Consider the following 56,776-nt stretch of genomic DNA (forward strand, 5'->3'; position numbering starts at 1 on the left):
ACAACGCAAACGCAACAGCAGGCGCCTTCCGGTTTCAACCGACCTTGCCAGCCCCACAGGGGCTCTGACCGTCATCCGCTCTTTCACGCCCCCGCCAGTTCTCTATCGGGTGCGCCAGTCACTGTTTTACCGGCACAGGCCAGCATTGTCAGATCTCTTCCGGGGGATTTGACGTGCGTCAATAAATGAACAGCGTTCGCTTGTCACAATGGTGGCACGCCATTCAATGGATCGGGTCAGGCGATGATCGTCTGAGGGGAGCCCGAACCACACCGAAATATCTGTTCAGGGGAACCAGACACATGCGCGCGCTGCCGCTTATTTCCATTGCCGCACTGGCACTCGGCGCCACCATGGGCACCGCCCAGGCCGCTGAATCCACCTACGGTCAGGACGATTTTTTCACCCGTGCCGGCCTTGCCAAGGTGTCACCCAAGGATGACAACGGTGATTACGATTCACTCGGCGTGGACGAGGTCGACGTCGAGGATGGCCGTGGTTTCGCCATCACCTTCGGCTATCGCTTTCTCGACAAGTGGGGCGTGGAGCTGCTAGCGGCGCAGCGCTTCAAGCATGATTTCAATCTGGACGGCGATCACGGCGGCTCGGTCAAGCACCTGCCTCCGACCCTGACCCTGCAGTACTACCCGCTGGGCGGCACCGATGCCCGCGTGCAGCCCTATGTTGGCGCCGGGATCAACTACACCCGGTTCTCGGCGGAAAACGTCAATATCGAAGGCGCCAGCATGGACATGGAGAACTCCTGGGGCTGGGCCGGTCAGGTCGGTGTGGACCTCGTCCTCAACGATCACTGGGCCCTGAACGCCGCCGCCTGGTATCTGGATATCGATTCCAATGTAACGGCCAGCGCCGGGGGTGAAACCTACAAGACACATCTGGACATCAATCCGGTCGTCATCATGAGCGGCATCAGCTACCGCTTCTAAACCACCCGATGCCTTAACAATCACTACCCTTTTTGCACCGCACTCTCGACCGGTGCTGACCCGACGGTTTCGGCCTGCCGTCGGGTTTTTTTATCCCCTGGCACGGGCCTCAAACCTGCTCTGATCACCCGCAGTGATGGCGCACCTTCAGTGCCGACAGGCATCCGTGTCGGTCAGGGCTCGAAAACGCATGACGCTCGCGGTTAATATCGAGACCTCTGCTGCCGATCGGAACCTGCTCATGTCACTGTTCGCTGCCCTTGGCTTCTCCCTGCACCGGGCCCGGCGCCTGCGTGAGGCGTCCCTGCTGATGATGCTTTTGTGGCTGGCCGGCTGCGCCGGCAACCCGGAAATGCAGACCAGTGACATGATGGGGTCCATTTCCGAGCAGCAGGATCTCTCGATCGAGCGCGTGCTGGTGATGAACCATGCCCGTGACGCGCTGGGGACACCCTATCGCTATGGCGGCACCACGCCTGCGGGCCTGGACTGCAGCGGCCTGACCCAGACCAGCCTTCTGGCCGCCGGCATCGAGATCCCCCGCACTTCCCAGCAGCAGTTTGACGCGCTTGAGCGCATCGACCGCGCTCGCCCGGGCGATCTAATGTTTTTCGGTTCGGGGAACCGAGTGAGCCATGTCGGCATCTACATGGGCAATAATCAAATGATCCACGCGCCGGGCAGCGGTCGGCAGGTCAGCATTGCCCAACTGGGCAACCGCTACTGGCGCACTCACTATCGCGGCGCCGCAGCGCCGGCCCCCTGAGCGGACCGGCCCCTTACCCATCTGTCACGAAAGAGAGCCCTGCATGATCGACCCTACACGCTATCGGTGGCTGGCGGTGCCGGCCCTGTTGTTGACCCTGACCGCCTGCGATCAGACCGGTGATGATTCACAGGCCGGCGATCAGGGCAATGCCCGGGGCAGTGAGTCCTCCACGCCAGAGGCCGCCGGGGCTCAGGATCAACAACAGGATCTTTCCTCTACCTTCGTCGACCGTACGATCACCGACCCGAACTGCAAGGGCGACAACTGTGCCAGCGTTGAAGTGCACATGATCCAGTTCGACAGCGACCCGCAGCTTTCCAGCGATATCGAACGGCGCCTGGTCCGGATGGGCAGTCCGATCAGCGACTCGGTCGTGGCAGCAGAGGCTCTCCCCGCCACCGTGGAGGCCTATGCCGAAGATTTCTTCGATCAGAGCACCGAGGCCAATCAGGACTCGGACAATCCCCGGCCCTATAGCTCAACGCTGGAAGCAAAGGAGATCAGCCGCCACGATGATCTGCTGGTACTCGAACTGCAAAGCTATGTGATGACCGGTGGCGCCCACGGCATGCCGGGCACCCACTATATGGTGATCGATGAAAGGACCCATCAGGTCGTGACACTCGATGACATGCTCAAGGAAGGACAACAGCCCGCCTTCGAGGCGGCGCTGAAAAATGCCTGGCAGGACTGGCAGAACAACAGCGACGCGGGTAGGACGCTTGATCCCCTCAACTGGCCGTTCTCATCCAGTGACAACGCCGCACCGCTTGAGGACAGCATGGCCGTCACCTACGACGCCTACACGCTCGGGCCCTATGCCATCGGCCAGCCCACGCTGACCATTCCCTATAGCGCCTTGAGCGATATTCTAAAGCCGCGCTTCATCCCCGCCACTGATACCCAATCGGCTCAGTCGGCCCACTGAGCCGGTCACGACGGCCGGAGGTGTCATGTCACGCGAGCTTTTACAGCATCCCTTCATGAGCAGGGCAGCGCTTGAGCACTTCACCACCCCGGCGCTGATCAGGGCCATGTTGGCCTTTGAGCTGGCGCTGGCGGATAGCGAAGAGCAACACGGTATCCTGCCGGCGGGCACGTACCTGGCCATGGCACATCATCTGACGCCCGAGGTCTTCGATGCCGTCGCGCTCGAGACGGATACCGTCCTGGGAGGGAACGCCGCCATCCCGTTTGTGCAGCAGGCGAAGGCCGCGCTGCCTGAGTCACTGAGACAGTGGTATCACCATGGCGCCACCAGCCAGGATGTGCTGGATACCGCACTGATGCAGCTCAGCGCACAGCGACTGCCGGTGATGCTGGGGCTTGTCGAGCGCAGCCTGGACGCTCTGGCGCAGTTGATGCGTGATCACGGTGACACCCTGATGATCGGTCGTACTCTGATGCAGCAGGCACTGCCGACCACCTTCGGAGTGCGTGCCGCGCAGTGGGCGCTGCAGCTGGATGAGGCACGCCTGCGGCTTTCAGATATCGATGCTGCTGGCCTGCCGGTCCAGTTTGGCGGCCCGGTAGGCATTCATGGCGGCCTGCCGGGCGGGCTGGCCCTGATGGAGACGCTGGCACAACGGCTGGGACTGCACGCGCCCCTGCTGCCCTGGCACACCAACCGCCAACCCATCCATGCCCTGATGAGCGCTCTGGATGCACTGGCCGTTGCCGCCGACAAGATTGCCGGCGATATCATCCTGCTGGCTCAAGGCGAGCTTCAGGAGCTGGCCGAACCCGCCGGCGAAGGCGTGGGGGGCTCATCGTCGATGGCCCACAAGCGCAATCCTGTCCGTTGTACTCTGATCCGTGCGGCCAGTCGTGGCATCCACGGTCATGTCACCACCTTCCTTCATGCCGCCAGCCAGCCACTGGAACGAGCTGCCGGGGAGTGGCACAGCGAATGGGCCACCCTGATCGAATCCCAGCAGCTGCTTGAAGGCGCCCTCGACCAGCTGGCCATAACCCTGGAGGGACTGGAGGTTCATATTGATGCCATGGCGCACAATCTCGCCGCCACGCACTCATCGGATGCCAGAGCGCAGCTCGGCAGCGCTCATGACCAGATCGCTCGGGTGCTGGAGCACCTGGGACGATAGCCATGGCACGAGCCCCACACTTTTGCGCATCACGCCTGCCATCTTTATTCGCGGTGCCTGAGGGGTCGTAAGACTTTCCGATCCCTGCCGCGCGCAACAATCGTCTAACGTGTGCTCATTCGCGGCCTCGAGAATCACTTCAGCACACTTGTTTGCCCCCCTCCCCACCAGAATGCCAACAGGCTTCCATCAATCAATACGCGCTTCGGTTGCCATCGCAACGCTCTCTCAGCGAGGTCACCATGCGGTTTCTTTCCCTGCATCAGCGCCGGATTGCCTGGCGACTGACCGGTGCCGAAGCAGCACCGCTTCTGATTCTGGCGCACCCTCTGGGCATGCATCAGGGCATCTGGGATGAGCTGCTGCCTCATCTGCTGCCTCATTTTCGCCTGTTGAGCTGGGATCTGCCCGGCCATGGCGCCAGCGCGCCCATACAGCAGGCCATCACGCTGAAAACGCTGGCCGACGACGCCGTGGCATTGGCCGATGCCGTCGGAGCCGAGCGCTTTTATTTCGTGGGCACCTCGATCGGCGCGGCCATCGGCCAGACGCTGCTTCAGTATCACCCGCAGCGTCTCAAGCGACTGATGCTGACCAGTACCGGCGCCACGATCGCTACCCCGCAGGACTGGCACGAGCGGGCAGAACGCGTCCGACACGAGGGACTGGCGGCGCTGGCCGACACCCTTGCCCCTCGCTGGTTTTCTCTCGCGACACGTACGACCTGCCCCGACCTTGTCGAGGGCTGGACGGCACAACTCGCCCGGAGCGACGGGGAAAGCTACGCCCGACTGTGCGAAGCGCTGGCCGACTTCTCCACCTCGCGTGACGATCTGGAAGAGAAACTGCCTCCGCTGGCGCTGCTGGGAGGTATGGAGGATGTGGCCACGCCCCCTGCCGCACTGAAGGCGCTGGGACGTCTGCTGGATGATGCCCCGGTGACGCTTCTGGAAGACATCGGCCACGTGCCGGCCGTTGAGGCCCCCGAAGCCCTGGCGCGACATCTACACCAGGCCCTGCGCTCATCAGAGAGGCCTACCGGGGAAGGTATCGGCTTCGAGACGGGTCTTGAAGTGCGTCGACGCGTACTGGGCCCTGAACATGTGGCCCGTTCACTGGCGGCGGCGACCGATCTTGATATGCCCTTTCAGTCGCTGATCACCCGCACCGCCTGGGGCGAGCTCTGGGGGGACGAGACCCTTAGCGTGACCCAGCGCAGCATGATCACGCTGGCGATTCTGGCCGCGCTGGGCCGCGATGGTGAGCTTGCCCTGCACCTCAAGACCGCCCATCGCACCGGTGTAACCGTCGAAGAACTACGCCAGGTGCTGATGCATGTCGCGACCTATGCCGGCGTGCCTGCAGCCAATCACGCCTTCGCTCTGGCCTGCCAGCATGGCTGGGGCGATCAATGACAAGGACAACACCATGCCCGGCGATTCCGACACCGCCTTCAATCCGGCACTCAATGGCCCTGTAGAGCAACACCAGCCTCCGCAGGTGTTTGATGCCTATCAATCCACGCGCCTGAGAGGGCCCCGCAACAACCTCATCATTACACCGAGAGGCCTGGCCGAGCGTACTGCGCCGGTATACGGCCATCACAATCTCGGGCGCGAGGACAATGATCTGACCCTGCAGCATGCGGGCACGCCGCTGGGACAAAAGATCGTGATTGCCGGGCAGATACGCACTACCGACGGCCAGCCGGTGCCCAACGCCCTTGTCGAGCTGTGGCAGGCCAACGCCTCCGGACGTTATACCCACAAAAAGGATCAGCACGCCGCACCGCTGGACCCCAACTTCTCCGGTGCCGGGCGCACCCTGACCGATGCGCAGGGTTATTACTGCTTTATCACCATCGCGCCCGGTGCCTACCCGTGGGGCAATCACTTCAACGGCTGGCGCCCCGCCCACATCCATTTTTCGGTGCTTGGGGCTGCCTTTTCCCAGCGTCTGGTCACACAGATGTATTTTCCCGGCGACCCGCTGCTGGCGATCGACCCGATTTACATGGCCAACCCTGATCGACGCGTGCGCGAACTGATGATTGCCCGTTATGACCGTCGCTTCGATATTCCGGGACAGGCGCTGGGCTATCGATTCGACATGTTTCTGGGTCCCCACGGCACCCCTCTGGAGTAACCCCATGCCCCATCGAGAGATTACCGACCAGGTGCCGACACCGCAGCAGATCATGCGCGATGCACATGCCCATCCTCCGGCGCCTGCCCATCTACCCACCGGCACGCAGACCGTAGGCCCCTTTTTTCATGACGCGCTGCTGCCCGACGGCGACATCAGAATGCTCCGGGGCAACGATCTGCCCCCGGGACGGCGTATCCGGTTGCACGGTCAGGTGTTTGACGGCGCAGGCCAGCCGGTTAACGACGCGATGCTCGAGTTCTGGCAGCCCGATGGCGAGGGGCACTTTCATACCCAGCATGCCCGCCCCGATTTCGACGGGTTTGGCCGCGTTGCGACCCAGGAGGACGGCAGCTTCTCGATACTGACACTAAAGCCTGGCCGCACGGCGGCGGAATCTCCCCATATTGCCGTCCATCTGTTTGCCCGCGGCCTGCTGCATACGCTGGCCACACGGTTTTATTTTGATGATGAAGACAACGATGGTGACCCCGTGCTGGCTGAAGTACCGGTCGAGCGCCGGGCGACCCTGCTGGCCCGACACGATGACACGGACGTCTACCGTATCGACATTCATCTTCAGGGTGCGCAGGAGACCGTGTTTTTCGAGCATTGATCATGTGCGGCGAGGCCGTCCCATTTCGATACAGTTCATGGAGTCGTCAGGATGCGATCGATTGCGACCGTCTCTCTCAGCGGTGATCTGGGCAGCAAGTTCGAAGCCGTGGCCCGGGCCGGCTACGACGGCATCGAAATCTTTGAAAACGATCTGCTCACCTGGAACGGTGCCCCGGAAACCGTGCGGGCGCTGGCCGAGTCACTGGGTCTTGTCATCATTGCCCTTCAACCCTTTCGCGACTTCGAGGCCATGCCCGAGCCTCATCGCAGCCGCAATCTTGTCCGCGCCGAGCGCAAGTTTGCCCTGATGAAGGCGCTGGGGACCGACTTCATGCTGATCTGCAGCAACACGTCACCGCTGAGCGTGGCGGATGATGCCCGCGCCGCCGAGGACCTGCGCGAGCTGGCCGAACGCGCCGCGGCGCACGGCCTGCGTATCGGTTTCGAGGCACTGGCCTGGGGGCGCCATATCAACGACTATCGCCACGCCTGGGCGATCGTTGAGCGTGCCGATCATCCGGCGCTGGGCCTGGTGCTGGACAGTTTTCATGTGCTGGCCCCGGGCCTGCCGACAGCGCCGATCGCCGACATTCCGGGGGAGCGGATCTCTCTGGTGCACCTTGCCGATGCCCCCCTGATGCAGATGGACCTGCTCAACTGGAGTCGCCACTACCGCTGTTTTCCGGGTCAGGGCGGGCTCGACATGGCAGGCTTCATGCGCGCGCTGGGGCGTACCGGCTATAAAGGTCCGCTGTCGCACGAGATCTTCAATACCGATTTTCGCATGGCCTGTGCTCGCGATACGGCGCTGGATGGCATGCGTTCGATGATTCTGGTCGAGCACCTGCGTGATGAGACGCTCCCCCAGTCCCCCCCGGCACACTCACCGAGCTTTCAGGGCATCCATTTTCTGGAATTTACGCTGGACGAGGCGCAGGCCAGAGCGCTGGGGGAGATGCTGATCCTGCTTGGTTTCTGCCACATCGGCCGTCATCGCTCCAAGAACATTGACCTCTGGCGTCAGGGTGAGGTGCATCTGGTGCTCAACATGGACACGCACACCTTTGCGCATACCTACCGACTCATGCACGGCCTGTCGGTCTGTGCCATCGGTGTTCGTGCCGAGCATCCCGAGCAGACCATGGCGCGGGCGCAGACCTACAGGGCCTGTGCCTTTGAAGGCCCGACAGGCCCGGGCGAGCTTCGCCTGCCGGCCATTCGCGGCATCAACGACAGTCTGATCTATCTGGTAGACCCGGAGACTGCCCGCGACCGGCAATGGCGCACCGACTTTCTTCTGTTCGAGGCCTCCGACCACCTTGAGGCCGGCATCACCGGCATCGATCATCTCTCCACGGCCGTGGCGCCCACGCAGCGGCTGCGCTGGCAGCTCTTCTTTCGCACCGTGTTCGGCCTTGAGGCCAGCACCGAACATGAAATGGTCGACCCCAACGGGCTGGTCGTCAGTCAGACGCTGGTGAGCCAGGATCAGACCCTTCGTCTGGTGCTCAACACCTCGCCTGCCCATGACACACTGCCCGGACGCTTCATGAATGAGGGCCGGGGCGGCATTCAGCAGATCGCACTGGCCACCAACGACATCTTCGCCACGCTGGATCAATTGATCGCCAGGGGCCTGAGTCTGGTGCCCATCCCGGACAACTACTACGACGATCTGGCGGCCCGCACCGAGCTGGACGACGCGCTTCTGGAGGCCATGCGCGCGCGCCACATCCTTTATGATCAAAGCGAGCATGGCGAATTCCTTCACGCCTATACCGATCTGTTTGACGGGCGCTTTCATTTCGAGATCACCGAGCGTCGTGGTGACTATACCCAGTTCGGCGCCGTCAATGCCCCGATCCGATTGGCCGCACAGTCACGCCGTCATACCGTGACGGCACGGGCATCCTGACCGCATCGGTCGTTGGCATGAGGGCGTGATGCAACCGGGCACCGGCCGTGGCAGGATAGCGCTTTCGACCCGGCCGCTGCCGCGTCACGCCCCCACTGCCCGGAGTCACAATGAACGTTTTGATCCTCAACGGCCCCAACCTGAATCTGCTGGGCAAGCGCGAGCCCGATATCTATGGCCATGAGACGCTGGCCGACATCGAAAACGCCATTCGCCACCGCGCCTTCGACCAGGGCGTGAGCACCGATTTTCTCCAGACCAATCACGAAGGCGTGATGCTCGATCGCATCCATGAGGCGCGCGGACGCTTTGAGGCCATCGTCATCAATCCGGCCGCCTGGTCGCACACCTCGGTGGCCCTGCTGGATGCGCTCAAGGCCTTTGAAGGACGCGTGATCGAGGTACATCTGTCCAACATCCATACCCGCGAGGCGTTTCGCCACCACTCGTATATCTCTTCGCGCGCCGAGGCGGTCATTGCGGGCATGGGCAGCTTCGGCTATCTCGCCGCCATCGATTTTCTGGCGCGCTGACACCACAGCTCAAAAAGCGTCGAGCCCATCACGAGACCGTCAGGCGGCCTGCGTTGCCGCGTTGAGACAAGGATGATCCATGAGCAGCATCGTTGATGCGCTGTCCCCGCTCTTTGCCCTGATCGCGCTGGGCGCCGTGCTGGGCTGGGCGCGCTTTCCCGGCGGTGAATTCTGGCCGCGGCTCGAGCGCTTTATCTACTACCTGCTGTTTCCGGCCATGCTGGTGGCCACGCTTGCCTCCGCCGAGGTCAGCCGGGTATCGGTGCTGCCGCTGGCGATCACGCTGGTGGGTACCATGGTCCTGCTGGGTGGCGTGCTGTGGCTGGCACGTGGCTGGCTGGCGCTGTCACCGCCGGTGTTTACCTCGGCCTTTCAGGGCGTGGTGCGCTTTAACACCTATGTCGGCGTGGCCGGTGCTGCAGCGCTTTACGGCGAGCCGGGGCTGACCGTGGCGGCCGTCGCCATCGCCCTGATGGTGCCCACGGCCAATATCCTCTGCGTACTGGCCTTTATCGTCTCCGGGACGCAGGGGCCGGCCAGTGTCGGCAAGAGCATGCTGGCACTGGTGCGCAATCCGCTGATTCTGGCCTGTCTGGCGGGCGTTGGGCTCAACGTCAGCGGTATCGGGCTGCCCGGCGTCAGCGCTCCGGCCATCGAGCTTCTGGGACAGGCGGCCCTGCCGCTGGGACTGGTGGCAGTGGGGGTAGCCCTGCGCCCGAAAGCACTGTGGCGCGGGGGCCGAGCGTTCTGGCTTTCAAGCGTGCTCAAGCTGATCATCACACCGCTGCTGGTGCTGGGTCTGGCCTGGCTTTTTGGTCTGCACGGTGTGGATCTCGGCGTTGCCCTGCTCTTTGCCGCCCTGCCCACGGCGACGTCTGCCTATATTCTGGCCCGCCAGCTTGGCGGCGATGCCGAGCTGATGGCAGCGATCATTACCGGCCAGACACTGCTGGCCATGCTGGCCATGCCCGTGATGCTTGAGCTGCTCGGCGCCTTTTGATCGTTGGCCGCTCTGATCCGCTATGCTTGGGAATACACGATACTTTTCAGGAGGCCCTGCATGGCCGAGCTCACGCTTTTCTATGACGGCAACTGTCCGCTGTGCGTCAACGAGATCAACCATCTAAAGCGCCTTGATCAGGGTCGGCGCATCGAATTTGAAAACATTCACGCCGAGGATTTCACGAGCCGCTATCCCGATGTGGACCGTGAGGAAGCCAGCGCCATTCTGCTGGGCGATGTTCACGGTCAGCGCATTCGCGGGCTGGACGTGACCCATCGCGCCTGGTCGCTCGTCGGCCGAGGCTGGCTCACCGCGCCGCTGCGCTGGCCGCTGATCCGCCCCATCGCCGATCGGGTCTATCTATGGTTTGCCCCCAGGCGCTATCGCATTTCAGGCTGGCTCACCGGCCGGCAGCGCTGCGATACCTGCAGCGGCACCTGCTCAACGCCGCCGAACAAACAACACCGCTGATCAGCCAAAGCGGCACGGACTGAAGGCCGCCATGGCCGGGTTGCTGTCCTTGCCGGCCATCGCCTCGGCCAGCCACTGGCCGGTGACAGCGGATGTGGACAGTCCGATATGACCGTGGCCGAAGCCGAACCATAACCCCGGATGCTTCGAGGCAGCACCAATCACCGGCAGACCGTCCGGCATGGAGGGGCGCCGGCCCAGCCACGGCTCGCCCCGTGCCTGCCCCAGAGCAAGCACATCACGAACTCGAGGCAGTATGCGGGCAAGCTGGTGCGGCGTGGCGGTTCGGTCGCGCCGATCAAATTCGATGCCGGTCAGTATCCGCACGCCGTCATTCATCGGTGAGCAGACAAAGGCACCGTCAACATCATAAAAAGGCGCGAGCAGTGTCTGCCCGTTAACCAGCGAAAATTCCTGATGATAGCCCCGCTCGAACGCCATCGGCAGGCGATAGCCCAGCGGGCGTACCAGCTCCATCGACCAGGGCCCGGCACAGACCGCAACCTGATCAAAATGTCGCTCGTGACCGGCCACACGATATCCCCGGGCACCGGGTTCGATCCCTTTTGGCGTATCGCAGCGCCATTCACCACCGCGGGCCACAAACAGGGCCCGGTAACGCTCGACCAGCGCGCCGGGGCTGTCCACATGCGCGGTGTCGGGAATACGCACGCCCAGGGTGTAGTGTTTCGAGGCGCCCTCGAACACCGTCTCCAGCATCTCGCCTTCCAGCAGATCGAAGCGGACACCATTGCTTTTCCAAAGCGCACGTTCGCCTGCAATGCGCTCAAGCGCCCCGGGCTGTCGATAAAGCCTGGTCCAGCCCCGCTCGTGAAAGAGCGCGCTTGCCCCGGCCGGCCCGGCCAGGTGCCGGTGCGCCGCCAGAGCCGGCGTGATCAGGGCGTTGAGTGCCGCAGCACGGCGCCCGACCGAGGCCGGCTCACAGCCGCGCATGAAGCGCCAAAGCCAGGGCGTGATGCCAGGCAATGCAGCGGGCGCAATGCGAAGTGACGGATCACGGTTGAGCAGATATCGAGGCAGGCGTGACAGCACGCCGGGAATATTGAGCGGAATGACCGAGGCGTGCGTAATGACGCCGGCATTGCCGTAAGAGGTCATTTCCCGTTCGATCCGTGGGGCGAACAGCGTTACGTGAAAGCCACGCTCCTGAAGCGACAGCGCCGTACAGCTGCCCACAATACCGCCGCCCAGCACGGCCACCGATAAATGCATCATGCCCTACCCCGATAACCAGAAAGCAAACCCGACAAGGGTGAAATAAATCGTGACCGGCAGCGCCAGCATCATGGTTTTGACCGGGTCCACCCGCGTTTTGAGAATACCGCCGACCAGCCCGGTGACCACAAAGGTGGTCAGTCCGACCGGCGGCATCGACTGACCGGCCATTGCCAGCTGTGCCGCCCCCATGGCGACGGACACCGGGTCCTTGCCCAGATGCGTCAGTGCCGGAGCCATCATGCTCACGATCATGGTCTGCGCCGTGGTCTGCGAGCCGGTCAGCATGCCCACGCCCAGGGTGGCCAGCCCACCGACGGTCGCCATCAGATGGGGCGCAAGGTGACGCGTCGCCTGCTGCACCACATCAATCAGCCCCGCCTCATAAAACACTCCGACCATGATGCCGGCGCAGAGCTGGATCTGCACCGTACGCGAGACGTTTCGAAGTCCGCAGACCACTATGGCACCGGTCTGGCGGCGCACCTCGGCAAAGGCCAGCGTGACCAGCAATGCCACAAGGATTGCCAGCACCACCCGAAACGCCAGCCCGCGCAGCACCGGAACGCCTTTCAGCATGGCAACGCCCTCGGCGATCCCTGGCAGGCGCTCAAAGATATTAAAGCCGAGCGAGGCGGCGATCACGATCACCAGCAACACCACCATCGGTATCAGCGTGCGCCAGCGAGTGCGCAACACGACGCTCAACGACTTCGGGGCATCCACGGCAGCACCTGTCGCCCCACGTGAGAGCCAGACACCCACCAGCATGGCGATCACCACGCTCACGCTCATGGTGAGATAGGCCCAGCCCAGAATCTCGCCTGGATCAATGCCGGTCAGTGAGGCCGCCAGAAAAAAGGACTGCGAAATGGGCGGCATCCCCGAACCGATCACCGCCCCCATCACGATAATGACCGCAATGCGCTCACCGCTCAGCCTGAGCGCGGCCAGGGTGGGAATGACCAGCAGCCCGATAACGGTGGCTGCTGCAATGGCATCACCCAGCAATGACCCGCTGAGCACCAGAGTCATGATCACGGCACAGACCAGCCCCGCCGTAGAGCGTCCAAACAGGGCCCGAAAACTGTCGAGTGCCGTCTGCATGGCCCCCAGGCGCACCTGGGATTCGGCATACAGACTGCCGGCCACCGACAGCATGATCACCCAGGCCAGCTTGTCGATCCCCTCGATGGCAGCGCCGGCCACTTCAACCGGTGACAGACCGCCCAGCAGCGCAGCAGACATGGCCGCACTCAAAAGCCCAACGATGACATTGCCGCCGATACGCGGAATGGGCAGCAAAATGATGGCAAACAGCAGGGCAACGGGAACAAGCACCAGCCACATGGCAGTTTTCCTTGTTGTTGTATCGATGTTATTCGAACGCTGACATGGCCGGGTGCCTCTAAAGGCGTTCGCAGTGACGACCGTGCCTCATGGCGGGGCGAATGTCATGTCTTTCGATGACAAAAGGAAGGAAAGGGAGAAGGTCACGTGAGCGGCCAGGGGCACCTGAATGGCGCGCCCCTGGTGTTCCCTGCCGAGATCGACAAAAGGCGTGCTGGTTACTCGGTCAAGAAGCGATAGATCGTGTGGCTTTCAAGCGTCTCGCCGGGCTGGAGAAGGGTTGACGGGAAGCCCGGCTGGTTGGGGGAGTCCGGAAAGTGCTGGGTTTCCAGCGCCAGTCCGGAGCGATGACCGTAGGCCTGGCCACTTTTGCCGGTGACGCTGCCATCCAGAAAGTTGCCCGAATAGAACTGTAACCCGGGCTCGGTGGTCCAGACCTCCAGCACCCGGCCGCTTTCCGGCGAGGTCACCCGTGCGGCGCGCTCGGGCGTGGCGGACGGCGCCTGCCTGAGCACGAAGTTGTGATCATAGCCCTTGCCGCGAGCGAGCTGCTCGTTGTTGGCCTCGATGCGGGCACCGATCGGCATGGGACGGGTGAAATCAAACGGCGTACCGGCGACCGTGGCGATTTCGCCGGTCGGGATCAGCGTGTCGTTGACCGGCGTGTAGCTGGCCGCATCGATGGTCATGACGTGATCGAGAATGCTGCCACTGCCTTCGCCATTCAGATTGAAATAGCTGTGCTGGGTCAGATTGACCGGCGTGGCCCTTGTGGTGCTCGCGCGGTAATCGATGGCAAGCGCATCGTCATGGGTCAGGGTGTATTTCACCTCGACCGACAGCTCACCCGGATAGCCTTCCTCACCATCGGCGCTGGTATAGCGCATCACCACGCCGCTGCCCTCGCTTGAGGAAAAGGGCGTGGCCTGCCAGAGCTTCTGATTGAAGCCTTCATCGCCACCATGCAGATGGTTGGGACCATCGTTGGTCGCCAGCTGATACGTCTGACCGTCAAGCGTAAAGCGCCCATCCGCGATGCGGTTGCCGTAGCGCCCGATCAGCGCGCCGAAGTAGGGATTGAGCTTTTTGTAGGCCGGCGAGAGATAGCCCTGCAGTGAATCGAAGCCGAGCACGATATCGGCCTTGTCGCCGTGACGATCCGGCGTCTCGAGTGAGGTGATGATGCCACCGTACTCGATGACCTCCATATCGACATTACCGCCGCTATTGATGCGATAGCCGTGCACGGTACGCCCGTCCGGCAGGGTACCGAACACGAACCGCTCAACGCCGGGCGGCATGGCCGTCGAGGTCGCATCGGATGACGAGGCCGCCATGGCCTGGCAGGCCCCCAGTGACAGGAGACCGGCACTCAGAAAGACAAGAGACCGCAGGGAAGGTTGTTTCATGGACATGCTCCAGACCCGTTGAAAAAAGACCCGCCAGCGCTCAGGCCCGCTGACGCCGTTGCTGCTTCCAGCGGTCAAACAGCACGGCCAGCAGCAAAATGGCACCGCGCACCAGGTACTGATAGAAGGTCGGCACGTTCAAAAGCCCCATGGCGTTCTGTACGCAGCCCATGATCAATACGCCCACCAGCACGCCGGTGATCGAGGCCACGCCGCCGGAAAGCGCCACGCCGCCCAGTACACAGGCCGAGATGACCGCAAGCTCCAGCCCCATCGAGGTATTCGGATCGCCCAGGCCCATCCGCGAGGTCAAAAGCACCCCCGCGATACCGGCCACCAGCCCCTGCAAACCGAACACGATGATCTTGAGCCGACGCACGTTGACCCCGGCCAGTGCCGCCGCTTCCGGATTGCCGCCGGTGGCCAGCACGTTGCGGCCAAAGGCGGTCAGGTTAAGCACGAAGCCAAAGATCACAAAGCAGATGATCATGGTCCATACCGGCAGGGTCAGGCCCAGAAACGAGGCGCTGCCCAGCTCGAAAAAGCCCGGCACGGTAATCATGACCGCATCGCCACCGGAGGTGATGTAGGCCAGCCCCCGCACAAACTCCATGGCCGCGAGCGTGGCAATCAGCGAATTGATGCCAAAGCGCGCCACCACGAAGCCGTTGAACATGCCCACCAGCGCACCGGCGGCCACCCCGGCCAGTGCGCCAATCACGACACTCCCCGAAGCGCTGGTCACGACTGCCGCGCTGACGCCTGCAAACGCCACGATCGAGGCGACCGACAGATCCACTTCACCGAGCGCCAGTACCATCATCATGGTGGTAGCAATGGTGCCGATGATGGTCACCGACAGCAGCAGACCGACCATATTACGGCTGGTCAGAAAGTCCGGGATCGCCACCGCCAGTGCAATAAAGAGCACAATGAAAATGGCAATCAGCCCGGAGGTATCCAAAAGGGTGCGCAAGGGCTTGATCAACCCCTGACGTCCGCTGGGGCGCGCCGTCTCCATCTGGCCGCCCTCGGCGGCGTGAACGCTTTTGTTGCTACTCATGATTCAATGTCTCCAGACACCGTATTGTTATTGCCACCGGATGTGGTTATGGCCATCGTGCTCAGGCCGGCAGCGCCAGGCCCAGCAGCCGCTCGGGCGTGGCGGCGTCGCGATCGACGATGTCGACCAGCGCGCCGTTTCGCATCACACCGATGCGATCGCAGATCGCGCTGACCTCGGTCAGATCGCTTGAAATGACCACCACGGCCTTGCCCTGATCGGCCAGGTCATAGAGCAGGTTGTAGATATCGCGCCGCGCCCCGACATCGATGCCGCGGGTCGGCTCATCCATCACAAACAGCTCAATTTTCTCGGAGAGCCAGCGTGCGAGGATGACCTTTTGCTGATTGCCGCCGGACAGCGTGCTGATACGGGTGCGCGGGCCGGGCGTGCGAATGCGCAGTTTTTTGATGTAGTCGCGGGTGTTTTCCAGCTCGCGTCTGGGGTGTCGCCACAGCCCCATGCGCTTGAAAAAGCGTCGGCAGCTGATGTTGAGATTGTCGGTGACGCTCGCCACCGGAAAGATACCCTGCGACTTGCGATCCTCCGGACACATGGCGATACCCGCCCGAATCGCATCGCCCGGGGAGGAGAACCGTCCGGTTCGGCCATTGAAGTGGATCTCGCCGCCCTTCGGCGCCTCCACGCCACATACCAGCCGCATCAGTTCGCTGCGACCTGCCCCGACCAGACCAAAAAATCCGAACACCTCACCGCGACGGACCTCGAAACTGACCGGCGCGGCAAGCCCTCGCCCTTCCAGGTTCTGGACCTTCAGGATGACGTCGCCGGTCTCGCGGCTGCGATAGCCGTAGACATCCTCGATATCACGCCCGACCATCTCGCTGACCAGCTGATCCTGGGTGAGCCCTGCCATGGTCTCGTGGGTGCAGATATGGCGGCCGTCACGAAAGACCGTGACGGCGTCGCACATCTCGAACACCTCCTCCATGCGGTGGGTGACATAGAGCACGACCCGACCCTCATCGCGCAGGCGCTTGACGATGCGCTTGAGCTGTCGTGTCTCCTGCACCGACAGCGAACTGGTCGGCTCGTCAAAGGCGATGATGCGGGCATCACGCAACAGCGCCCGGCCGATCTCGATCATCTGCTGCTGTCCGATCGAAAGGTCGCGCACCTTTGTCGATGGATGGACGCTGCCCTCCCCCAGCTCCTCGAGAATCATCAGTGCCCGCTCACGCAGCCGTTTGCGATCCACGATGCCGTAGTGCTGAGGCAACTGTCCCAGCAGCAGGTTTTCCGCCACCGACAGGTTGGGCGAGAGCGTGAGTTCCTGATAGATGATCGCAATGCCCAGCCGCAGCGCCTCGCGGGCATTGGCGAAGACATGACGCTCGCCACCGACCCTGAGGGCACCGTCGGTGACGCGGTTCACACCGCTCAACACCTTGAGCAGGGTCGACTTGCCGGCGCCGTTTTCGCCCATCAGGGCGTGCACTTCACCGGCGCGGGCGTTGAAGTTCACCCCATCGAGGGCCCGAACACCGGGAAACTCGACGGTGACGTTTTCGACGACAAGCCAGGGGTCGGCCTCGGCGGCCACGGCCCCCTTGACCGGGGCCACACTCATAGCTGCAGTTCCTTGCGGACGTCCTGCCAGTTGTCACGTGTCATCAGGGTGCCGGTGGTTTCGGTATCGGCCGGCGGCTGCTTGTCTTCGGTGATCCACTGATAGAGGTTTTCAGCGCTCTGGCGACCGTGCATGGTCGAACTGACGGCCACGGTGCCGTAGAAGCCGGTGGGCTTTTCACGCGAGAACTCGGCGAAGGCCGCACCCGAGCCGTTGATGCCGACACCGATGACATCCTCCGGTGACAGGCCATACTGCTCGCTGGCGCGCACGCCGCCCAGCACGCTCTCCTCGTTGAGGGCATAGATCACCCAGTGATCAAACTTGCCGTACTTGGAAAACATCGGCGAGGCCGCGGCAAAGGCACTGGTGGTGTCAGTGTTCTGTTGCGGGGCATCGATCACGTTGTCCTTGTTGAAGCCGGCATCGAGCAGCGCCTGGGTCGCTCCGTCGGTACGCTCGCGGGCAGTGGGCAGCTCGTTGTTGGAGATACGCAGGGCACCGGTATTGGCCATGTCCCAGCCGCGACGCTTCATCTCCTCGGCAATGGCGTTGCCGACCTGCTCTCCGATCTTGTAGCCCGACATGCCCAGATGCGGCACCTCGGTCATGGGCTGGCCGTCACTCCCCACGAACTGGTCATCCACGGTCACGACCTTCATGCCGTACTGCTTTGCCCGGTTGGCAATCGCCATGCCAAGACGTACATCCGGCGGACAGATCACAAAGCCCTGCGCGCCCTGAGCGTTGAGGTTATCGATGGCGCTGAGCACCTGCTGACCGTCTTCACCGGCCAGACGTACCACGGTAAAGCCCTGTTCCTGACCCAGCTCGCTGGCGGCGCGCTGCTCGTTGATAAACCAGGCCTGTTCGGGTTTTTTGACGATAAAGCCGATCTTGACGTTGTCATCACTGGCATGCGCCATGCTCAGCGGCACCAGGGCCATGAGCGTGGTGGCAATCACACGGGAAAAGGCAGGTAGCAGGGACATCGTGGACTCCAGGCCCTCGTGGGGCAGGTTATTGTTCAGGGGTGATCAAGGGCGCCGTATCGCGCCAGTGAGACACCATGGCCAACATACGGCGCGACTTAAGTGGCGACTAATGCGTCAAGTCATCTGAAGCGATATCGAAAAGGCTATGAGGATTGGATAAAGCCAGTGCACATGCCCTTTGCCGCCAGAGCGCCTGGTGCGGGCGCTGAGACTAAAGTTACGCGCGACTTAAGCAGTATGATGTTGAGGCAACTTCCATCGTGAATCCTTCACGCCACAACAATTTCGGTATCAATAAAATCGCCCGGCGCCATTGGCCGGGCGAATGTGAACAACACAAGCTGATTTCTCTCGATGACCTTACTCGTAGGCCATGTCTTCGAGCTCGCGACCCCGTGTTTCCTTGACCATTTTGATCACGAAAAAGACCGAGATCAGGGCAAAGAAGGCGTAGATCCCGTAGGCGCCGCCCAGACCGATACCGGCCAGCATGATCGGGAAGGTCATGGTGATACCGAAGTTGGCCAGCCACTGGAAAAGTCCCGACACGGCCAGTCCCGAGCCGCGCATCTGATTGGGGAACATTTCCCCCAGCATGACCCACATGACCGGGCCCCAGGAGGCGTTGAAGAACATGACGTAGATGTTGGCCGACAGCAGCGCCACGATGCCCATGCTGTCGGACAGACGCAGCGAGCCATCAACGATCGCCGCCGTCGAGAAGGCATAGGCCAGAATGCACAGCGTGACCGTCATGCCGACCGATCCGATCCACAGAATCGGCTTGCGCCCGACCTTGTCGATGACCGCAATGGTGATCAGACAGGCTGCGATACTGACCGCGCCGCTGATGATGTTGATCAAAAGCGCATCGCTTTCGGTGAAGCCGACCGACTGCCAGAGCACCGCACCGTAGTAGAACACCACGTTGATACCCACCAGCTGCTGGAAGACGGCAAGGCCGATGCCAACCCAGACAATGCGATGGACACGGCCGGTTGCGCCATTGATCAGATCGGAAAGGCCCGGGGCCCGCTCACGATGCAGCGACGTACGAATGTCTTCTGCCTTCTGATCCGCTTCGCGATCGGCCATCAGCGTCCTGAGCACCTTGAGGGCCTTTTTGCTTTCGCCCTTGCTGATCAGAAACCGCGGACTTTCCGGTATGCCCAGCAGGGCCAGAAAGAAGATGGTGGCCGGAATCAGTTCCATCCAGAACATCCAGCGCCAGGCTTCAAAACCACCCCAGAATTCGGCGGTCGAGGCACCGGCCACCCGCGCCAGCACATAGTTGCTGACAAAGGCCATGAAAAGCCCCGTGATGATGGCAATCTGCTGAATGGTCGCGAGTCGGCCACGAATGGCCGCCGGGGCTACCTCACTGATATAGGCCGGCGTCATGACGCTGGCCGCCCCCACCGCAATCCCGCCGAGAATGCGGTAGATGACAAACTCGAAGGACCCGGTGGCCACACCCGAGCCCCAGGCACTGACAATGAAAAACAGGGCGGCCACGATCAACAGCATCCGTCGCCCAAAGCGGTCCGCCAGCCGGCCGGCAAAGAAGGCGCCGCCGGCACAGCCCAAAAGCATCGAGGCCACGTTGAAGCCCGTACCGGCCGCCTCGGAGTCGAAGGCAGCCTGCAGGCCATCTACGGTACCGTTGATGACCCCGCTGTCAAAACCGAACAGGAAGCCGCCGAGGGCGGCGACACAACAGATAATGAAGACGTAGAACTGCCGTTTGCGGCTGTCCTCGTCCTGTAGCGCAGTGGCTGATGACATGATGATACCTCCCGGGATCCTGTTTTATTGTCGTCTGTTGAGATCGATGGTGATCAAGGGCCGATGGGGCCTTGTGCCGCTATAGCCAGCCGCCATCGACCCAGTAGTTGTGAGCTGTACAGCCCCCGGCCGCATCGGAGGCCAGAAAGAGCACCATGTTGGCCACGTGATGCGGGTGCAGCCGAACCTTGAGCTTTTGTTCTGCAACAATCTGCGCCTCGTCTTCCGGGGTGTACCAGCGCGACTGACGTGGCGTCTTGATGTTGCCGGGAATCACGCAGTTGACGCGAATGCCGTCACTGCCCAGCTCGCTGGCCAGCGCCCGGGTCAGGCCCTCGATGGCCGCCTTGGCGGTTTCGTAAAGCACCATGCCGGGCTGGCCGAGATGCCAGCTGATCGATCCCATGTTGATGATGGAACCGCGCCCCTGCGCGCGCATGCCGGCCGCCAACGCGCGCACCGCCAGCGCCTGATGGCGCAGATTGACCGCCATGCGATCGTCCCAGTACTCGGGCGTGACCTCCTCAAGCCGGTGGCGATCGTCATTGGCGGCGTTGTTGACCAGAACGTCTACCGTGCCGATTTCAAGAAGCACCTGATCCAGCGCGTGCGGGTCGGTCAGGTCACAGCGATGAAAGTGCACGTGCGCGCCCAGCGACTCGGCAAGCGATGCAGCCTCATCGATGATGTCCAGAAAGTGCACCTCGGCACCCTGCTCGGCGAAGGCACGCACAATGCCTTCCCCGATCCCGGAGCCGCCCCCGGTTACCACCACGCGACGGCCTTTCAGATCGGGATAGATCGGAGCAGTCATGATATTGATTCCGCCAGAATGGATTTAATTAAGAGTTCTTACCGCGCAGTGTCTACCTGCCCTGAGGATGCAGCCATTGGACATAGGTCGACTCCAGGCATGACTTTCTAAACGTCGAATTGCCGGACGTCAGAACACATTCGATGATAAAAGGGATGACCGACGCTCAAACACGTCGTGCCAGAGAGGGCATCTGCCTGCCTGTTCGTTATCGCAACCCGGTGCCCGACACCATGACTCGTTTGTCCGACCCACGCCCTGCAGGCGATCTCAACTCCCTGAAACAGCGTAACCGCCTGGCCATTCTGGATGCGCTGAGGCGAACGCCGGGCATGACCCGCACCGAACTGGCACGCCAGACGGGACTGACCAAGGTGACCGTTGGCAGCGCTGTCGCCCCGCTGCTTGAAAGCGGCTGGCTCGAGGAAGGTGCCCTGCAGTACCGGCGGGGCGGCAGACCCGGGCGTGAACTATCGCTTGGCGAACATCACCACCTGATGCTGGGAGCCGAAGTCGGCGTGCATGAACTCCGGGTGATGGCCTGCACGCTGTCCGGTGCCACACTGGCGCAGCGCTGTATATCCCTGTCCAGCCCTGCCCCTGACGACGCCGCCCGCCTGCTGGCGCACGAGATCACGACATTGCTTGAAAGCGATGATCTTGGCGCACGCCGGCTGCTGGGAATAGGCGTGGCCCTGCCGGGGCCGGTCATGCCGGGCGAGCCGCTGCTGGGACTGGCCCCCAACCTGGGCTGGCATCAGGTCCGGTTTCTGGATCTGCTGGCAGATCACCTTCCGGCGCTTTCGGGCATTCGGCTGATGGATAACGAATCCTCGCTGGCCGCGTTCGGCGAGCTCTACTTCGCCACGCACGGCGCGCCCGAATCACTGCTGTTTGTCAGCGCCGATACGGGTATTGGCAGCGGTCTGGTGGAAAACGGCGCGCCGCCACGCATCATCCGCGGCGTGCATGGCCTGGCCGGTGAAATTGGCCACACCCTGCTGGACCCGGACGGGACGCTGTGTCACTGCGGCAATTACGGCTGCGCCGAGACGCTGGTAAGCGGCTGGCGGCTGCGTCAGCAGCTCGGTATCGAGGACAGCGTGGATCTGGTCGATGGCGTGGCCGCTCTGCCCGACGCCACGACCGCCCCGGTGCTCAAGCAGGCCGGCCAGGCACTGGGCATGCTGCTGCACAATCTTCATCACACGCTCAATCCCGCCGAGATCGTGATTGGGGGCACGCTGACCACCCTCGGCCCCGCCTTCATGGACCCGGCACTTGCCCGCTTTGCCAGTACCCAGCGTCGACTGCTGCCGGAAGCCACCCTGATTACCCCTCGCGTTCTGGCACAACACCAGCTGATACCCGCCCGGGGGGCCGCAGCGATGGTCATGGCCAGCGCCCTGTCGCTCCTTGAGTCATCGGAATGATGTCGACCCTCCCCTGCGTGCGGGCATGAAAAAACCGTCCGACCCTTGCGGGCCGGACGGTTGAGAGGACTGCCTGATGCGTTACCTGTTGAGCAGTGACGCCGGCTGGTCATTGCCCGCCTGAGACGCGCCCCCCTCATTCTGCTCGCCCAGGGAGAGCCAGGTATTGATGACCGTATCCGGGTTGAGCGAGAGACTGTCGATGCCTTCACTCATCAGCCAGGCGGCGAAGTCCGGGTGATCCGACGGGCCCTGCCCGCAGATGCCCACGTACTTGTCCTGGCGCTTGGCGGCGCGGATGGCCATTGACAGCAAGGCCAGCACGGCATCGTTGCGCTCGTCAAACTGCTCGGAGACCGTACCGGAGTCGCGGTCCAGCCCCAGCGTGAGCTGGGTCATGTCGTTGGAGCCGATCGAGAAGCCATCAAAGTACTCAAGGAACTGATCAGCCAGCAGCGCATTGGAAGGCAGCTCGCACATCATGATGACCTTGAGGCCGTTTTCACCGCGCTTGAGACCGTGGGTTTCCAGCGTCTCGATCACGGCACTGGCGTCCTTGAGCGTCCGCACGAACGGAATCATGATCTCGACGTTTTCAAGGCCCATCACGTCGCGTACCCGCTTGACCGCCTGACACTCCAGCGCGAAGCAGTCACGGAAGTCCGGCGAGACGTAGCGACCGGCACCGCGGAAGCCCAGCATCGGGTTTTCCTCGTGCGGCTCGTACTGTTCACCACCCACCAGGTTAGCGTACTCGTTGGTCTTGAAGTCCGACAGACGCACGATGACACGCTTGGGCCAGAAGGCCGCCGCCAGGGTCGCCATGCCTTCGGTCAGACGGGCCACGTAGAACTCGACCGGATCAGAGTAACCCGCAATGCGGCTCTTGATTTCAGCCTGCAGCGCCGGCGTCTGACGGTCGAACTCCAGCAGGGCACGCGGGTGAATGCCGATCATGCGGTTGATGATGAACTCCAGACGCGCCAGACCCACGCCCTCGTTGGGCAGTGTGGCAAAGTCAAAGGCTCGGTCGGGATTGCCGACGTTCATCATCAGCTTGAGCGGCAGCTCCGGCAGATCATCGATGGCGGCACTATTGACCTCGAACTCCAGCTCGCCTTCGTAGATGTAGCCGGTGTCACCCTCGGCACAGGAAACGGTGACATGAGACGTCGATGTCAGCCGTTCGGTGGCATCGCCACAGCCGACTACCGCCGGAATGCCCAGCTCGCGGGCGATGATCGCCGCGTGGCAGGTACGTCCGCCACGATTGGTCACGATCGCCGCGGCACGCTTCATGATCGGTTCCCAGTCCGGGTCGGTCATGTCGGTGACCAGCACATCGCCTGGAGAGACTTCGTGCATCTGGCTGATGTCGGAGATGATCTTCACGGGGCCGGCGCCGATGCGCTGACCGATGGCACGCCCTTCGGCGACCACCGGGCCACGAGACTTGAGCTGGTAGCGCTCCATGACCTGCTTGCGCGAGCGAACGGTTTCCGGACGCGCCTGAACGATCAAAAGCTCACCGGTGTGACCATCCTTCGCCCACTCGATGTCCATCGGGCGGCCATAGTGCTGCTCGATCAGCATGGCCTGACGGGCCAGCGCTTCGATTTCTTCATCACTCAGGCAGAAACGGTCCTGGTCGGCGGTGTCGACCGGCTCGATGCGTACCTGCTTGCCGTGAGCGCGATCATCGGCATACACCATGCGCTCGGCCTTGGTGCCCATGCTGCGACGCACGACCGAGGGGCGATTGGCAGCCAGAGTGGGCTTGTGAACGTAGTATTCATCCGGATTGACGGCGCCCTGTACCACCATTTCGCCCAGACCCCAGGCGGCAGTAATGAACACGACCTGATCGAAGCCGGACTCGGTGTCGATGGTGAACATGACGCCCGAGGTGGCCAGATCCGAGCGCACCATGCGCTGCACACCGGCGGACAGCGCCACGCCCTTGTGATCGTAGCCCTGGTGAACGCGGTAGGAGATGGCGCGGTCATTGAACAGCGAGGCAAACACGTGGTGAATCGCCTCACGTACCGCGTCCAGTCCCTGCACGTTGAGGAAGGTTTCCTGCTGGCCGGCAAAGGAAGCGTCAGGCATATCCTCGGCCGTGGCCGACGAGCGTACCGCAAAGGAAGCGTTCGGATTGTCGCCGGCCAGCTGTTCGTAGGCCGTGGCGATGGCGCTGTCGAGTTCAGCGGTAAAGGGCGTGTCGATCACCCACTGACGGATACGGGTGCCGGCAGCGGCCAGCGCCTGGGTATCGTCGATGTCGGTCTCATCAAGCAGAGCGTGGATGCGATCATCCAGACCGCTCTGCTCCAGAAAGCGTCGCCATGCATCGGCGGTGGTCGCAAAGCCATTGGGCACCTGAACGCCCAGACTGGTCAGATGACTGATCATCTCGCCCAGCGAGGCATTCTTGCCTCCGACACGATCCACATCGTGCATGCCCACCTGGTCATACCAGAGCACATCCAGCTCAGCGCTGTTGGGGCGATTGTCGTCTGTCACCTTGCGATCACTCATTTCCGTCTCTCCCGGCAATCCTTTAGCCACCAATACCCGAAGCTACCGGCGGTGCCCTACCCAAAAGTAAACAACGTAAAAAAACGTCGCCCGGGGCGTGTCGATGCATCGCACGACCACATAAAAACGACGTTTTTCAAATTCTTCTGTCCCATGACAGTCGAGCAGAGCGTAATCATTTTTTTCGACCTGCCATAGCCTTCATGACAAGTTTTAAGGCCAGGAGCATTTTGAAAGACTACTACAATGCATTAACATAAAGTATGAACAATGCAGTTCAACTTATTGAATATGAAAAACAATATCAAAATAAACAGAGTACAAAAAATCACTACATGGTTTGTAGTGCGTGCGCAAATTTGACAAATAAGGTCGCAATGGCATTGCAACATTTTGGCCATTACCGTGGTTTAATGCCTGATAAATCGTGTCTTTTTATGTCGGGAAGAGAGGGCCTTATGCCAAAAACAGTGTTTTATATTTCCGATGGCACGGCCATTACCATGGAAGTGCTGGGACATGCCGTTCTCTCCCAGTTTGATACGGAATTTACCCAGCGCACCTGGCCCTTCGTCGACACTCGCGAGCGCGCGATCGAAATTCGTGATCGTATTGACCGGCTCTTTGCCGAGACCGGTGAGCGACCCATCGTCTTTTACTCGATCGTCAGTGATGAAATTCGCCAGATCATCCTGTCGAGTCACGGCTTCTGCCATGACGTGATCGAATCCGTCATCGCCCCGCTCAGCGAAGAGCTCAACATGGCACCGCATCCCACGCTGCACCGCACTCACGGGCTCAATCAGCGCAATGTGGCCCGCTATGACGAGCGCATTGCAGCGATCGACTATGCGCTGGCGCACGATGATGGCCTGTCGCTGCGTCATCTCGAGCAGGCCCAGGTGATCCTGATCGGCGTCTCACGCTGTGGCAAAACGCCCACCAGCCTTTATCTGGCCATGCAGTTTGGTCTGCGGGTGGCCAACTACCCCTTCATTGCCGATGACATGGACCGCCTGGCACTGCCACCGGCCCTTCGAGAGCAGCGCGGCAAGCTGTTCGGATTGACCATCAATGCCGACCGGCTCGCCGCCATCCGCAACGAACGGCGCACCGCCAGCACCTATGCCTCGCTCAGACAGTGTCGACTGGAGCTTTCCGAAGTCGAGGCCCTCTATCGTCGGCTGCGTATTCCCTATCTGGACACCACCAACTATTCGGTCGAGGAGATCGCCACGCGCCTGATGGATACGCTCGGTATTGATCGGCGCATTTTTTGATCGCGGGCATTGCGCGTGACAAGGGATAACATGGACGGCTCGGTGGCGAGCCGTCGGAGGGAAGCGCTGCTGGAGGATCAGCCGCTCAGCAGGCTGGTATAGCGCGCCATGTCGACGTTGCCGCCGCTGATAATGATGCCGACACGTCTGCCCTGCAGTTCCTCTTTCATCTGCCGCGCTGCGGCGAAGCCAAGGCAACCGGTTGGCTCGACGACCAGCTTCATTCGCTCGGCCAGAAACGCCATGCACTCAATGAGTTCGCTGTCTGAAGCAGTCAGAATGTCGTCGACATCGCGCTGAATGATGGGAAAGGTGATCTGCCCCAGATGCTGGGTCTGCGCGCCATCGGCAATGGTGCGAGGCGTGTCGATGTGAACGATCCGACCGCTGCGAAATGATTGCTGCCCATCGTTGCCCGCCTGGGGCTCGACGCCATAGATCCGGCACCCGGGCGACATCGAACGCGCTGCCAGCGCAGAGCCCGACAGCAGACCACCACCGCCCAGACACACAAACAGCGCATCCAGCGGGCCGGTCTCTTCAAAAAGTTCCATGGCGGCCGTGCCCTGACCGGCCAGAACATCGGGGTGATCATAGGGCGGGATCAACGTCAGGCCGTGTGTTTCGGCCAGCTCGCGGCCAATCTGCTCGCGATCCTCGGTGTAGCGATCATACATCACCACGTTGCCACCATAACCCTTCGTGGCCGCCACCTTGGCTTTCGGGGCGTCCTCGGGCATGACAATGGTGGCCGGAATGCCAAGCAGCCTGGCAGACAGGGCAATGGCCTGGGCATGGTTACCGGAAGAGAACGCTACCACGCCGGCACGCTTCTGCTCGGGCGTAAATTGTGACAGCGCATTGAAGGCGCCGCGAAACTTGAAGGCCCCCGAGCGCTGAAAGTTTTCACATTTGAAAAAGACCCGTGCGTCCAGCATCTCGTCAACGGTACGCGAGGTCATGACCGGCGTGCGACGCGCCTGGCCTTCAAGTCGTTTTGATGCAGCCACTACATCTTCAAAGGTGGGATGATGATTCATGGAGCTCCTTTCTCGGCCAGGCGGCCGGACCAGACCGTTTAATGCCCGCGTTCATCACGCAGACCCTTCCAGCGCCCTCCGCGCCAGACACTACCTTGCATAGCCATAGACCGAGGCGCGTGACACCCCCAGATGGCCGGCAACAATTTCCATCGCCCGGCGCACTTCCAGCAGGCCGGCCGACTTCAACTCCTTGACCAGCACCCGTCGATCTACTGCCTTGAGCGCCCTTGGCGTGGTGGCCATGCGCGCGGCGAACTGATCAATGCGCGCCCGGATGGCGTCGGCGCCTACGGGGTCCAGCGTCTCCTGCGCGGGAGCTGCGCCCGGCAGATCAACGAACTGGTTCAGCATACCCTGAAAGCCCTGAAACACACTGAGATCGATGTTCATGCACAGCGCGGCGATGTAGCGCCCATCGCTGTCCTTGATGCCGACCGACGTACTCTTGACCTGACGCCCATCGGAAAAGTGATTGGGATAGTTGGCAATCACCTGATCAATATCGGCATCCTGAATTCTGGCCAGCCCCAGTTCGGTGGCCGGATCGCCGGGCTCTCGGCCGGAAAGATTGTTATGGATCGCCAGCACGGCATGCGAAGGGTCCAAAAGGTCGTGGACGACCACCTCGCAAAAGGGGGCGAAGGTCCGGGCGACCCCTTCGGCGACCTGCTGAAGCTGTTCGAGCAACCACCGTTGCTCCGGCGTTTTCGATGTCATGGTAGGTACTGCCCCTTGATTTTTGACACTTTGTTTATTTTTATACAAATTGTCAATAAACACTTTCAACCCGGATTGCTGCCTGCCATGACGACTTCCCTGCACACTATCGAGACCCCCGCCGCCCTGATCGATGTTCAGCGCATGCAACGCAATATCGAGCATATGCAGGCCCGCATGGATGCCTTCGGGGTCACCTTTCGACCCCACGTCAAGACAGCCAAGTGTATAAGCGTGACGCAGGCACAGATGGCCGCCGGCGCCCGCGGCATTACGGTGTCGACCCTCAAGGAGGCCGAGCAGTTTTTCGCCGCCGGTATCACCGACATCCTGTACGCCGTGGGCATCTCGATCGACAAGCTCCCGCGGGCACTTGCCCTGTGTCAGCGTGGCTGTGATCTGAAACTCATCGTGGATAATGTCGACACTGCTCACGCGCTCGATGACTTTGGAAAGACGTTTAACGCCACCTTCGAGGTCTGGATCGAGATCGATACCGACGGGCATCGCAGCGGCATCAAGCCCGACGACGAAACCCTTCTAACGATTGCTCGCATCCTGCAGGAAAGCGGCATGACCATGGGCGGGGTCATGACCCATGCCGGCTCCAGCTATGACTATCACACCCCGGAGGCGCTGCGAGCCATCGCCGAGCAGGAGCGTGCCGGCGCCGTCAAAGCCGCACAGCGGCTGCGCGAGGCCGGATTTTCCTGTCCGGTGGTCAGCGTGGGCTCGACGCCCACTGCCCTGAGCGCCGAGCATCTCAAGGGCGTTACGGAAGTGCGTGCCGGCGTCTATGCGCTGTTTGACCTGGTCATGCACAACGTGGGCGTATGCGCACTTGATGACATCGCGCTGAGCGTCATCACCACCGTGATCGGTCATCAGGAGGAAAAGGGCTGGGCCATTGTCGATGCCGGCTGGATGGCGATGAGTCGCGACCGCGGCACACAGAAACAGACGCATGATTTCGGTTTCGGTCAGGTCTGCACCGAGGACGGCACGGTGCTTGAAGGCTATATCCTGAGCGGTGCCAACCAAGAGCACGGCATCCTGTCTCACGCTGGCGAGACCGATCACGACATCAGGAATCGTTTTCCCATCGGCACGCGTCTGCGTATTCTGCCCAACCACGCATGTGCCACCGGGGCGCAGCATCCGCACTACGCCGCCCTGGCCCATGACAACAGTATCGATATCTGGCCACGTTTTTACGGCTGGTAATTTTTGATGACCCGCCATCAGGGAGCAGCTTTCATGACACCCTCTTCAACAGCAGGCGCACGCCGCCTTGTAGTGCTCGGCACCGGCGGCACCATTGCCGGTTCCTCATCAAATGCTGGCGCCAATCTTGGCTACACCGCCGGCACGGTCTCGGTAGAAGACCTTCTGGGAGGCATCGCCGCGCCTGACGGTTTCACCCTGCATGCCGAGCAGGTGGCCCAGCTCGACAGCAAGGACATGGATACCGCCACCTGGCAGACCCTTCATGAGCGCTGTCAGCACTGGCTGGCCCAGGAGGATGTCGCGGGACTGGTCATCACCCACGGCACCGATACCATCGAGGAGACGGCGTTTTTCCTGCACTCGGTGCTCTCCAGCGACAAGCCGGTGGTGATGGCCTGCGCCATGCGCCCGGCCACTGCCCGCATGCCGGACGGCCCACAGAATCTGCGCGACGCGCTGGCCGTGGCGGCCACCCCCGAGGCCACTGGCGTCACGGTGGTCTGTGCCGGAGAGATCCACAGTGCGCTTGATGTGCGCAAGGACCACCCCTATCGCCTGAAGGCGTTCTCCTCGGGCGACAGCGGCCCCATCGGCTACGTTGAAGAAGAAAGCGTGCGTCAGGTACGCGCCTGGCCGCGGCCGGAAGGCAGTGATCAGGGGATTCTGCCTGACGCCGAGCACTGGCCGCGGGTCGAAATTGTACTCAGTCATGCCGGCGCCAGCGGCGCGCTGATCGATCTGCTGGTGCAGGAACGAGAAAGCGGCGCCTCAAAGCCGGTAGCGGGCATCGTGCTGGGCGCGACCGGCAACGCCAGTCTTCATCGCGACCTTGAGCAGGCCGCCCAGCGGGCCCGGAGTGCCGGCATCGAGGTGCGGGTGGCCGCGCGCTGCCAGGAGGGGCGGCTGCTCCCTACGCCGGATGCTCCCTTTTTGATCATGACGGCGCTTTCACCGGTGAAGGCCAGAATTGCCCTGATGCTTGAACTTTGCCGCGGCTAAAACCGGCTGGACGCCGCTGGTGTCAGCGGCGCCCTTTCCCGTGCGATCAACCGCTGACGGCCGTGAAGGCAAAATCGACCGGCACGGGGGAATTGACCGTGTGTACAGGGCCTTCCAGCGCACCGCTTTGCGGATCAATGCCAAACACCTTGATGGTGTCGCTGTTCTGGTTGCCGACATAGAGAAAGCGACCGGATGCGTCGAGATTCATGCCGCGCGGAATCTCACCGCCGCTGGAGACCCAGCCGGTGTTGACCAGCTGTCCGCTCTCGTCATCGATACGAAATATGGCGATGCTGTTCATACCGCGATTGGTGGCGTAGAGCGCATGCCCCTGCGGATGGATGCGAAGCTCGGCGGTCGTGTTGCTGCCGCCGGGCACTTCGCCCGGGTTGTCAGGGTTGAATACCGGACGGCCGAACTCGCTGTCAGCCGGCAGGGTCGACAACGATTGCGTTTGAATGAAACTGCCGCGTTCGGGATAGAAGTCAAAAACATCCACCGTGGAGGACAGCTCGTTGAGCACGTAGGCAAAGGGTTTTTGCGGATGAAAGACCATATGCCGACAGCCGTTGCCCGAGGCCACATTGGCATAGGGCACCGGCCCGGGGGAGAGCCTGCCGCTGTCCATATCAAGCGTGAACGCCAGCACCCGATCCGCGCCCAGATCGACCCCGAACACGTGATGCGCTCCCGGTCCCGTGATCATCATGTGCGCGTGCGCGCCTTCCTGACGCACACCATCCGGCCCCAGCCCATTGCGGGGCGATTCGACCAGATCGCTCATCTCTTCAATGTCGCCGTTAGCCCCCAGCGGAAAGACCGAGAAACTACCGGTGCCGTAGTTGGCGGCAAACAGATAGCGGCCGGAGGGATGGACCGAGCAGTGACAGGTCCAGCTGCCCTGCGTTGGCCGGGTATTGATAAAGGCAAGCTCACCGTTTTTCGGATCGATGCGATAGGCGCTGACGCGTCCCTGCGGCCTGCCATCATCATCGGGCCCGAGTTCATTGACGCTGTAGAGGTAACGGCCATCAGGTGACAGGGCCAGAAAGGAGGGATTTTCGGCCGCCATGACCTGCACCGGGGTGAGCCCGCCCTGCGCCGGGTCCATGCGAAACACATAAATCCCCTTTGCCTGGCTGGGCGCCACACCGCCCGGCGCGGTGTTGGGGCCGGTATAGGTACCGACGTAGACGTATTGCGCGCCATTGCCATTGGAGGCGGCCATCGCGGCACTTGATGCCGACAACAGCGGGTAAAACGCCGCGGCACCGGCCGCCATTCCCATGCCCTTGAGAAGGCGGCGACGCATCTCGTCGGTCAATACGCTGTCTGCACCGTTTGATTGCCCATCCATGCCATGCCCTCCGGGAAAGGAAAACCTCAAGCATTGGCCTTCCCTACTGCACCGGCAATCCAGACCTTGGTTTACCCCAGGGCATGCACCTTCAGGACCGCAGGCATCAGGCAATATTGTTCAATACATCCCTTCTGACCAGGCGCAAGCTGAAAGCCGTTGTTGATTTCAGAGTGTTTCCCTTGTCATCTGCCCTGCTGTTCTCCATGGCCGCCTTTGCGCTGGCGGCCTCGCTCACCCCCGGCCCTGTCAACATCGTGGCATTGAGTGCCGGGCTCAACCACGGTGTCCGGCAAAGCCTTGGCCACATCACCGGCGCCACCATCGGTTTCACCCTGCTGCTGGTGCTGGTCGGGCTGGGGCTTCAGTCGCTGTTTGAGCAGGTGCCACTGGCCGGTGTGGTACTGCGCTGGGGTGGCGTTGCCTTTTTGCTTTACATGGCCGCGATGCTTGCGATGTCAAAGGCTCACGACGCGCACGCCGAGCCCGCAGCAGCGCCCTCGTTCTGGCAGGGCGCGCTGATGCAGTGGCTCAATCCCAAGGCGTGGGTGGCGTCTGCCGCGGCCGTGAGTGCCTATACCCGGGATGGCACCGGAATCGCTGTACTGGCCATCATCTTTTTTATCCTGTGCTATGCCAGCATCAGCGTCTGGGCAGTGATGGGAGGCTGGCTCGGGGCACGACTGACTCAGGCGCACCATCTGCGCCGGCTCAACCGGATCATGGCAGCACTTCTGGTGGCCAGTGCCGCGGCCATGGCCCTGATGTCGCTTGGCGATACTGCCGGGGCGTTGCCGCCGTCAGACGTTTGAAGGTGCGCTGAAAATGCGCCTGATCGGCGAAATGGCAGTTCAGCGCCGTTTCGGCGATATCCGCGCCGCGCCTGAGCGCACGCTGGCCCCAGCGAATGCGACAATCGATCAAAAAGGCGTGGGGCGTGATGCCGTAGTCACGGCGAAAGCCCCGGATGAGGGTAAACCGCGAGCATCCCGCCGCGTGGGCCACCTGCTCAAGGCTCAGGGGCGATAGACAGTTCGTACGGATAAACGCCGCGGCGCGAGCGGTCATCTCGCTTTCACCTGACTCGATGTGCGGCGCTGTACCCAGCACCTCGAGGGCCTGATCGATTACACCTTCGATCTCGCCAGCCTGCGGCGACCGATCTGAATCGAAAAATCCTTCGGCCAGCTCAAAAAACGCCTGATAAAGCGACGGGTCGCGACTGATGCGCCGAGCCAGCGGCTGAAAGCCCTCCACACCATGCGTCTGACGCGCCGCCAACCAGTGCGGATGATATAGAGCATGAAATAGGACCAGGGAAGGCCATCGCTCGGGTTGCAGGCGTGCACCTCGCCCGGATTCATGGCCACCACGCTGCCCCGTGAGACCGGGACGATATGCTCGACCCTCTCATGGCAGTACTCATAGTGGCTCTGCCCGCCCAGTACGGCGCCCAGCGACAGGGTGTCATGGCTGTGACGGGCATAGCGCACTGCTCGGGCATTCCGGGTCAGACGCGCTTCCAGCCACGGCAGATCCGGATGACGCCAGAAGTGCATGTCATGCGATGCGCGTGCCATTTCCCCTCCCTCGCTTGCAACACCTACCGTCGTTATACCCGGATATCTTCCGGCCCACGGATTTCAGCCTCGATACGAACGCCGGTCTCGCGCTCCTCACTGGAGAAGCCGTCAAAAGTACTCAACGTTCCGAAATCCAGTCCGGTCAGGGCCTCGATGCGGGCCACGCTACGCTGCCAGGTCTTGTACTGGCCAAACATGAAGCCAAGCTGATCCAGCGCATCGCTCTGTTCGATCATGTAGGCCGTGGCCGAAGGCCGACCGTCTTCACCTGCAAAGGCCACCACCTTCCAGTAGGCCTCAGGGATCTGAAAGCCGCGATACACCCGGTCGTCAGGATCAAGAACGGGGCCGGAGAAGACCGTGATGCGCTGGCGATCGGCGCGGGCATTGTCCAGCAGATAATCCTCAAGCCCAAGCCAGGTCTGCTGGTTGAAGCCTGCCATCTGCGGTGTGGCGTTGGTGAAGTGAAAGGTATCGTCATTGGCCTGCCGGGCGTTGTCTCCCCAGTTGGCCGCCGTGCGACGCACCAGATGACCTCGATCGAGTGGATTGTGGCTATAGAGATCAGGACCGGCCTGCAGGTCGTCGTCGATCCGTGGATCAAAGCGCCAGTGATCGCTGCCACGGGGAACACTGACCAGCGCGCCACCATCAATGTTGACTGCCGTGAACAGGGCAAGCCTTCGGCTTTTCGACATCACCAGCGAAAAATGGGTGTAATCGAGCCGGCCATCCTCGCGGCCGGGCACCGGCGTGACGTCTTCGGCCAGTACCCCGGAAGGCATCGGCAGGGCCACCGGCATGTCTTTCAAAAAATCGGCGTCATAGCCCTCGCGGGATGCCAGTGCCTCCACGGTGGCGGTATGGGCCTCAGGCGGTTCGGCCCGTGCCGTGGCTGCGGGTTCAATCAAGCGGCGCATGTCGCGAAGGCCGGTCCGTTCATGGTTGCGAGCAGTCATGGTGAGCTCCCTGAGGCGTGATATCTGTAGCCTGGCAGAGATGGCCCCGAACGTCGGTCGCAGGTGGATGACGTTCCAGAAGATGCTGTCGCAGGGCCTGGGCCGGCATCGGTCGACCAAAGAGATAGCCCTGTCCCAGGTGGCAACCCTGTCGTACCAGACGCTCGGCCAGGCGCTCATCCTCGATGCCTTCGGCCACGACCGCCATACCCAGCGACCGGCCCATGGCAATGATCATGCGCACCAGATTGTCCTGACGAATCTCTTCTGCATTGAAAAAGGAGCGATCGATCTTGATCTTGTCGACATCCAGCCGCGCCAGGTGATAAAGCCCCGAATAGCCGGTTCCGAAATCATCCAGCGATACGTGCACGCCCATGTCATGTAGCCGATTCAGGTTCTGTTGAACGATGTCCAGCCGCTCGATCAGCACGTTTTCGGTAATTTCGACCTCCAGACGATCGGCCGGAAACGCGTGACGCTCAAGCAGTGAGGCCATCTGCGGCACAAACGTTTCATCTTCCAGATACGAGGCCGTGATATTGATCGCCAGAAAGCAGTGACCCGGCCACTGCCGGGCATCCTGTATGGCGCAGTCCAGCAGGTGGCGGGTCATCTCCGGCATCAACCCCAGGCGTTCAATCAGCGGGATGAACTCATCCGGCGGGACCAGCCCGCGCTCGGGATGCTGCCAGCGGGCCAGCATCTCGACACCGACCGTCTCACGGCTTTCAAGCGCCACGACCGGTTGATAAAAGGGCACGATCTCGCCGTCATCCAGTGCCTGTCTGAGGCGCTGGGCGTGACGGGCATCCGACTGTTTGGCTTCGGGCAGGAAGGTGTCCTGCAGCCGTATCCGCTCGCCACTGCACTTGGCCTTGTGCATGGCGCTATAGGCCGCGGCCAGCAGTTGATCGGCCGAGGTGGCGTTGAGGGGGGCGACGGCGATGCCGATGGTGGTTTCCAGTATTTCGCGTCGATGGCCACAGACCAGCGGCTGTCGCACCAGCCCCTGTAATGCCTGCGCCTGGTCAAGAATCTCGCGCCGGGTCAGCGCACCGGTCAACGCCACCACGAATTCGTCGCCTCCCAGTCGCCCCAGCAGCGGGTCGCCAACGGCGCGCACACTGTTCAGTCGCCCGGCAATACGGCGCAGGGCATAATCTCCCGCCGTGTTGCCATGGGCATCATTGATGGCCTGAAAGTGATCAAGGTCGATGACCAGCAGCGCGGTCTGCTCAAGCATCGGGCTGAGCCGGGCATGCAGCAGGGTCATGAAATGGGGGCGATTCATGAGATCGGTCAGGGCATCGTGCCGGGCCAGATGATAGCCGTGCGCTCGGGCGGCCAGCAGATGGCGATAGCGGTGACGCAGCCGCCAGATCAGCCGAAGGGAGAGTATCCATGGCACGACCATGGCCACGGCGGCAAATCCGGTACAGGTCAGAATAAAGCGCCAGCGCGAGGCAGTATCGAGATCCGGCGGCTTGCCCCAGCCCAACCACTTGAAGGCCGGTACCTCCAGCCAGAACTCCCAGGTCACGGCAATCAAAAAGAGGATCACAAGCGTGGCGGCAAAGAGCGCAAGCCCCTGACGAAGGAGATAACCCTTGGTTCGCATGAAAAGAAGTACCAGAGCCGCGGCCGTTGACTGACAGCAATTATTTGAGAAATGTCTAATAATAGAGCTTATCTATCGGCCGCTACTTTAGTCTTCTGAACCTTGCGTTCATACCTTCAGATGAGATGGCCTGTAAAAGAAATCACCGTCAGAAATGAAAGACCAGGGCCAGACCGGACCTTGCCCACGTTTATCCTGCCGGGATATTCAGGCACTCGAGCGTCGGTTGATCTGGCCGCGCATGCGCTCACGCAGGGAAGGGGCCGCCAGCCGATGCAGATCGTGAGGGGTACAACGCACAAGCCGACCGTGCATTCTGATCAGGCAGTCACTGCCTTCAACGCAGACCGGATGAATATCGCGCTGTTTGAGCCGTTCCATTTCCCGTGATGTCAGACCCAGCATGAGCATTACTCCGTGACCGTGGATAGCATCTGTCAGGCGCAGCATGTCGAGCGCGGATGTCACGGTGATGACACTCTGATAACGGCGTCATGACTTCGAGCGCCGACATCGTTCGGAGCAGTAGATCACGCTGTCCCAGTTGCGCGCCCACTTCTTGCGCCAGGTAAAGGGAAGACCACACACCGGGCAGGTTTTGGTCGGCAGATCGGATTTCTTTCGCATCAGTTGGCCGGCACTTCCATCGCGTCTGATGAGGGCGTCTCGATCCAGTTCGAGATGCCAAGGGTTTGAGGCATCCTGTCGCCAAGCAGATGTGTCAGCGACCGTGCACGCGCCGAGCGGCAGCCGCCGTCGTGTAAAAGCGTTGCCCGATGCCCGTTATGCCAGATCCAGGTCACGGTGTAATGCGACATGTCCGTCACGCGCGGCCCGCAGTCGTCGGATTCGCGTGACTGATCCATCATCGGCTGCCATGGGGCCAGAGCCTGCTGAAGCCGGGAAAACGCCTGCGCGTCGTTTTGACGGACCTGCCTGCCCCTGGCCTGCGTATGCTGTTGACCGATAAACGTGGTGGTGCCATCGGCGCGAACCTCAACGGAGTAGACCGGGCAAAACCCATGGCAGGGCCCGACCTCATAGCGAATGCTGGTCAGATCACCGGCTGCTGCCGCCGCGATATCACCGCGGTTTGAGGCTGGCTCAGGATCGCCGCCGCTCGCGCAGCCTGCCAGCATGACAGCACCTGCCAGACACGTGGCGCGCAGAAAAGTGTTCATGGACAAACTCCCTGATCGTTGTGCCCTGCCCGTGGCGACGAGCTGCTTCAAACGTGGCCCCTGATCATCGGGCCCTGCCCGGCGGGTGAAGGTTTTCGCCCCAGCGCGGCATGCCGTCGATCTCGATATCAAAGAGATCCAGCGCGCGCGCCACGCTGTGATCGACCATCTCCTCGATTGTGGTCGGCCGGGCGTAAAAGGCCGGCACCGGCGGAAACAGGATGGCACCCATTTCGGTCAGGGTCGTCATGGTGCGCAGATGCCCCAGATGCAGCGGCGTTTCGCGCAGCATCAACACCAGCCGACGGCGCTCCTTGAGCACCACATCGGCGGCGCGCGAGATCAGATTGGTGGTCGTGCCGGTGGCGATTTCCGACATGGTCTTGATCGAACAGGGGGCCACCAGCATGCCGAGCGTTTTAAAGGAGCCGGAAGCCAAGGAAGCACCGATATCGCCGACCGGATGGACCTCATCGGCCAGCGCAAACAGTTGATCGCGGCTGATGCCGGTCTCATAGCGACGGGTCAGCTCGGCGGATTTGGACACCACCAGATGGGTCTCGATCTCAAGCGGCCTGAGCAGCTCCAGGGCGCGCGCGCCGTAGACAAAGCCTGTGGCACCGGTAATGGCAATGATCAGTCGACGACGGGGCATCAGGGCTCCTGCAAATCATGAAAGAACGCGTAAGCCCCATTGTAGCCGGGCATGCCCTTATTCACATCGATGCAGCCCATGGTCCCGCGACAGTTCAAACACGGCCAGATCCTCGGCCAGCATCAACGTGGCGTTAAAGTGGCCGCGCGCCTCCTGCTCGATCTCGTCAATACAGTGCGCCCCCCGGGCGACTGACATAGCGCGGGCTGAAGTGCGTCAGGATAAGTCCGGAAATCCCCGCCTCGGCCGCAAAGGTACCAATGCGGGCAGCACTGCTGTGGCCGTGGTCGGTGCCCTGACGCTCGATCACCGCCTCGGTATAGGTCGCTTCATGCACCAGGACGTCCGCGCCCTGACAGAGCTCAGCCAGCAGATCGGGCGTGTCGTTGTCACCGGCCACCACCAGCCGACGCGCGTCACGCGAAGGTAATTGATAGTCAGCGCCGCTCAGCTTGCGTCCCTGCTCATCGATGACCGTTTCACCGCGCTGAAGACGGCCCCATAGCGGACCGGCCGTCACGCCTTCCGCCCGGAGCTTCCCGACATTCAGCCCGGCTTCGACATGGCGCTCTTCAAACGCATAGGCGTAACACTCGACGCCATGAGACAGCGGCGTGGCGCGCACGATGACATCGGCAAGTTTCAAGGGCGCCTCGACCAGCGTTGAAGCCTCGACGTGGATCAGCTCGAAATCGAAAAACAGTCCAGTGGTAGCCTTTATTGCCTCGATATATTCACGCACGGCCGGCGGCCCCACGAGAGTCAGCGGTGCCCGGCGCCCGGCCATCGAGGCACTGGCCAGCAGTCCGGGGAGACCATAGCAGTGATCACCGTGAACATGGGTGATCAATACTGCTTCAAGGCGTGCCGCGCTCAGGGGCGTGCGCATCAGCTGATGCTGGGTACCTTCGCCGCAGTCAATGAGCATCCAGCGACGCTGTCTTTCCGGAATCAGGGCGAGCGCACTGACGTTACGGGCTCTGGTAGGGACACCGGCCGAGGTGCCCAGAAAGCGCAGCTGCATGGCAAAATCCTGGGTATTGAACAAGACGGGGTGATGATCATCATGCCGGAGGCTATGCTGGAAAGCATGCCTGTCAACGTTTGATCAAGGAGCAGATGATGAAACAGTGGATCATGCCGGCCCTGCTGGCCGCCGCCCTGACGGGCGGTGGCGCGCAGGCAGGCGAGATCAACCCGGCCGCCAATCCGCTGCTGGCCGACAAGTGGCAGTCGCGCCCGCTGATCATGGTAACCCCGAGTGCGGACAACCCGGACTATGAGCGCATGCGCGGCATCATCGAAACGCAGCGCGACGCCTTTAACGATCGCGAGATGGTGCTCTACACCGTGGAAAACGGCGACGGCAGCAAGGATGGCCAGGCGCTGACCGAGATCGAAACCGATGCGCTGCTGGATGCTCTTGGGGTGAACGCCCGGGGGCCGCTGACCACGGTGCTGGTCGGCAAGGATGGCGGTAAAAAGGTGCAGCAGGAAGGCTTTGTGGATCCGCGTCAGCTGTTCGATACCATCGATAACATGCCGATGCGCCGCGCGCGCCAGTAGGCGCCAGCCGGTCAACGGTCACTGCAGGGGAGGGTCACACATGCGCTGTGCCATCATTGATGACTACCAGAATGCGGCGCTGACCATGGCCGACTGGTCGCGCCTCGAGGGGCGTGTCGCCATCACACCCTTTCACGATCACCTTGATGATGAGAACGCGCTCGTCGAACGGCTGGTCGGGTTTGACGTGATTGTCATCATGCGCGAGCGCACGCCCTTCCCGGCGACACTGCTGTCCCGCCTGCCGCAACTGAAGCTTTTGATCACTTCAGGAATGCGCAACGCCGCCATCGATATTGAGACAGCGCGCGAGCGAGGCATCACGGTCTGCGGCACCGACAGCCATCCAGCACCGCCCACCGAGCTTGCCTGGGCACTGATTCTGGGACTGGCACGCCACCTACCCGCCGAGCATCATCATTTCACCACCAATGGCCCGTGGCAGAGTACGGTTGGCACGACGCTGGCAGGCCGCACACTGGGCATTGTCGGGCTTGGCAAGATCGGCACACGCATGGCGCGCATCGCGCAGGCCTTCGATATGGAGGTGATGGCCTGGAGCGAGCATCTGACGCCGGCACGCTGCGAGGAGGCAGGCGTTACGTATGCCGACTCCCTGAAGACGCTGATGAGCACCAGCGATATCGTCTCGATTCACCTGGTGCTGAGCGCGCGCACCCATCATTTGATCAGCCGGGAAGCGCTCGAATGGATGCCGCCCACCTCGCTTTTGATCAACACCTCACGCGCGGCCATCGTCGATCAGACCGCACTGCTTGAGGTGCTCGAGGAAGGCCGGATTGCCGGCGCGGGACTGGATGTTTTCGAACAGGAGCCCCTCCCGCCTGATCATCCCCTGCGACGATTGCCCAGCGTGCTGGCCACGCCACACCTGGGGTACGTCAGCGATACCAACTACCGCGTCTGGTTTGGACAGGCCATCGAAAATATCGAGGCCTGGCTTTCGGGTACGCCGATTCGGCGACTGTAAGGCTAGCTCTCGCGAGGCACGAGCGTGCTGCCCACATCCTGAGCATAGCGCCGCGTTTCATTGGCAAAGTCGTAAAAGCCGGGTTTGTCCTGAAGATAGATCTCTTCGGTCATCACCATCAGGGACTGATCATCAAAGGTGCCCGCCGTGAACGCATAGGCGTTGTCCGGGGTGTGGCGAAAATAGAGCTGACTCCCACAGCGCAGGCAAAAACCGCGCTCGCCCTGCTCGGAGGAGTGATAGATGCCGACCGGCGAGCCATCATCAAAGACCGGTTTTCCCTCACAGATCACGGCCAGCATGGGTCCGCCCGTGGCCTTGCGACACAGGGAGCAGTGGCAGACGTGCACTTCACCACCGTGTCGTACCATAAACCGGACCTGCCCGCACAGACAGCCGCCCGCCCTTTCCGTAATCTCGGTCATGATGTCTCCTCCTTGTGAATGCATTGATCTGCAATGTCGCCGGCCGCTGGCGCCCTTTTCATGGCAGGGATCCCATGCCGGTCTCGAACCCTATCACGACATCACACCATTAGATCAGACATGATGCATGGAAGATCCTCATCTTCGTTTAAAACGAATAGAGCGTCATGCGCTTTCTCGCCATGAAAGCCTTGCGATACCACAGGCCTGCTACTCTTGAAGAGACACTGTCCTATGAATCACCTCGGGAGTCGCGCATGACCATGGAACTCTATCTGCTGGGCTGGACGCTGGTGCTGGCCATCATCCAGATCATGCTGCCGGCGATGTATCGCAATCGCGAGACCGGCCTTGATTACAACGCCGGACCGCGCGACAAGGAAGGCCCTCCGATGGGCGTGGTGACCGGACGGCTGTTTCGGGCCCAGAAAAACCTGTTCGAGACCCTGCCACTGTTTATCGGCGCCATCCTGATCGCACATGTGGGTGGACAGGAAGGGGCGATGACGGCCTGGGGCGCCTGGCTCTATTTTCTGGCCCGTATCGTCTATGTTCCCCTCTACGCCATGGGCATTCCCTACGTGCGCTCGATGGTCTGGGGAATAAGCCTTCTGGGACTTGTACTGGTGATACTGCCGGTCATTTTCTAGTCCGCACCCTGACGGCTGTCACCACCGTTTTCAAAAGTGCCCGGTTCAGCGCCGGGCATTCCTTCTTTCAGGGAGGTGCCTTGATACGGCAATGATCAGGGCGTGGACATAAAAGGCATCCGCCAGGGAGTGTGGCGCGGATCAGCAGCCATAAAAAATGCCGCTTCAGAGAAGCGGCATTTTATCATGTTCTGCAGCAGCTACCGTGGATCAGGCGGAGGCGCGCTGACCGATCTGCTGGTCATTGATGGGGCGGCTTTCGCGGGCCATCATGAGCGTCAGGGTTCTGGACTTGTTCAGCGTCTGCATGGCAAAGGACGGAGAATGGAGATCATTCCAGTGACCTACCGTGTCCAGAAACTCGCCACACTCGGAGCAGGTGATCTCGTCCCACTCGTTGCAGGTATCCATCGGAGTATTCTGGTCGTGACCACAGCGCGTGCAGGAGATGAAATGTGTCATGGCTTGAGTCCTTCCCTGGTCATGTGACCGGCCTTCCTGGCCGGTAAGTGTTGCAATCCTTGCTCTGGCCATCCTGGCCGATCACTGCGGCAATCCCTGCCGTGGCGTTCCTCGCCATTCGGATCAACGTCCCTGTTGATCCCGGATCAACGTCCCTGTTGATCCCGGGTCAGCGTCCCTGTTGATCCCGGGTCAGCGTCCCTGTTGATCCCGGGTCAGCGTCCCTGTTGATCCCGGGTCAGCGTCCCTGTTGATCCCGGGTCAGCGTCCCTGTTGATCCCGGGTCAGCGTCCCTGTTGATCCCGGGTCAGCGTCCCTGTTGATCCCGGGTCAGCGTCCCTGTTGATCCCGGGTCAGCGTCCCTGTTGATCCCGGGTCAGCGTCCCTGCTGACCGTGTAAACACACTCTGGCATAGCGCCGGGCAATGTACAAGGCTTGTACATTATAATTTTTTGTAACCGTCAATTCCGGGCCTGACAACACTTTTCAGCCTGCTTTTTGATGACATTTGAATGACGACAGGCCAAAACCTCACCCGGAATCAGCACAACTTGTACAACACTGTTTTTCAATTCCAATATTAATCGCAACTGACTGAATCAAAAGGCAGGATCAGCCCTGCGTTGTCGTCGGAAAGTGTCGGGATAATCCAGTACCAGCCCCTGATCATCGACCTCCAGAGTCGCCGTGAAGCCGCTGCCGAGCCCTTCATAGCGCCAGCCATGTGACGACAGACGTGTATAGCGCTGCCGCATGAGGCCAATATCCAGCGACGGTACCGACAGCAGGACCACCGATAGTGCTGTTGATTCTCCCGGTTCAAGGCCCAGTCGTCGAATCGGCAACGTGTTGGTAAAGGGGGTCACGGCAATATCGATATCGATACAGCCAGACAGAGCCGTCAAGGGCCCCTGCTTCTGACACCACCAACGGCCCTGCCCATCGCTTGAAAGCTGACAGGAGCGACCATCATCCAGCCGAGCCGACAGCTGACGCATCCGCCACGCCGGGTCGAGCACCAGCTGATAGCTCAACTGATATCCCTGGCCGTCATGGCAGCCTTCCACCCGGCTTTCAGCCGTGATGCCATCATGAGCAATGGTCAGCTCAAGGCGCTCGCAGCCCTGATGATCCCAGCCGGTCCATGCCACCTCTCGCTGCATGTGTCCTCTCCCCTTGCCTGGATTGCCTTACGCCATTTTCGAGGATTTACCGAGATTTTCCGGCCCAAAGGAGTCGGGCAACAGGGTCTCCATGTCATAGCGCTTGAGGGGCTGGCCCTGCGCGTTGACCACCACGATTTCGGTATCAGGTGCGGCGAACTCGCGAATGCGCTGACGGCAGTCGCCGCAGGGCGTACACAGCGCATCCCCCGGACCAATGACATGAATGCTTTTTATCTCGCGCTCACCGTGAGCGACCATGGCCGCGATGGCACCGGCCTCGGCACAAAGGCCCTTGTAATTGGCGCTTTCAACATTGCAGCCGGTATAGACGGTGCCGCTATTGCTGATCAAAAGCGCTCCGACCGGATGATTCGAATAAGGGGCGTAGGCGTTGTCACGCACGCCAATCAGCTGTTGGCGCAGGCTTTCGGGCAGGGGAACAAGGTCGGTCATGAAACGCTCCTGGTCAGAATGATCGCTTATTGTCGCAGTCCTTGCGCTCTGGCAACAGCCGGACACCGCGGCCCGGCCAGCTACATTAAATTATTCTGTTTTAGGGTCATGTATGATCAAGGCCTGCATATCGAGCCTTCACCCCGCTTCAAGACAGGCAATCACTCATGACCTCTCCCTCACCGCACTGGCAGATGGCCATCGACCTTGAGCGCTGCATCGGCTGTCACGCCTGCTCGGTCGCATGCAAGGTCGAAAACGATATCGAGCTGGGCGTCTTTCGCACTCGAGTGCTCTATCACGACCACGGGGCCTTCCCGGATACCCGGCGCAGCTTTCTGCCGACACTCTGCATGCAGTGCGCTGATGCCCCCTGCATGACAGCGTGTCCATCAGGGGCCATCAGCCGTCAGGACGATGGCATCGTACGCATCGACCCTGACACCTGTGACAAGTGGGAATCCTGTCTCAAGGCGTGTCCCTACGGGGCACTGCACATCGACCCGGTACAAAAGATTGCCGACAAGTGCGACTTCTGCAGCCACCGGCTTGAACAATCGATGGCCCCGGCCTGTGTGGAGGCCTGCCCGGCCGATGTGCTGATCTTTGGTGACATCAACGATGATCAGAGCCCGGTGGCACGCTTTTACAAGCGTCATGGCGACGAGCTTGAAGGCCTGCGCCCTGAACGCGGTACCCGACCGCAGGTGCGCTATCGCGGGGTGGGCACGGTGGTGCCACAGACCGCCGTAGACCGACTCCCCGATGGCCGACCGCACGACCCGGTCGATTACGAAATCGACCGGTGGGCCGAACGCTGATGCGCCCCTTCGGGCGGACTTCTCTGGCAGATCACATGGCGCTTTCATGAAACGACGATCCTTTATCAAGGCGGGCATTGCCGCCCTGGCCGGTCTCAAAAAAGGCGAATACATCTATCTGGGTGTCGGTGGTGCGCTGGGGGCCGCCGCCGTCGGCGGCGCCCTAATGACGCCGTCGCTGCCCCGCAAGGTGAAAAACGATTACAGCCGGGCACGCAGCGTCAAAAGCGTGTGACTCAACTGCTCGACCGTGTGCGGCATCGAGGGATTTGTCATTGATGACCGGGTGGTCAAGATTCGCGGCAATCCGAAAGATCCCAACATGGGCAGTTACATGACCTGCGCCAAGGGTCAGAGCGGGCCGACCATCAATGACTATCCCGAGCGTCTGGTCTACCCGCTCAAGCGGGCAGGCGCTCGGGGCGAAGGCCTGTGGCAGCGCATCAGCTGGGAGGAAGCCTATGACGAGATTACCACGCGCATTCAAAAAAGCATCGATGACGGCCACCCCGAGCGGGTGGTGCTGCATGCCGGGCGCTCGCGCATCAATACCGAGATCAAGCGTTTTCTCGGCGCCATCGGCTCGCCGGTGCAGCTCAATCACCGCGCGCTGTGTTCCTCGAGCAAGCGCGGTGCCAACTATGTGAGCCTGGGCGACACCGACTGGGAATCGATCGACGCCGAACGCTGTCGCTACTTTCTCAACTTCGGTTCCAACTTTTATGAGGCTCATCAGGGCGGGCTGCATCTGGTCAAGCGCGTGATCAAGGCCCGCTTTGACCATGGCGCGACGCTGGTGACCTTCGATGTGAGGCTTTCCAATACCGCCGGGCGCAGCGATGAGTGGTTTGCCCCCTTCCCGGGCACCGAAGGCGCCGTGGCGCTGGCCATGGCGCATGTGATCATGCGCGAGGGCGAGTTTGATCGGGAGTTCATCGAGCACTTCGTCAATCTGTCGGCCACTGAAATCATCGATTTTTTAAAGGATTACACCCCCGAGTGGGCAGCCACCGAATCAGGCCTTGCCGCTGCTGATATCGAACGGGTCGCGCTGGCCTTTGCGCGCGCCAGGCCGACCGCCGTGGCCTTCACCAATCGCGGCACCGGCTCGCACTACAACGGCATGAACGCCGAGCGCGCCGTGGTGATGCTCAACGCGCTGATCGGCTCCGTGGGTCGCCCTGGTGGCTACTGCTACGGCATGGAAGAGAAACTGCGCGCCGAGCGCTACCCTCAGCCCGACCCCGTCCCGCCCAAACCTGCGATCAGAACCGATCTGGAAGATCCGCCGGAGTGGCCGCTGGCCAACCGCTGGCAGAAGATGAAGGTGGGCCAGATCGTTTATGAGTACATCCGCCAGGGGCGTGCCAAAGTGGATGTCTATCTCTCCTATACCATCAGCTCGCCGATGAACTGGCCGGAGGGACGCACCACCACGGTCGGGGTGCTCAAGGATGAATCGCTGATCCCCTTTCACGCCTGCTCCGATGTGGTCTATTCCGAGATGGCCCACTACGCCGACCTGATCCTGCCGGATGCCACCTATCTGGAGCGCTGGGGGCTGGAAACCCGCAGCAGCCCCGAACTGCGCCATTTCGTCACCCTGCGCCAGCCCATGGTGGCACCGCCCGGCGAGGCCCGCAGCTACGCCGACGTGCTGTTTGATATCGGCCGTCGGCTGGGCCCGGAGCAGGCGCGCTATTTTGAATTCGGCGATCACGAGGCCTTCGTGCGCCATCAGTGTCGCCATATCCCCGCCGGAGAAGAGGTCGATGGATTCGAATGGATGAAACGCCACGGCGCCTTCGTCGATGACGTGCCCAAAAGCTACGAGGTGCATCGCCGGGCCCTGAGTGACGCCGAGCTTGCCGGTGCGCGCATCGATGAAGATACCGGGACAATCCATCAGCGCGACGCGCAGGGGAAGGAACAGGCCATCGGGCTGATGATCAATGAGGGCGATACACGGCGCGCCGTGCGCGGCTTCGGCACGCCCTCACGTCGCTTTGAGATCTACAGCCGGGAAGTGGCCGAGGTGGCCCGGGAACAGGGCATTTACCATGACGGGCTACCGGGCTACCTGCCGGTGCCGGCGCATGTGGATCTGCCAGAGGATCGCTTCATCCTGACCAGCTTCAAGTGGAACGTGCATACCCAGGGGCGCACGGCCAATCAGAAGTATCTCAGCGAGATCGTTCACGACAACCCGATGTGGATCAATCCGCGTACGGCCGAGCATCTGGGCATTGTCTCGGGGGATCTGGTCGAACTGACCACCTACCGCCCGCGCAGCAGCGACCGGGGAGATCAGGCCTTTCGCGGCACCGGTGAAGCGATCGGCAGCCAGCAGGTGCAGGTAGTGGTGACCGAGGGCATTCATCCGCGGGTGGTCGCAATCTCCAACAGTCTGGGATACGTCGTCTCCGGACGCGCAGCCATGGCACGTCAGGGACCAAGGGCACAGGAAGCCGCGCTGGGCCACAGAGCGTATGGCCCGGCCCCCGAACGCGACGATCTACGTGATCACCTGTGGTGGGACGAGCGCCTGGGCGGGCGCGGTAATGGTGTTAACGTCAATGCCCTGCAGCCGATCAACCCGGAGCCATTGATCGGCAATCAGGCCTGGTTCAATACGGTCTGCAGCCTGCGCCGCATCGAGGCGCCGGATCATCCATCAACAAGGGGTCGGCGTCAGTGGCTCTGACCCGAAAGCCCGGGCGGCGGCAGAGTGCTTTCAGACGTCGCCCATGCCCTGCCCGGCGGCGCAACGAGAACAGGGGCTTTAACGGTAACGGTTAGGATGAGGCGTCAGACCATTTGATCCGTTACTCGCAGGCGATCGGGCTTTCAGGTCATTACGTAGACCACGGTCCGATATCGAGGCGCTCAAGGAGATTCGACATGGCTGTCCATGATGCGACCGCACAGCATTCCCGCGGTCTGACACTGGCGACTTCAGGTATCGTTGTCCTGAGCTTTGACAGCCTGCTGGTACGGCTGGCGGCCACCGATGGCTGGAACATCGCCTTCTGGCGCGGGGCGTTGATGGCGCTCATCATGGGCGTGCTCTATTGCCGGCGTCGACGGCTGGCCACGCTCAATGCCCATCGCGGCGCTTCGTTGATCTCCGCCGGACTACTGGCGGCGATCTCGCTTTTGTTCGTGATGGCGGTCATGCACACCCGCGTGGCCAATGTGGTGGTCATTTTAAGCACGGCACCCCTGTTTGCCGCCATTTTTACCCGGCTGTTCCTGCAGGAACACGTCGCGGTGAGAACCTGGGTCGCCATCGGTCTTGCCATGCTGGGGCTAGTGATTGTCTTTGCCGGCTCATTGACCGGCGAAGGCCTGCTGGGCGATGCCTTCGCACTCGGCGCCGCCATGGCCGTGGGCGCCAACCTGACGCTGCTGCGTCGCTATCCCGTGCTGGACCGCCTCCCCCTGATCGCGGGCGGCGGGATCATCACGGCCTTGGTGGCCTGGCCCATGGCCACGCCGCTGGCACTCGAACCTCACAGCTATCTCGTGCTCGCCATCATGGGACTGGTCCAGATGCCGCTGGCCACGGCCCTGATCAATAACGCCACCCGCTATCTACCTTCTGCCGAAGTGGCACTGTTCTATCTGATCGAGGCCATCCTTGGCACGTTGTGGGTCTGGTGGCTGCTCGGCGAAAACCCGCCCGAGGCCACGCTTTATGGTGGGCTGTTAACGCTGGTGACGCTTCTGGGCAATGGCTGGCTGGGACTGCGTCGCGTGCGCGGCCGCAGGATGGCGGCCGCGTCCCATACCGGGTGATGCCCCCGGAAATACCGGTGGCGATTAACGGCCTGCCAGAGCAGCGGCCATGACCTGCATCGTGTCGGTATCGGATGTGCCAATCTCCCGACAGCCCTGATATTGCTCGGGCGAAGTGACGGCGGCCACCAGCTGACGAGCATTCGGCTGCCAGAGCACGATGTCCAGCGGCCCGCGCGGGACAAACTTCAGGGACTTGCGCTTTTGAACCAGCGCCATGACCGGAACATCCAGCGCCGCACCGATATGCAACGGTCCGGAATCAGGGCTGATGAGATGGCGGGCATGATGCAGCATGGCCGCGAAGGTTCGTAGCGGCCGGGGGCGACAAAGGGCACCGTAGCGACTGTTGGCCATTTCCTGTTCAAGCAGGGGCGCATGGCGCAGTTCCTCGGGCCCGACAAACACCACATGTCGCTGCCCGGCGGCCGCGAGCGCCCTGATGCTTTCCTGCCAGAAACTCAAGGGCAGTCGCTTGTCGAGATGGCCACCGATAAACAGGGCCACGAAAGGTGCTGCCCGCCCGGTATCATCAAAGTCGATGCCGAGTTCTTCGAGCTCCCCGCGTCCGATGCTGCATTCACCGTGGCTCAACCTCATCAGCGGACGGTCACGGCAGGGCGTTTCAAGTGCCTGAGAAAACATCTGCGGAATGTCGTAGGCATGTGCCTGATCGCCACTGACTTCAATATCGAACCAGCGCTGGCCGCGCTTGCCCTTGCCCATGGTGTAGCGACTATTGATACAGCGCACGAAGATCAGTCCGGTCAGCGAGCTGGGGCCTACCTGTACGGCAAGATCGTATTGCTCCTGACGCAGGCGCCGGATCATGGCGGGAAAACGCCATGGCCGTGTGATGGCATCACGGGAGAGGGTCAGAACGTGATCCAGACGCTGATGACGAAACAGCGACCGGGTGCTGTCGGTCGTGAGAAGGTCAATTCTGGCGTCTGGAAAACGCTGTCGAAAGGTCTCGATCACCGGCGACATGATCAGCGCGTTGCCAATTCGATAATTGGGACGCACCAGCAGTATTTTTAACGGGCCCTGAAGATTTTTGACATCAACGCTTTCACTTTTCTGAAGATATCTGGTGATGAGAAAGGTCACGCCGCGTCGTGCCCTCTTCTCGATACCCTGTGCGAGTGTTTTAAGAATTGTATTGGTGCGAATCGCTGTTTTCAGAGACATCACATCACCTGGTCAGGGCATTCATTGAGAGAAAAGACTCAAAATTATTAATGATTTATTAACGCATTCGTTTTTCAATCGTTGACGTTAAAAGACCACGATGACAGTCACTGGTTCCAGTATTCAAGAGAGATTTTCTTAAAATCCGCACATTAAAATGAAGAAAATATTAAACATTCAACCCGGCGTTACCGTTTTATTAAAAGGAAACGTGAGCTTTTAACTGGCCTCCATTTAATAAACAATGTTTTTTAATTATGGCTATTTCAGCCATTCAAAAGCACTACATCAAACAGACGTGATATAACAATATTGGCCGTGCCTATCGGTCCCACCCCGACGTGGTGGCCATGCACCATGAAGGGCATGAAGAGCCGTCTACCGCTATGCTGAAGATCATCACCTATCAGGGGGGAGCGTATTGTGACGACAGGCAAGAAAATGGAGCGAGACGTTGATTGCTGGCTGACCGATATGGACGGCGTGCTGGTGCATGAAAACAAGGCCATCCCCGGCGCTGCGGAACTGATCAATCAATGGCGGGAGAAAAAAAAGCCCTTTCTGGTACTGACCAATAATTCGATTTATACCCCGCGTGATCTCAGTGCGCGCCTGGCGCGCAGCGGTATTGACGTGCCCGAGGATCAACTCTGGACCTCGGCGCTGGCGACCGCCGCCTTTTTAAAGGATCAGTCGCCCGGCGGTTCGGCCTTTATCATTGGCGAGGCCGGCATTACCACGGCGATGCACGAGGCCGGATTTGTGATGACCGATACCGATCCGGACTATGTCGTGCTGGGTGAGACCCGCACCTACTCGTTCGAGGCCATTACCCGGGCCATTCGTCTGATCAACAATGGGGCCCGCTTTATTGTCACCAATCCCGATGTGACCAGCCCCAGTCAGGAAGGCCCGCTGCCGGCCACCGGTGCAGTAGCGGCGTTGATCACCAGCGCCACCAAGCGCGAGCCCTACGTGGTGGGCAAACCCAACCCGATGATGTTTCGCTCGGCGCTGAACAAGCTGGGGGCCCACTCCTTGCGTACCGGCATGATCGGTGACCGCATGGATACCGATGTCGTGGCGGGTATCGAGGCAGGGCTGCATACCGTTCTGGTGCTGACCGGCATCGCTCAGCGCGATGATCTGGAGCAGTACCCGTTCCGTCCCAAGGAGATTCTCGATTCCGTGGCGGATCTGCTGGAAGACGACAATGCTCAAGCTATCAAAAGCGGTGAAAAAGAAGCCAGAAAATCCGAAACCAAAAAGTGATTTCTTTTTAAATTTTACATCTTGGGCTATTTGATTTCCCGGCCCTGAGAAATCGATCGGCAATCCAGAACGCCTGAGTCTTTCCATGCGTTGATGCCTTTGCGCCCGTTGGATCACTTCAACGGGCGCATTTCATTTTATTGACGTCAAATGCTTGTTTTTGCAGCGACCAGGCAGGGATTCAAATCAATCGAGGCCGGCCTCGCCTGACGCTGCTCTGATCAGGGATACCCCTTCGATGAACCAGTGCCCCGGGTCAGCAGGTGAGCACTGTTGATCAGGCCTACATGCGAAAAGGCCTGGGGGACGTTGCCCAGCTGACGCCCTGAACGTGGGTCATACTCCTCCGACATCAGCCCCAGATCGTTACGAATTCCCAACAGCTGATCAAAAAGGGCCCGGGCCTCGTCGTATCGCTCCTGTAGAACCAGATTATCGACCAGCCAGAAACAGCCGATCACAAAGGCACCTTCGCCGTCTGTCAGACACGTCTGCTTGTTATCGGTCAGAAAGCGATATAGAAAATCATCATGGCCCAGCTCCTTGCGAATGAGATCGACAGTGCTGACCATGCGCGGGTCATCTGCCGGCAAGAACCCCATCAGGGGCAACAGCAAGGCCGACACATCAAGTGCCTCACCGCCGTAATACTGGACAAAGCTCTGACGACGCTCATTGAACCCATGGGCACACACTTCATCATGCACCTGCTGACGCAGGGCCTTCCAGCGTTCGAGATCGCCTTTCATATCAAAGCATTCCACTGCCTTGACTGCGCGATCAAAGGCCACCCAGACCATGACTCTGGAATGCGTATAATGGCGCTGCGGACCACGCAGCTCCCAGAGGCCGGCACCAGGCTCCTGCCAATGCTGCTCAAGATATTCCAGCAGCTGATACTGCACGTGCCAGAGATCGCTTTCGGGCGCCAGCGCGTGTCGACGCGCCCGGTGCAGGGCGTCCATGACCTCACCGTAGACATCCAGCTGTTGCTGCTGCCAGGCGCCGTTGCCAATGCGCACCGGCGTTGCACCATTAAAGCCTGACAGCCACGGCAACTCATGCTCCACAAGGCGCCGCTCGCCACCTATGCCATACATGGGCTGCAGGCTTTCAGGCCCGCCGGCCACCGCACGCAGAAGCCATGACCGCCAGGCCTCGGCCTCTTCCCGGTAGCCACTATCCAGCAGCGCATGCAGTACAAAGGAGGCATCTCGCAGCCAGGTGTAGCGATAGTCCCAGTTGGCTTCTCCCCCGCTGATTTCGGGCAGGGAGGTCGTCGCTGCCCCAGGATACCGCCCGTATCGGCATCGGTCAGCGCCTTGAGGGTAATCAGGGAGCGTATGACCGGCGCACGATATCGATCGTCGATCTCACAACGACGGCTCCACTGTTGCCACCACTGCTCTACTGCCTGCTGTTCAAGGTCGGCATCCAGAACCTCAGGAGGTGTTTGCCAGGCCGGGTGCCAGGTCAACACAAAGGCGACGCGTTCACCGGAAGTGACACTGAACCGCGCGCAGCAGACGCCTTCTTCGTTTTCTTCAAGTTCAGCACTCGATGCCAGGCGCAAACTGTCAGGCCCGGCCACAGCCGACATGACGCCGTTTTGATAATGCGAGAAAGGCGCCACTCGACCGTAATCAAAACGAAAGAGGGCCCGGCTTTGCATCTCGACACATCCCTGACGCCCTTCTACCACACGCACCAGATCGTTATGCGTCTGTCCCTTCTGAACGGGCGGCATGAAATCGATCACTGCGACTCGTCCGTTTTCCGTTTCAAACTCGGTTTCAAGCACCAGCGTCTCACCGCGGTAGCGGCGCGAGCGAGACACGACCGCTCCCTGTGGAGAGATTTGCCAGTAACCGTTATGCCGCTCTCCCAACAACAGCGCACAGCAGGCTTCGGCATCGAACCGGGGTAGACAGAGCCACGCTATGCAGGCATCGCGATCGATCAGCGCCGCCGTTCTCAGGTTACCGATGAAGCCATAGTCCTCAATACAACGGGATGCCTGCATGTCCTTGTCTCCAGAGTGTGCTCACGGCCAGTTTATTCAGCCTAGATTAAGTTTATAACGGCGACAGGGAGACTTTTGTCGCGCACACGATCCCTTCATGTGCCTTCTCGCTGATCAGATAGCGATCTACGCTGTATAGCGTAAAGTAAATTGAAACTTAAAATTCGGAGAACGCCTTATGCCACGCGAAACACAGGAAGTGACGGTGGTGACTGGTGCTGGCGCGGGACTGGGCTGTGCCATCGCTCATGAATTCGCCCACCATGGCAGTCATGTCGGATTGATCGGACGCGATGAAGGACGTCTTGAAACGGTCAAAAAGGCGCTGGAAGCCATGGGGGTGCGCGCGGTAGTCGTCAGCGCCGATGTGGCTGATGCCGACCAGGTCGAGGCCGCGGCGGAGCAGATAGAAGCCGCGCTGGGCCCGATCGATGTCTGGGTCAACGCCGCCATGACGACGCTGTTTTCCTCATTGAGCGACATGAGCCCGGAAGACTATCGTCGGGTTACCGATGTCACCTATCACGGCAACGTCTACGGCACCATGGCAGCGCTCAAGCGAATGCGCGCACGCAACAGCGGCACCATCGTGCAGGTCGGTTCGGCGCTCGCCTATCGGGCGGTGCCGTTGCAAAGCGCCTACTGCGGTGCCAAGCATGCCATCAAGGGCTACACCCAGGCGCTGCGTACCGAGCTTCTCAACGAGGGCAGCCGGGTTCATGTCACCATGGTGGAAATGCCGGGATTGAACACGCCGCAGTTTGACTGGTGCAAGAGCCATCTGCCGCACCGCGCCCGGCCGGTGGCGCCGGTTTATCAGCCCGAAGTGGGCGCACGCGCCGTCTACTGGGCCGCCCATCACCGCCGCCGCGAAATCTATGTCGGCCGGTCGGCCGTCATGAGCATCTGGGGCAACAAGGTTTTTCCCGGCCTGCTGGATCGTTATCTCGCTCGCACTGCCGTCAGTGGTCAGCAGACCGATGAGCGTCGCCCCCCCGGCCGCCCTGACAACCTTTGGCAACCGGTTCCCGGGGCACGCGGAGCGCATGGCCGTTTTGACGATGAAGCGCTCTCCACCAGTGCGCAGCTCTGGGCAACCACTCACAGACATGAACTGGGCCTGATGGCCGGTGCGCTGGTGATTGTGGGATCGCTATTGAAAGCCGGTTCACGTCGCTCCACCAGACGACTCAAAAGACGTTGAATGCTTTGAGATAGCGCTGATTGTTGCCCCATCAGGCAGGTGTCCTGCACGCCTGTCTTTGGCGTTGGGTATTGTTGGCCCGAGAGACAGCCGGTCTGAAAAGACAGATTTGAGACGGCATGAAAACACCCACGCTCCTTCTGCGAGGCATTCGATTTTATCGATAACAAACGCTCATTTTATGCAGTTGCCATGCAGGAATTCGAAGCAGATGCTGGGCGCATTCCAGACTGACGGAGAGCTTTCCCATGTTGACCCTGCGCCCTGGTAGCGAACGTGGCCACGCCGATCACGGCTGGCTTGAGAGCTACCACTCCTTTTCCTTTGCCGGCTATGTCGATCCTGACCATGTCCATTTCGGCCCCCTGCGGGTGATCAATGAAGACCGTGTCGCTCCCGGCGGCGGCTTTGGTCAACACGGCCATCGTGACATGGAGATTTTTTCCTACGTGCTTTCCGGCGAACTGGCCCATCGCGATACGCTGGGCAACGGCTCAAGCATTGGGCCGGGACGCGTGCAACTGATGACCACCGGTACCGGCGTGGAGCACAGCGAGTTCAACCACAGCGCCCATGAGCCGGTGCACTTTCTGCAGATCTGGCTCTTTCCTCGTGAGACCGGGCTTACACCGCGCTACAGCGAGGCGGACTTCTCTGCTGACTCAAAGCGTGACCAGCTGCGCCTGATCATCTCCCCGGATGGCCGCGATGGCTCACTGCGCACCGAACAGGATGCCTTCATTTACGCCACGCTCCTGGAGGGTGAGACCACGCTCACTCATACGCTGGCGCTAGGCCGTCGTGCCTACGTGCACCTCATTCGCGGCACGCTTGAGATCAACGGCCAGCTTCTTGAAGGCGGTGATGCCCTGATGCTGGAAGAAGAAGCGCGGATTGAGCTGACGCGCGGTCGTGATGCCGAAGCGCTGGTCTTTGATCTACCCTGAATCGACAAGGGCCTCGTTGTGTTCGATGATCACACCAGATCAATGACTACAGCGAGGCCATCATGTCCTTACCGAAGCAGCCGTCCTCCGGGTCGGCCACCGTCTACAACTATGGCTCGATCAATATCGACCATGTCTATCGTGTCCCGCATCTGGTGCGTCCCGGCGAGACCCTCTCCAGCACTGATTACCAGATCGTGCTGGGCGGCAAGGGTGCCAATCAGACCATCGCGCTGGCGCGGGCCGGTGGGCAGGTGAGCCACTGGGGACAGCTTGGCCGTGCCGACGACTGGGCGCTGGAGACCCTGAAGGACGCCGGCGCCGATATCGATGACGTAGCGCTGCTGGAAAGTGCCAGCGGCCATACCGTGATCCAGGTCGACGACGAGGGGGAAAACGCCATCGTGCTGTTCGGTGGTACCAATCAGAGTTTTACGTCCGAGCGGATCGATGAGCTGCTGACCGGTGCCGACAAGGGCGGCTGGCTGCTGCTGCAAAACGAGTGCAACGATATTGACGTCGTGATTCGTCAGGCGCTCGAGCGCGGATTGAAGGTCGCCTTCAATCCCGCACCGATGACGCCGGCCATTCGCGAATTGCCCCTGAAGGATCTCGCGCTGTTGTTCGTCAACCGGGGCGAAGCTGCCGCGCTGGTGGACATCGACGAGCAAAGCGATGCCGACGCCCTGATCGAGGCGCTTCAAACGGCACTACCGGGCGTCAATATCGTGCTGACGCTGGGCTCGGAAGGGGCCTGGCGCATCGACGGCGAACGTGGTGACACCCTGTACCAGCCGGCGCGTCCGGTACAGGCCGTCGATACGACCGGTGCCGGTGACACGTTCATCGGCTATTACATGGCCGCCCTGCAGGCGGGCAACGATGCCTCTACCTGCCTGGAGCGCGCTACCGCGGCCGCCGCACTGGCCGTGCAACGTGCTGGTGCGGCCACCGGCATCCCGACGGTCGATGAGGTCGAAACCTTCCTGAAGATCGCTGCCCGCCCGTCATGAGCCACACTCGCCACCGCTTCATGACATAAAAAAGGCCCCGCCAATGGCGGGGCCTTTTTTTCAAGCGCTCGGATCATGCATGCGCTGGTGACTTACGACTGACCACTCATTTCCTTCAGCATGGATTCGATCAGATCCATCCCTTCACACAGCACGTCATCGCTGATGGTGACCGGCATCAAAAAGCGGATCGTGTTGCCATAGAGGCCGCAGGACAGCAGGATCAGGCCACGTTCGCGCGCCGTCTTGCAGAGCTTGCCGGCAAGCTCCGTATCAGGCTCGCCATCGGCGCGGACCAGATCGAAGGCGGCCATCGCCCCCAGATGGCGCGAGTTGCGCACGCAGTCAAACGAGCGTTCCAGCGTCTGGAACCGCTCACCGAGCTTGTCGCCCAGCGCCTGACTCTTCTCGAGGATGTTTTCCTCTTCGAACACTTCCAGCACGGCCAGAACAGCGGCACAGGAGACCGGGCTACCGGTATAGGTACCGCCAAGCGAATTGCCGCCCGAGGCATCCATCACACGATCGGTACCGACCACGGCCGAAATCGGCATGCCATCGCCCATGCTCTTGGCCATGGTCATGATGTCGGGCTCAACGCCGGTATGCTCGATGGCAAACATCTTGCCGGTACGGCCGAAGCCGGACTGCACTTCATCGACGATCAGCAAAATGCCGTGTTCGTCGCAGATCTCACGCAGTGCCTTCATGAAGCTCGGTGAAGCAGCATGGAAACCGCCTTCGCCCAGCACCGGCTCGATGACGATCGCGGCCGTGTCCTTCGGGTTGGCATCGGTCTTGAAGGTCATCTTCAGGCCGCGCAGTGCGTCTTCCTCGCTGACACCGATTGATTCGACCGGATAGGGCGCGCGATAGACCTGCCCCGGCATGGGACCGAAATCGGTGCGATAGGGGGCGACCTTGCCGTTCATGGCCATGGTCATGAACGTGCGGCCGTGATAGCCGCCGGTGAAACAGATCACGCCCGAGCGGCCGGTCGCGGCGCGCGCGACCTTGACGGCGTTTTCCAGCGCCTCGGCACCGGAGTTGGCCAGCATGACCTTGGCATGTCCGCGTACCGGCGTGATGTGACTGAGCTTCTCGGCCACCTTCACGTAGCCCTCATAGGGCATGACGGTCTGGCAGGTATGCATGACCTTGTCGAGCTGTGCCTTGACGGCCTCGATTACCTTCGGGTGACGATGGCCGATATTGAGCACACCAATACCGCCGGCAAAATCGATAAAGCGCTTGCCATCGACGTCCCACAGTTCGGCGTTCTCGGCACGGTCGGCAAAATGACCATCCGGACTTGCCGCGCCGTTGGCGACGTAGCGTTTTTTAAGCTCATTGAGTTCATTATTATTCATGCGCGATCTCCTTTGATATGCAGCAATTACAGCCCGCCGAGACAGACATACTTGAGCTCGGTAAACTCCTCCAGCCCG

Annotated in this window: 56 protein-coding genes and 1 pseudogene (1 of these 57 only partly in view); 27 read left to right on the forward strand and 30 right to left on the reverse strand. The window is 61.1% G+C overall.

From position 1 onward, the window contains the following. The first annotated feature begins 302 nt into the window (after nt 1-302). The 11 genes from B9G99_RS05130 to B9G99_RS05180 all read left to right on the forward strand — a co-directional run bounded on the left by B9G99_RS05130 (nt 303) and on the right by B9G99_RS05180 (nt 10,506). Complete coding sequence (locus tag B9G99_RS05130) at nt 303-947, forward strand: OmpW/AlkL family protein (protein ID WP_086621039.1); 645 nt, start codon at nt 303-305, stop codon at nt 945-947. Nucleotides 948-1,137: 190 nt separating this feature from the next. Beyond that, nucleotides 1,138-1,713, forward strand: a complete 576-nt coding sequence (locus B9G99_RS05135; protein ID WP_227875938.1) for a C40 family peptidase — start codon at nt 1,138-1,140, stop codon at nt 1,711-1,713. Nucleotides 1,714-1,756: 43 nt separating this feature from the next. Continuing rightward, nucleotides 1,757-2,644 carry a DUF3298 and DUF4163 domain-containing protein gene (locus B9G99_RS05140; protein ID WP_086621040.1) on the forward strand — a complete coding sequence of 296 codons (888 nt, stop codon included), beginning with the start codon at nt 1,757-1,759 and terminating at the stop codon, nt 2,642-2,644. 25 nt (nt 2,645-2,669) lie between these two features. After that, on the forward strand, nt 2,670-3,821 hold the full coding sequence (locus B9G99_RS05145) for a lyase family protein (RefSeq protein ID WP_086621041.1): 1,152 nt from the start codon (nt 2,670-2,672) through the stop codon (nt 3,819-3,821). Between the two features lie 242 nt (nt 3,822-4,063). Then, nucleotides 4,064-5,236 (forward strand): bifunctional 3-oxoadipate enol-lactonase/4-carboxymuconolactone decarboxylase PcaDC, encoded by a 1,173-nt coding sequence (gene pcaDC, locus B9G99_RS05150; protein WP_086621042.1) that lies wholly within the window; start codon nt 4,064-4,066, stop codon nt 5,234-5,236. Nucleotides 5,237-5,249: 13 nt separating this feature from the next. Further along, on the forward strand, nt 5,250-5,966 hold the full coding sequence (pcaH, locus tag B9G99_RS05155) for a protocatechuate 3,4-dioxygenase subunit beta (RefSeq protein ID WP_086623297.1): 717 nt from the start codon (nt 5,250-5,252) through the stop codon (nt 5,964-5,966). Nucleotides 5,967-5,970: 4 nt separating this feature from the next. Further along, nucleotides 5,971-6,582, forward strand: a complete 612-nt coding sequence (gene pcaG, locus B9G99_RS05160; RefSeq protein WP_227875939.1) for a protocatechuate 3,4-dioxygenase subunit alpha — start codon at nt 5,971-5,973, stop codon at nt 6,580-6,582. 51 nt (nt 6,583-6,633) lie between these two features. Then, on the forward strand, nt 6,634-8,499 hold the full coding sequence (locus tag B9G99_RS05165) for a bifunctional sugar phosphate isomerase/epimerase/4-hydroxyphenylpyruvate dioxygenase family protein (RefSeq protein ID WP_086621043.1): 1,866 nt from the start codon (nt 6,634-6,636) through the stop codon (nt 8,497-8,499). Between the two features lie 110 nt (nt 8,500-8,609). Further along, entirely contained in the window at nt 8,610-9,032 is a 423-nt protein-coding gene (aroQ, locus tag B9G99_RS05170; RefSeq protein ID WP_169712217.1) for a type II 3-dehydroquinate dehydratase, read from the forward strand. Nucleotides 9,033-9,111: 79 nt separating this feature from the next. Then, entirely contained in the window at nt 9,112-10,032 is a 921-nt protein-coding gene (locus B9G99_RS05175) for an AEC family transporter (protein ID WP_086621044.1), read from the forward strand. A 60-nt stretch (nt 10,033-10,092) separates the two neighbouring features. Beyond that, entirely contained in the window at nt 10,093-10,506 is a 414-nt protein-coding gene (locus tag B9G99_RS05180; protein WP_086621045.1) for a thiol-disulfide oxidoreductase DCC family protein, read from the forward strand. Here B9G99_RS05180 and B9G99_RS05185 read toward each other — a convergent pair whose 3' ends face one another. The 8 genes from B9G99_RS05185 to B9G99_RS05220 all read right to left on the reverse strand — a co-directional run bounded on the left by B9G99_RS05185 (nt 10,507) and on the right by B9G99_RS05220 (nt 20,749). Continuing rightward, a complete protein-coding gene (locus tag B9G99_RS05185) occupies nt 10,507-11,742 on the reverse strand; it encodes an NAD(P)/FAD-dependent oxidoreductase (protein WP_086621046.1) in 1,236 nt (411 codons plus the stop codon). 3 nt (nt 11,743-11,745) lie between these two features. Next, a complete protein-coding gene (locus B9G99_RS05190; protein WP_086621047.1) occupies nt 11,746-13,092 on the reverse strand; it encodes a TRAP transporter large permease subunit in 1,347 nt (448 codons plus the stop codon). A gap of 218 nt (nt 13,093-13,310) precedes the next feature. Next, the gene (locus B9G99_RS05195) at nt 13,311-14,501 is read right to left on the reverse strand and encodes an aldose epimerase family protein (RefSeq protein WP_335617630.1); all 1,191 of its coding nucleotides are present in this window, start codon (nt 14,499-14,501) and stop codon (nt 13,311-13,313) included. Between the two features lie 40 nt (nt 14,502-14,541). Next, nucleotides 14,542-15,564, reverse strand: a complete 1,023-nt coding sequence (gene araH / locus B9G99_RS05200) for an L-arabinose ABC transporter permease AraH (RefSeq protein ID WP_086621049.1) — start codon at nt 15,562-15,564, stop codon at nt 14,542-14,544. A gap of 61 nt (nt 15,565-15,625) precedes the next feature. Continuing rightward, entirely contained in the window at nt 15,626-17,155 is a 1,530-nt protein-coding gene (araG, locus tag B9G99_RS05205) for an L-arabinose ABC transporter ATP-binding protein AraG (RefSeq protein WP_086621050.1), read from the reverse strand. After that, nucleotides 17,152-18,147: an arabinose ABC transporter substrate-binding protein gene (locus B9G99_RS05210; RefSeq protein ID WP_086621051.1), complete on the reverse strand. Its 996-nt coding sequence runs from the start codon at nt 18,145-18,147 to the stop codon at nt 17,152-17,154. Before B9G99_RS05210 ends, araG begins: the two co-directional genes overlap by 4 nt. A 363-nt stretch (nt 18,148-18,510) precedes the next feature. Next, nucleotides 18,511-19,935 (reverse strand): sugar porter family MFS transporter, encoded by a 1,425-nt coding sequence (locus tag B9G99_RS05215; RefSeq protein ID WP_086621052.1) that lies wholly within the window; start codon nt 19,933-19,935, stop codon nt 18,511-18,513. Between the two features lie 79 nt (nt 19,936-20,014). Further along, entirely contained in the window at nt 20,015-20,749 is a 735-nt protein-coding gene (locus B9G99_RS05220; protein ID WP_086621053.1) for an SDR family NAD(P)-dependent oxidoreductase, read from the reverse strand. A gap of 155 nt (nt 20,750-20,904) precedes the next feature. On the opposite strand from B9G99_RS05220, the gene B9G99_RS05225 reads away from it, so the two are divergent. After that, entirely contained in the window at nt 20,905-22,182 is a 1,278-nt protein-coding gene (locus tag B9G99_RS05225) for an ROK family transcriptional regulator (protein WP_227875940.1), read from the forward strand. Nucleotides 22,183-22,263: 81 nt separating this feature from the next. On the opposite strand, the gene ppsA is transcribed toward B9G99_RS05225, so the two are convergent. Beyond that, on the reverse strand, nt 22,264-24,720 hold the full coding sequence (gene ppsA, locus B9G99_RS05230; protein WP_086621054.1) for a phosphoenolpyruvate synthase: 2,457 nt from the start codon (nt 24,718-24,720) through the stop codon (nt 22,264-22,266). 458 nt (nt 24,721-25,178) lie between these two features. On the opposite strand from ppsA, the gene ppsR reads away from it, so the two are divergent. Continuing rightward, on the forward strand, nt 25,179-26,000 hold the full coding sequence (ppsR, locus tag B9G99_RS05235) for a posphoenolpyruvate synthetase regulatory kinase/phosphorylase PpsR (protein WP_086621055.1): 822 nt from the start codon (nt 25,179-25,181) through the stop codon (nt 25,998-26,000). A 77-nt stretch (nt 26,001-26,077) separates the two neighbouring features. On the opposite strand, the gene B9G99_RS05240 is transcribed toward ppsR, so the two are convergent. Both B9G99_RS05240 and B9G99_RS05245 read right to left on the reverse strand, forming a co-directional pair. Beyond that, the gene (locus B9G99_RS05240) at nt 26,078-27,040 is read right to left on the reverse strand and encodes a threo-3-hydroxy-L-aspartate ammonia-lyase (RefSeq protein WP_086621056.1); all 963 of its coding nucleotides are present in this window, start codon (nt 27,038-27,040) and stop codon (nt 26,078-26,080) included. Between the two features lie 90 nt (nt 27,041-27,130). Then, the gene (locus B9G99_RS05245; protein ID WP_086621057.1) at nt 27,131-27,760 is read right to left on the reverse strand and encodes a helix-turn-helix transcriptional regulator; all 630 of its coding nucleotides are present in this window, start codon (nt 27,758-27,760) and stop codon (nt 27,131-27,133) included. A gap of 87 nt (nt 27,761-27,847) precedes the next feature. Here B9G99_RS05245 and B9G99_RS05250 point away from each other — a divergent pair, with 87 nt between their 5' ends. Together B9G99_RS05250 and B9G99_RS05255 are read left to right on the forward strand one after the other, a co-directional pair. Then, nucleotides 27,848-28,984, forward strand: a complete 1,137-nt coding sequence (locus tag B9G99_RS05250; protein ID WP_086621058.1) for a DSD1 family PLP-dependent enzyme — start codon at nt 27,848-27,850, stop codon at nt 28,982-28,984. 33 nt (nt 28,985-29,017) lie between these two features. Beyond that, a complete protein-coding gene (locus B9G99_RS05255; RefSeq protein WP_086621059.1) occupies nt 29,018-29,986 on the forward strand; it encodes an asparaginase in 969 nt (322 codons plus the stop codon). Nucleotides 29,987-30,032: 46 nt separating this feature from the next. Here B9G99_RS05255 and B9G99_RS05260 read toward each other — a convergent pair whose 3' ends face one another. Further along, nucleotides 30,033-31,346, reverse strand: coding sequence for a lactonase family protein (locus B9G99_RS05260; RefSeq protein ID WP_086621060.1), 1,314 nt, complete (start codon nt 31,344-31,346; stop codon nt 30,033-30,035). A gap of 182 nt (nt 31,347-31,528) precedes the next feature. On the opposite strand from B9G99_RS05260, the gene B9G99_RS05265 reads away from it, so the two are divergent. Beyond that, entirely contained in the window at nt 31,529-32,158 is a 630-nt protein-coding gene (locus B9G99_RS05265) for a LysE family translocator (RefSeq protein WP_227875941.1), read from the forward strand. Here the strand turns inward: B9G99_RS05265 and B9G99_RS17285 are convergent. From B9G99_RS17285 to B9G99_RS05310, 9 genes are all read right to left on the reverse strand, one after another. Next, nucleotides 32,067-32,414, reverse strand: coding sequence for a helix-turn-helix transcriptional regulator (locus B9G99_RS17285; RefSeq protein ID WP_227875994.1), 348 nt, complete (start codon nt 32,412-32,414; stop codon nt 32,067-32,069). The genes B9G99_RS05265 and B9G99_RS17285 overlap by 92 nt on opposite strands. 59 nt (nt 32,415-32,473) lie before the next feature. Beyond that, on the reverse strand, nt 32,474-32,926 hold the full coding sequence (locus B9G99_RS16940; RefSeq protein WP_086621062.1) for an AraC family ligand binding domain-containing protein: 453 nt from the start codon (nt 32,924-32,926) through the stop codon (nt 32,474-32,476). 32 nt (nt 32,927-32,958) lie between these two features. Continuing rightward, nucleotides 32,959-33,888, reverse strand: a complete 930-nt coding sequence (locus B9G99_RS05280; protein WP_086621063.1) for a DNA/RNA non-specific endonuclease — start codon at nt 33,886-33,888, stop codon at nt 32,959-32,961. After that, on the reverse strand, nt 33,869-35,509 hold the full coding sequence (locus B9G99_RS05285; protein ID WP_086621064.1) for a putative bifunctional diguanylate cyclase/phosphodiesterase: 1,641 nt from the start codon (nt 35,507-35,509) through the stop codon (nt 33,869-33,871). Before B9G99_RS05285 ends, B9G99_RS05280 begins: the two co-directional genes overlap by 20 nt. Before the next feature lie 207 nt (nt 35,510-35,716). Further along, entirely contained in the window at nt 35,717-35,914 is a 198-nt protein-coding gene (locus B9G99_RS05290) for a hypothetical protein (RefSeq protein ID WP_086621065.1), read from the reverse strand. A gap of 87 nt (nt 35,915-36,001) precedes the next feature. After that, nucleotides 36,002-36,136: a DUF2256 domain-containing protein gene (locus B9G99_RS05295; protein WP_086621066.1), complete on the reverse strand. Its 135-nt coding sequence runs from the start codon at nt 36,134-36,136 to the stop codon at nt 36,002-36,004. Further along, nucleotides 36,136-36,690, reverse strand: coding sequence for a DUF6438 domain-containing protein (locus B9G99_RS05300; RefSeq protein WP_086621067.1), 555 nt, complete (start codon nt 36,688-36,690; stop codon nt 36,136-36,138). Before B9G99_RS05300 ends, B9G99_RS05295 begins: the two co-directional genes overlap by 1 nt. Before the next feature lie 64 nt (nt 36,691-36,754). Next, on the reverse strand, nt 36,755-37,345 hold the full coding sequence (locus B9G99_RS05305; RefSeq protein ID WP_086621068.1) for a UbiX family flavin prenyltransferase: 591 nt from the start codon (nt 37,343-37,345) through the stop codon (nt 36,755-36,757). A gap of 166 nt (nt 37,346-37,511) precedes the next feature. After that, nucleotides 37,512-38,369: a ribonuclease Z gene (locus B9G99_RS05310; protein WP_227875942.1), complete on the reverse strand. Its 858-nt coding sequence runs from the start codon at nt 38,367-38,369 to the stop codon at nt 37,512-37,514. A 98-nt stretch (nt 38,370-38,467) separates the two neighbouring features. Between B9G99_RS05310 and B9G99_RS05315 the strand changes: the two genes are divergently transcribed. After that, a complete protein-coding gene (locus B9G99_RS05315) occupies nt 38,468-38,911 on the forward strand; it encodes a DUF4174 domain-containing protein (protein ID WP_227875943.1) in 444 nt (147 codons plus the stop codon). A 40-nt stretch (nt 38,912-38,951) separates the two neighbouring features. Then, the gene (locus B9G99_RS05320) at nt 38,952-39,902 is read left to right on the forward strand and encodes a D-2-hydroxyacid dehydrogenase family protein (RefSeq protein WP_086621069.1); all 951 of its coding nucleotides are present in this window, start codon (nt 38,952-38,954) and stop codon (nt 39,900-39,902) included. A 2-nt stretch (nt 39,903-39,904) separates the two neighbouring features. Here B9G99_RS05320 and B9G99_RS05325 read toward each other — a convergent pair whose 3' ends face one another. Continuing rightward, complete coding sequence (locus B9G99_RS05325) at nt 39,905-40,327, reverse strand: GFA family protein (RefSeq protein WP_086621070.1); 423 nt, start codon at nt 40,325-40,327, stop codon at nt 39,905-39,907. 257 nt (nt 40,328-40,584) lie between these two features. Between B9G99_RS05325 and B9G99_RS05330 the strand changes: the two genes are divergently transcribed. Further along, nucleotides 40,585-40,977, forward strand: coding sequence for an MAPEG family protein (locus tag B9G99_RS05330; RefSeq protein ID WP_086621071.1), 393 nt, complete (start codon nt 40,585-40,587; stop codon nt 40,975-40,977). 210 nt (nt 40,978-41,187) lie between these two features. On the opposite strand, the gene B9G99_RS05335 is transcribed toward B9G99_RS05330, so the two are convergent. The 3 genes from B9G99_RS05335 to cdd form a co-directional block, all read right to left on the reverse strand. Further along, on the reverse strand, nt 41,188-41,439 hold the full coding sequence (locus B9G99_RS05335) for a hypothetical protein (protein WP_086621072.1): 252 nt from the start codon (nt 41,437-41,439) through the stop codon (nt 41,188-41,190). Nucleotides 41,440-42,039: 600 nt separating this feature from the next. After that, entirely contained in the window at nt 42,040-42,603 is a 564-nt protein-coding gene (locus B9G99_RS05340) for a putative glycolipid-binding domain-containing protein (RefSeq protein WP_086621073.1), read from the reverse strand. 27 nt (nt 42,604-42,630) lie between these two features. After that, entirely contained in the window at nt 42,631-43,059 is a 429-nt protein-coding gene (cdd, locus tag B9G99_RS05345; RefSeq protein WP_086621074.1) for a cytidine deaminase, read from the reverse strand. A 167-nt stretch (nt 43,060-43,226) separates the two neighbouring features. Here cdd and B9G99_RS05350 point away from each other — a divergent pair, with 167 nt between their 5' ends. The 4 genes from B9G99_RS05350 (at nt 43,227) to B9G99_RS05365 (ending at nt 47,678) form a co-directional block, all read left to right on the forward strand. Further along, on the forward strand, nt 43,227-43,880 hold the full coding sequence (locus tag B9G99_RS05350; RefSeq protein ID WP_086621075.1) for a 4Fe-4S dicluster domain-containing protein: 654 nt from the start codon (nt 43,227-43,229) through the stop codon (nt 43,878-43,880). Between the two features lie 46 nt (nt 43,881-43,926). After that, a complete protein-coding gene (locus tag B9G99_RS05355; protein ID WP_086621076.1) occupies nt 43,927-44,115 on the forward strand; it encodes a hypothetical protein in 189 nt (62 codons plus the stop codon). Between the two features lie 15 nt (nt 44,116-44,130). Further along, the gene (locus tag B9G99_RS05360) at nt 44,131-46,584 is read left to right on the forward strand and encodes a molybdopterin-containing oxidoreductase family protein (protein WP_086621077.1); all 2,454 of its coding nucleotides are present in this window, start codon (nt 44,131-44,133) and stop codon (nt 46,582-46,584) included. A gap of 197 nt (nt 46,585-46,781) precedes the next feature. Then, a complete protein-coding gene (locus B9G99_RS05365) occupies nt 46,782-47,678 on the forward strand; it encodes a DMT family transporter (protein ID WP_086621078.1) in 897 nt (298 codons plus the stop codon). A 24-nt stretch (nt 47,679-47,702) separates the two neighbouring features. Here B9G99_RS05365 and B9G99_RS05370 read toward each other — a convergent pair whose 3' ends face one another. Next, nucleotides 47,703-48,869 carry a glycosyltransferase family 9 protein gene (locus tag B9G99_RS05370; protein ID WP_086621079.1) on the reverse strand — a complete coding sequence of 389 codons (1,167 nt, stop codon included), beginning with the start codon at nt 48,867-48,869 and terminating at the stop codon, nt 47,703-47,705. 423 nt (nt 48,870-49,292) lie between these two features. Here B9G99_RS05370 and B9G99_RS05375 point away from each other — a divergent pair, with 423 nt between their 5' ends. Then, nucleotides 49,293-50,141: an HAD-IIA family hydrolase gene (locus B9G99_RS05375; protein WP_227875944.1), complete on the forward strand. Its 849-nt coding sequence runs from the start codon at nt 49,293-49,295 to the stop codon at nt 50,139-50,141. 221 nt (nt 50,142-50,362) lie between these two features. Here the strand turns inward: B9G99_RS05375 and B9G99_RS16945 are convergent, their stop codons facing one another. Together B9G99_RS16945 and B9G99_RS16950 are read right to left on the reverse strand one after the other, a co-directional pair. After that, a complete protein-coding gene (locus B9G99_RS16945) occupies nt 50,363-51,502 on the reverse strand; it encodes a glycoside hydrolase family 15 protein (RefSeq protein WP_227875995.1) in 1,140 nt (379 codons plus the stop codon). A 329-nt stretch (nt 51,503-51,831) separates the two neighbouring features. Next, nucleotides 51,832-52,164: pseudogene (locus B9G99_RS16950) on the reverse strand (trehalase-like domain-containing protein); the annotation flags it as partial. Nucleotides 52,165-52,342: 178 nt separating this feature from the next. Here B9G99_RS16950 and B9G99_RS05385 point away from each other — a divergent pair. The 3 genes from B9G99_RS05385 to B9G99_RS05395 all read left to right on the forward strand — a co-directional run bounded on the left by B9G99_RS05385 (nt 52,343) and on the right by B9G99_RS05395 (nt 55,328). Continuing rightward, a complete protein-coding gene (locus tag B9G99_RS05385; protein ID WP_086621081.1) occupies nt 52,343-53,368 on the forward strand; it encodes an SDR family oxidoreductase in 1,026 nt (341 codons plus the stop codon). Between the two features lie 248 nt (nt 53,369-53,616). Continuing rightward, nucleotides 53,617-54,315, forward strand: a complete 699-nt coding sequence (locus B9G99_RS05390; RefSeq protein WP_086621082.1) for a pirin family protein — start codon at nt 53,617-53,619, stop codon at nt 54,313-54,315. Nucleotides 54,316-54,377: 62 nt separating this feature from the next. Further along, nucleotides 54,378-55,328 carry a ribokinase gene (locus tag B9G99_RS05395; RefSeq protein WP_086621083.1) on the forward strand — a complete coding sequence of 317 codons (951 nt, stop codon included), beginning with the start codon at nt 54,378-54,380 and terminating at the stop codon, nt 55,326-55,328. A 92-nt stretch (nt 55,329-55,420) separates the two neighbouring features. Here B9G99_RS05395 and gabT read toward each other — a convergent pair whose 3' ends face one another. Further along, nucleotides 55,421-56,698, reverse strand: coding sequence for a 4-aminobutyrate--2-oxoglutarate transaminase (gene gabT, locus B9G99_RS05400; RefSeq protein ID WP_086621084.1), 1,278 nt, complete (start codon nt 56,696-56,698; stop codon nt 55,421-55,423). 26 nt (nt 56,699-56,724) lie between these two features. After that, a protein-coding gene (locus B9G99_RS05405) for an NAD-dependent succinate-semialdehyde dehydrogenase (RefSeq protein WP_086621085.1) crosses the window boundary here: on the reverse strand, nt 56,725-56,776 show its end. The gene runs 1,397 nt beyond the window's last position; 52 of the gene's 1,449 nt are visible here — the last part of the coding sequence; its start codon lies beyond the right edge, outside the window — the gene reads right to left on this strand; it ends in the stop codon at nt 56,725-56,727.

The sequence above is a fragment of the Kushneria konosiri genome (assembly GCF_002155145.1).
Taxonomy (GTDB): domain Bacteria; phylum Pseudomonadota; class Gammaproteobacteria; order Pseudomonadales; family Halomonadaceae; genus Kushneria; species Kushneria konosiri.

Coding starts and splice junctions, on each gene's coding strand:
- B9G99_RS05130 (WP_086621039.1), top strand. CDS start 303: ATGCGCGCGCTGCCGCTTATTTCCATTGCCGCACTGGCACTCGGCGCC.
- B9G99_RS05135 (WP_227875938.1), top strand. CDS start 1,138: ATGACGCTCGCGGTTAATATCGAGACCTCTGCTGCCGATCGGAACCTG.
- B9G99_RS05140 (WP_086621040.1), top strand. CDS start 1,757: ATGATCGACCCTACACGCTATCGGTGGCTGGCGGTGCCGGCCCTGTTG.
- B9G99_RS05145 (WP_086621041.1), top strand. CDS start 2,670: ATGTCACGCGAGCTTTTACAGCATCCCTTCATGAGCAGGGCAGCGCTT.
- pcaDC (WP_086621042.1), top strand. CDS start 4,064: ATGCGGTTTCTTTCCCTGCATCAGCGCCGGATTGCCTGGCGACTGACC.
- pcaH (WP_086623297.1), top strand. CDS start 5,250: ATGCCCGGCGATTCCGACACCGCCTTCAATCCGGCACTCAATGGCCCT.
- pcaG (WP_227875939.1), top strand. CDS start 5,971: ATGCCCCATCGAGAGATTACCGACCAGGTGCCGACACCGCAGCAGATC.
- B9G99_RS05165 (WP_086621043.1), top strand. CDS start 6,634: ATGCGATCGATTGCGACCGTCTCTCTCAGCGGTGATCTGGGCAGCAAG.
- aroQ (WP_169712217.1), top strand. CDS start 8,610: ATGAACGTTTTGATCCTCAACGGCCCCAACCTGAATCTGCTGGGCAAG.
- B9G99_RS05175 (WP_086621044.1), top strand. CDS start 9,112: ATGAGCAGCATCGTTGATGCGCTGTCCCCGCTCTTTGCCCTGATCGCG.
- B9G99_RS05180 (WP_086621045.1), top strand. CDS start 10,093: ATGGCCGAGCTCACGCTTTTCTATGACGGCAACTGTCCGCTGTGCGTC.
- B9G99_RS05185 (WP_086621046.1), bottom strand. CDS start 11,742: ATGATGCATTTATCGGTGGCCGTGCTGGGCGGCGGTATTGTGGGCAGC.
- B9G99_RS05190 (WP_086621047.1), bottom strand. CDS start 13,092: ATGTGGCTGGTGCTTGTTCCCGTTGCCCTGCTGTTTGCCATCATTTTG.
- B9G99_RS05195 (WP_335617630.1), bottom strand. CDS start 14,501: ATGAAACAACCTTCCCTGCGGTCTCTTGTCTTTCTGAGTGCCGGTCTC.
- araH (WP_086621049.1), bottom strand. CDS start 15,564: ATGAGTAGCAACAAAAGCGTTCACGCCGCCGAGGGCGGCCAGATGGAG.
- araG (WP_086621050.1), bottom strand. CDS start 17,155: ATGAGTGTGGCCCCGGTCAAGGGGGCCGTGGCCGCCGAGGCCGACCCC.
- B9G99_RS05210 (WP_086621051.1), bottom strand. CDS start 18,147: ATGTCCCTGCTACCTGCCTTTTCCCGTGTGATTGCCACCACGCTCATG.
- B9G99_RS05215 (WP_086621052.1), bottom strand. CDS start 19,935: ATGTCATCAGCCACTGCGCTACAGGACGAGGACAGCCGCAAACGGCAG.
- B9G99_RS05220 (WP_086621053.1), bottom strand. CDS start 20,749: ATGACTGCTCCGATCTATCCCGATCTGAAAGGCCGTCGCGTGGTGGTA.
- B9G99_RS05225 (WP_227875940.1), top strand. CDS start 20,905: ATGACCGACGCTCAAACACGTCGTGCCAGAGAGGGCATCTGCCTGCCT.
- ppsA (WP_086621054.1), bottom strand. CDS start 24,720: ATGAGTGATCGCAAGGTGACAGACGACAATCGCCCCAACAGCGCTGAG.
- ppsR (WP_086621055.1), top strand. CDS start 25,179: ATGCCAAAAACAGTGTTTTATATTTCCGATGGCACGGCCATTACCATG.
- B9G99_RS05240 (WP_086621056.1), bottom strand. CDS start 27,040: ATGAATCATCATCCCACCTTTGAAGATGTAGTGGCTGCATCAAAACGA.
- B9G99_RS05245 (WP_086621057.1), bottom strand. CDS start 27,760: ATGACATCGAAAACGCCGGAGCAACGGTGGTTGCTCGAACAGCTTCAG.
- B9G99_RS05250 (WP_086621058.1), top strand. CDS start 27,848: ATGACGACTTCCCTGCACACTATCGAGACCCCCGCCGCCCTGATCGAT.
- B9G99_RS05255 (WP_086621059.1), top strand. CDS start 29,018: ATGACACCCTCTTCAACAGCAGGCGCACGCCGCCTTGTAGTGCTCGGC.
- B9G99_RS05260 (WP_086621060.1), bottom strand. CDS start 31,346: ATGGATGGGCAATCAAACGGTGCAGACAGCGTATTGACCGACGAGATG.
- B9G99_RS17285 (WP_227875994.1), bottom strand. CDS start 32,414: ATGACCGCTCGCGCCGCGGCGTTTATCCGTACGAACTGTCTATCGCCC.
- B9G99_RS16940 (WP_086621062.1), bottom strand. CDS start 32,926: ATGGCACGCGCATCGCATGACATGCACTTCTGGCGTCATCCGGATCTG.
- B9G99_RS05280 (WP_086621063.1), bottom strand. CDS start 33,888: ATGACTGCTCGCAACCATGAACGGACCGGCCTTCGCGACATGCGCCGC.
- B9G99_RS05285 (WP_086621064.1), bottom strand. CDS start 35,509: ATGCGAACCAAGGGTTATCTCCTTCGTCAGGGGCTTGCGCTCTTTGCC.
- B9G99_RS05290 (WP_086621065.1), bottom strand. CDS start 35,914: ATGCTGGGTCTGACATCACGGGAAATGGAACGGCTCAAACAGCGCGAT.
- B9G99_RS05295 (WP_086621066.1), bottom strand. CDS start 36,136: ATGCGAAAGAAATCCGATCTGCCGACCAAAACCTGCCCGGTGTGTGGT.
- B9G99_RS05300 (WP_086621067.1), bottom strand. CDS start 36,690: ATGAACACTTTTCTGCGCGCCACGTGTCTGGCAGGTGCTGTCATGCTG.
- B9G99_RS05305 (WP_086621068.1), bottom strand. CDS start 37,345: ATGCCCCGTCGTCGACTGATCATTGCCATTACCGGTGCCACAGGCTTT.
- B9G99_RS05310 (WP_227875942.1), bottom strand. CDS start 38,369: ATGCAGCTGCGCTTTCTGGGCACCTCGGCCGGTGTCCCTACCAGAGCC.
- B9G99_RS05315 (WP_227875943.1), top strand. CDS start 38,468: ATGAAACAGTGGATCATGCCGGCCCTGCTGGCCGCCGCCCTGACGGGC.
- B9G99_RS05320 (WP_086621069.1), top strand. CDS start 38,952: ATGCGCTGTGCCATCATTGATGACTACCAGAATGCGGCGCTGACCATG.
- B9G99_RS05325 (WP_086621070.1), bottom strand. CDS start 40,327: ATGACCGAGATTACGGAAAGGGCGGGCGGCTGTCTGTGCGGGCAGGTC.
- B9G99_RS05330 (WP_086621071.1), top strand. CDS start 40,585: ATGACCATGGAACTCTATCTGCTGGGCTGGACGCTGGTGCTGGCCATC.
- B9G99_RS05335 (WP_086621072.1), bottom strand. CDS start 41,439: ATGACACATTTCATCTCCTGCACGCGCTGTGGTCACGACCAGAATACT.
- B9G99_RS05340 (WP_086621073.1), bottom strand. CDS start 42,603: ATGCAGCGAGAGGTGGCATGGACCGGCTGGGATCATCAGGGCTGCGAG.
- cdd (WP_086621074.1), bottom strand. CDS start 43,059: ATGACCGACCTTGTTCCCCTGCCCGAAAGCCTGCGCCAACAGCTGATT.
- B9G99_RS05350 (WP_086621075.1), top strand. CDS start 43,227: ATGACCTCTCCCTCACCGCACTGGCAGATGGCCATCGACCTTGAGCGC.
- B9G99_RS05355 (WP_086621076.1), top strand. CDS start 43,927: ATGAAACGACGATCCTTTATCAAGGCGGGCATTGCCGCCCTGGCCGGT.
- B9G99_RS05365 (WP_086621078.1), top strand. CDS start 46,782: ATGGCTGTCCATGATGCGACCGCACAGCATTCCCGCGGTCTGACACTG.
- B9G99_RS05370 (WP_086621079.1), bottom strand. CDS start 48,869: ATGTCTCTGAAAACAGCGATTCGCACCAATACAATTCTTAAAACACTC.
- B9G99_RS05385 (WP_086621081.1), top strand. CDS start 52,343: ATGCCACGCGAAACACAGGAAGTGACGGTGGTGACTGGTGCTGGCGCG.
- B9G99_RS05390 (WP_086621082.1), top strand. CDS start 53,617: ATGTTGACCCTGCGCCCTGGTAGCGAACGTGGCCACGCCGATCACGGC.
- B9G99_RS05395 (WP_086621083.1), top strand. CDS start 54,378: ATGTCCTTACCGAAGCAGCCGTCCTCCGGGTCGGCCACCGTCTACAAC.
- gabT (WP_086621084.1), bottom strand. CDS start 56,698: ATGAATAATAATGAACTCAATGAGCTTAAAAAACGCTACGTCGCCAAC.